Source organism: Streptomyces sp. NPDC045021, from assembly GCF_056432645.1.
The window spans coordinates 1-54353 of sequence record NZ_JBWKIQ010000009.1; the positions used below are offsets into that span (position 1 = coordinate 1).

Below are 54353 nucleotides of genomic sequence, written 5' to 3' on the forward strand. Positions count from 1 at the left end.
CCAAACGAAACCCGAATGGGTTCCGCCCGGGGTGTTTTAAGTCTGGCGTTGACTTTTGGCACGCTGTTGAGTTCTCAAGGAACGGACGCTTCCTTCGGTGCCTTTTTATCGGCGCCCTCCGGGCTTCCCTTCGTGTTTCTCAGCTTAGCAGATCCGATTTCCCGTTTCTGCCACCCGCTGAGGCGGGTTTTTGTTTCGCGCCTTGCGGCGTGTCCACTACGTTAGCCGATTTCCTGCCACGCTCATAATCGAGCTATTCGGACTGAATTTCGGCGCACCGAAAAACAACCCTGTCGGGAAGTCGTAGTAGTGGATGGCCACCTCCGCGGGGATCCGGACGAACCGGACGCACCGTTTCCAGCGGCTCGGACTACATTACGTAGGAGCGGCGGCAGAGTCAAGCTCAACCGCCGCTCAAACGCACGGATTCAGCCGACCTCGACGGCGGCCAGGCTCTTCTTGCCGCGGCGGAGCACCAGCCACCGGCCGTGCAGCAGGTCAGACTCGGTCGGCACCGCGTCCTCGCTGGTCACCTTGGCGTTGTTCAGGTAGGCGCCACCCTCCTTGATGGCCCGGCGGGCGGCCGACTTGCTGGCCACCAGCTCCACCGCGGCCAGCAGGTCGACGACCGGTTCCAGGGTCGTGACCTTGGCGTACGGCAGCTCGGAGAGAGCGGCCGCCAGCGTGGCCTCGTCCAGGTCCGTCAGTTCGCCCTGGCCGAAAAGTGCCTTGGACGCGTCCGTGACCGCCGAGCACTGGGCGGCACCGTGGACCAGGGTGGTCAGTTCCTCCGCCAGGGCGCGCTGGGCGGCGCGGGCCTGGGGGCGCTCCTCGGTGAGGCGCTCCAGCTCCTCGATCTCCTCGCGGGACTTGAAGCTGAAGATGCGCAGGAACTTGGCGATGTCACGGTCGTCGGCGTTCAGCCAGAACTGGAAGAACGCGTACGGCGTGGTCATCTCGGGGTCGAGCCAGATCGCGCCGCCCTCGGTCTTCCCGAACTTCGTGCCGTCCGCCTTGGTGATCAGCGGGGTGGCCAGCGCGTGGACGGAGGCGCCCTCGACGCGGTGGATCAGGTCGATGCCGGCCGTCAGGTTGCCCCACTGGTCGCTGCCGCCGGTCTGCATGGTGCAGCCGTACCGCCGGTAGAGCTCCAGGAAGTCCATCCCCTGGAGGATCTGGTAGCTGAACTCGGTGTAGCTGATGCCCTGGTCGGAGTTGAGGCGTCGGGCGACGGCTTCCTTGGCGATCATCTTGTTGACGCGGAAGTGCTTGCCCACGTCGCGCAGGAACTCGATCGCCGACATCCCGGACGTCCAGTCCAGGTTGTTCACCATCGTCGCGGCGTTCGGGCCCTCAAAGGAGAGGAAGGGCTCGATCTGCGCACGGACCCGCTCGACCCAGTCCGCGACGACCTCGGGAGCGTTGAGCGTGCGCTCGGCCGAGGGCTTGGGGTCGCCGATCAGACCGGTGGCCCCGCCGACCAGGCCCAGCGGACGGTTGCCCGCCTGCTGCAGCCGCCGGATGGTGAGGATCTGCACCAGGTTGCCGAGGTGCAGGCTGGGCGCCGTCGGGTCGAAGCCGCAATAGACCGTGACCGGGCCGTCCGCGAACGCCTTGCGCAGTGCGTCCTCGTCAGTGGATACGGCGATCAGCCCGCGCCACTGCAGCTCGTCGACGATGTCCGTCACGGGTCTCTTGTCTCCTTGGGTCAGTCCGATGAGTCGGTTCTCCGCGGTCCGCACGGCGGCGGTCGCAGAGCGTCCATACAGCGTGTCCGAGGGTACGCGTTCGAGGCGACCCGTTATCCACGGCGTCTCGGGGAGTGGGCACGGTACGGACTGACAGTGGGGTCACCGTCGATCCAGAAGCGCCAGGGGTGGACAGCACCCTCGCCGCCGACGCCGGTACGGGGGCCGCTGCGCACCAGTCCGGCGGGGGGCGGGGTGCCGGTGAGGATCCGGAACGGGCTGCCGGACGGTTCCCCCGCGGGGCCGTCATAGGGGTCGCAGATGTCGGATCCGTTGAGCGACCGGTCGACGGAGAGCGCGGTGGCCAGCCGGGCCGGGCCCTGGGCGAGGTCGGCATCCTTGCGGGACGTGGGGCGGTTCGCGCGGGCGAGGTCCGCACCCCGGGTGATCTCGCCGCCGCGCAGCAGGACCCCGCTGGGCGTGCCCTCGGGGCCGCAGACCAGGTTGAGGCAGTGCCACATGCCGTACGTGAAGTACACGTAGGTGTGGCCGGGCGGGCCAAACATCACCGCGTTGCGTTCGGTGCGGCCGCGGTAGGCGTGCGATCCCGGGTCGACGGGGCCGGCGTAGGCCTCCACTTCGGTGAGGCGCAGCTCGATCGGGCCGTCCGGGGTGTCGCGGACGAGGGTCCGGCCGAGGAGGTCCGGTGCGATGTCGAGGACCGGGCGGTCGAAGAAGGGCCGGGCGAGCGGGGCCCGTTCCGCGTCGGCGATCATGCGGTACGAGGGTACTGGAACCGTGCGCCGCGGTTCCGCGTTCGTAGAGTCCGTAGATAACGTAAAGAAACAGTCAACCGGCGGTATGAGGAGTGGGACAGCGTGGGCTTCAAGAAGCTGCTTGCGAGCATGGGTGCCGGTGGGGCGTCCGTCGAGACGGTGCTGACCGACCCGAACGTGGTGCCGGGCGGCATCGTTCGGGGTGAGGTCCGCATCCAGGGCGGATCGGTCGCGCAGCAGATCGAGGGGTTGTCCGTCGGACTGCAGGCCCGGGTCGAGGTCGAGAGCGGCGACAACGAGTACAAGCAGGACATCGAGTTCCACCGGCAGCAGCTGGGCGGGGCGTTCGAGGTGGCGCCTGGAGCCGTGCACACCGTGCCGTTCGGGCTGGAGATCCCGTGGGAGACGCCGGTCACGACGTTTCTCGGCCGTCATCTGTCGGGGATGAACATCGGGGTGACGACCGAGCTGGCGATCGCCCGCGCGGTGGACTCGGGTGACCTCGACCCGGTCAGCGTGCACCCGCTGCCGGCGCAGCAGGCGCTGCTGGACGCGTTCGGTCAGCTGGGCTTCGCGTTCAAGGCGGCGGACCTGGAGAAGGGGCACATCCGGGGGACGCGGCAGCGGCTGCCGTTCTACCAGGAGATCGAGTTCCGGGCGCCGCACCAGTACCGGGGGCTGAACCAGGTGGAGCTGACCTTCATCGCGGACGGCAACGAGATGGACGTGATCCTGGAGATGGACAAGAAGCCGGGGCTGTTCGGCGAGGGCAGTGACTCCTACCGGTCCTTCACGGTCGGTCTGCAGTCGTTCCAGGGCACCGACTGGGCGGCGTACCTCAACCAGTGGCTGGCCGAGGTCGGCGGCAAGCGGAACTGGTTCTAGGGATCTAGGCTCGGTGCGCAGAGATCCCGCGCCGGCCGCGGCCGGCGGCGGTCCGTAGCAGTTCCCGCGATCAGGAGGTGTCGAGGTGACCGAGCAGAAGCGGCGGCCGCTCCCCCACGAGTTCCATCCGCCGGTGCCGTCGTTCACGGTGGTGAGCGATGACGTGGCGCCGGGCGGGGTGTTGAAGGACGAGCAGGTGTACGCGGCCGGGAACACCTCACCGCACCTGCGGTGGGAGGGGTTCCCCGAGGGGACGAAGAGCTTCGCCGTGACGTGCTTCGACCCGGACGCGCCGACCGGCAGCGGTTTCTGGCACTGGTCGCTCGTCGACATCCCCGTGACCGTCACCGAGCTGCCCGCGGGTGCGGGCGGCGGGGAGTTCAAGGGGCTGCCCGAGGGCGCGCTGCATGTCCGGAACGACTACGGGACGCGGGACTTCGGTGGAGCCGCGCCGCCGCCGGGGGACGGCTCGCACCGCTATGTCTTCACCGTGTACGCGGTGGACACCGAGAAGCTCGGACCGGATGCGGACACCTCGCCGGCCGCGATCGGTTTCAATCTGCGCTTCCACACCCTGGGCCGGGCTCAGCTGGTCGGGGAGTACGAGGCACCGGCCGGCAGCTGACGGCCGGGGGCCCGCCCAGGGCGGCGGGCCCCCGTTAATTACGTTGCGCCCCGGCGCCTCGAATCGCACAGTGGTACGTGTCTGGTGGTGGCCCACCATCACCGGGCAGTCGGTACCGCTGTAGCGGGGGCGGCGGGGCGTTGCGTTGTGGTGGTTCTCGCCCGCGCGAATGCCGGCCGTCCGCCGGAACCGGGTGTTTCCCGCCTGGTGTCCACGTCGGCTGCCGTACGCTCCGGACGCTTCCGTTTTCGCACGGGGGGAAGCGTCCGGGGCGTTCGGCGTTTCTCGCTGTCCGCTGCCCGGAGGCGACCTCCGCGCACCGTCAATCCCCTTACCCCGCACGGAAATTGCGTTGTCCGCCGGGGGTCCGCCAGGCACAGTGGATCCACTTCGCCATGGGGCGGGGACGGACCCTTGGGGTGGGCGCAATGCGTGAGACTCTGGTGCTGAACGCGAGTTTCGAGCCGCTGTCGACGGTGTCGCTGCGGCGTGCCGTGGTGCTGGTGATGCAGGAGAAGGCTGTCGTCGAGCAGGCGCATGCCGGGCTTCGCATCCGTGCCGCCGCCGTCGAGGTTCCGGTTCCGCTGGTGATCAGGCTGCGCAGATACGTGCGGGTGCCCTTCCGACAACGGGCCTCGTGGTCGAGGCGGGGGGTGCTGGTGCGTGACCGGCACCGGTGCGCGTACTGCGGTCGCCGGGCGAGCACGGTGGACCACATCGTTCCGCGGTCGCGCGGTGGTGGGGACACCTGGCTGAACACGGTCGCGGCCTGCGCGGAGGACAACGGCCGCAAGGCGGACCGGACTCCGGAGCAGGCGGGGATGCGGCTGCTGGCCCAGCCGTTCGAGCCGACGCCGGCGGACACTCTGCTGCTGGCGCTGGGGATCAGGGACAACGACGCGCTGCCGGGGTGGCTGGCGCTGCCGGCCTGATCCGGGTGGGAAGCGGGCGGCGGCGGGCCCGGGGCGGCGTGAGTGCCGTCCGGGTCCGCCGCCGCCGGTGCCCGGTCATCTGAGGACGAGTTGGACGATCGCCACGATGCCGACGGCGACGATGACACCGCGCAGCGCCGCCGGCGGCAGCCGGCGGCCGATGCGGGCGCCGAAGACACCACCGAGGGTGGCCCCGGCGGCGATGAGGCCGACGGCGGCCCAGTTGAAGTCGGCGACGAAGAGGAAGAACACGGCGGCGATGCCGTTGACGAGCATGCCCAGGACGTTCTTGACGCCGTTGATCCGCTGCAGGTCGTCATGGAGCAGCAGCCCCATCAGCGACAGGTAGAGGACTCCCTGGGCGGCTCCGAAGTAGCCGCCGTACATGCTGGCGAGGAACAGTCCGACCAGTAGCAGCGGGCCGCCGTCGGTGGGGACGTCGGTGCCCTCGCGTTCCCGGCGGGCCTTGATGGCGCGGGCGAGGCGGGGCTGCAGCACGACCAGGACCAGGGCCAGGCCGATCAGTACGGGCACGATCGCGTCGAACGCGTCGGACGGCAGGGTCAGCAGCAGGATCGCGCCGGCCAGGCCGCCGGCCAGCGCGGTGGAGCCGAGCCGCACGACGCGCCGGCGCTGGCCGCGCAGTTCACGGCGGTAGCCGATGGCCCCGCTGAGCGAACCGGGGACCAGGCCGAGGGCGTTGGAGACGTTCGCGGTGATCGGCGGGAGACCGACGGCGAGCAGTACGGGGAAGGTGATGAGGGTGCCGGAGCCGACGATGGTGTTGATGGTGCCGGCACCGATGCCCGCCGCGAAGACGGCGAGTGCCTCCCAGAACGTCACGCTGTACCCCTCGATGACCGGTGTCGGATACACCGATCATGCCCGAGGGTCAGTCCTTGTCGAAGCGCGGGGTCTCGCGGCGCGGGGCGGGCTCTTCGCCGCCGCGCCCGCCGCCGCCACCGCCGTTGCCGTTACCGCCGTTGTTGCCGCCGTTGTTGCCCCCACCACCGCCGTTGCCCGGAGCTCCGGGCAGGTTGACGATGCCGCCGAGGCCCTTCAGCGCGTCATTGAGCTCGCTGGGGATGATCCAGAGCTTGTTGGCGTCACCCGCGGCGATCTTCGGGAGCATCTGGAGGTACTGGTACGCGAGAAGCTTCTGGTCCGGGTCGCCCGCGTGGATGGACTCGAAGACCGTACGGATGGCCTGGGCCTCACCCTCGGCGCGCAGCGCGGCGGCCTTGGCGTCACCTTCGGCGCGCAGGATCGAGGACTGCTTCTCACCTTCGGCGGTGAGGATCTGGGACTGCCGGATGCCCTCCGCGGTGAGGATCGCGGCGCGCTTGTCGCGGTCCGCGCGCATCTGCTTCTCCATCGAGTCCTGGATGGAGGTGGGCGGCTCGATCGCCTTGAGCTCGACGCGGTTGACGCGGATGCCCCACTTGCCGGTGGCCTCGTCCAGGACGCCGCGCAGCGCCGCGTTGATCTCCTCGCGGGAGGTCAGCGTCCGTTCCAGGTCCATGCCACCGATGATGTTGCGGAGCGTGGTGACGGTGAGCTGCTCGATCGCCTGGATGTAGCTGGCGACTTCGTACGTCGCCGCCCGCGCGTCGGTGACCTGGTAATAGATGACGGTGTCGATGTTGACGACCAGGTTGTCCTGGGTGATCACCGGCTGCGGCGGGAACGGCACGACCTGCTCGCGGAGGTCGATGCGGTTGCGGATCGTGTCGATGAACGGAACGACGATGTTCAGGCCGGCGCTCAAGGTGCGCGTATAACGGCCGAACCGTTCGACGATGGCGGCGCTCGCCTGTGGGATGACCTGGACCGTCTTGATGAGCGCGACGAAGACGAGCACCACCAGGATGATCAGGACGATGATGATCGGCTGCATGTCCACTCCCGCGCCGTTTGCGGACGTACTACGACATGATCAATTCTCGCAGACCACTACGGCGGTGCGCTCGGGTTCGGCGAATTCCCGGAGCACGACCGCGGCGGCCGTATCGGTCACTTCGGTCACATGACGACGGCGGTCGCTCCGTCGATCTCCACGACATCCACCTTCTCGCCCGGGTCGAAGGTCCGTTCCTCGTCGAGGGCGCGCGCCGACCAGATCTCACCGGCCAACTTGATCCGTCCGCCGCCGCCGTCGACACGTTCGAGAACGACGGCCTGCTTGCCCCGCAGCGCGTCGATCCCGGTACGCAACTCGGGCCGCTGCGTGCGGTGCCGGTAGGCGATCGGGCGGACGACGGCGAGCAGCGCGACCGAGACGATCACGAAAGCGATGACCTGGACGACGATGCCGCCACCGAGCGCGGCCACGACCGCCCCCGCGACGGCGCCGACCGCGAACATCCCGAATTCGGGCATCGTCGTGATCACGAGCGGTATGCCGAGTCCTACGGCGGCGATCAGCCACCACACCCATGGGTCCACCTCCCCATCGTAGGGGCGCGGGGGTGATCTGTGACAGGCCTTCCCCGCGCCAGGACGGGCGCGGGGAAGCCTGAACAGGCGTGCTGCCGGGAGGTGTTACGAATCGACCGACCCCTGCCGGGGCGCCAGGCGGCTACGAGAGCGGCAGTCCGGCGGCGGTCCAGCGGTCGCCCCGGCGCTCGACGACCAGCGGGAGGCCGAAGCAGCGGGAGAGGTTGCGCGAGGTGAGCTCCAGTTCGACCGGTCCTGCGGCGACGACCTTGCCCTGGCGGATCATGAGGACATGGGTGAAGCCGGGGGCGATCTCCTCGACATGGTGGGTCACCATGATCATGGAGGGTGCGATCGGGTCGCGGGCGAGCCGGCCGAGGCGCCGTACGAGGTCCTCGCGGCCGCCGAGGTCGAGGCCGGCCGCGGGCTCGTCGAGCAGCAGCAGCTCGGGGTCGGTCATCATGGCGCGGGCGATCAGGGTGCGCTTGCGCTCGCCCTCGGAGAGGGTGCCGAACTTGCGGTCCAGGTAGTCGGACATGCCCAGCCGGTCGAGGAAGGCGCGGGCGCGGTCCTCGTCGACCTTCTCGTAACTCTCCCGCCAGTGCGCGGTCATGCCGTAGGCGGCGGTGAGTACGGTCTGCAGGACCGTCTGGCCGCGCGGCATCTTGTCCGCCATGGCCGCGCCGGCCATGCCGATACGGGGACGCAGTTCGAAGACATCGACGCTGCCGAGCTTCTCGCCGAGCACCTGGACGGTGCCGGTGGTCGGGAAGAGGTAGCTGGAGGCGACATTGAGCAGGGTGGTCTTTCCCGCGCCGTTCGGTCCGAGGATCACCCAGCGTTCGCCCTCGGCGACCGACCACGAGACCTGGTCCACCAGAGCCCGTCCGTCGCGGACCACCGATACGTCCACCAGCTCCAGCACATCGCTCATGAGCGCGTTGTCTCCCATTGCAGTCTCGGTTGTCACGGGCAGAGCCCCGAGGGAAAACCTACGCCACGCGTCGGGCGGTCCACTCCTTAGGCTGGGGGGATGCTTGATGAACCTCGATCAGGACGGCTGGCGGCGTGGGGAAATGCCCTACTTGCCGGACTTGCCGCACCAGATGATGTCGCCCAGGAGGTCCTGGGCGAGGACGCGGTCCACCGGATGACCGGACTGCCCGGCGAAAGCGGTCCGGTCGGGCTGACACTCGGCCTCGGCCGGCTGCGCGCGCTCGGTACGACCGGACTGCGGGTCGCACTGCCGGCGCCGGGGCATCCGCTGGGCCTCAGCGGCCCCGCGGAGTTCAACGCGCGGGCACTGGCCGCGGGCGAGGCCGTGATCGCGGTCGGCGGCCCGGCGCTCGGCCTGGTCCCCGACGTGAGCGAGGCCGGGCCGCGCGGCGATGTGCATGTGGAGGTGGAGTGGAAATGCCTGCCGGTACGGCAGGGACCGCCGGCCGATGTGCCCTCGCTCGGCGAGGCCGAGCGGGAGCTGGCCGAGGCGCTGCGGGACACCACCGAGGCGCTGACCCGGCTGGACGTGGCGGGGGCGGGGCCGGCCGCCCAGGCCGCCCTCGATGCCTATCGGGCGCGCGCGGAGCGCGGCCGTGAGCTGCTGGCGCCGGGCTATCCGCCGCGGGCGGTTCGGGTGTTGGCGCTGGCGCAGCGGGTCGGCGCCCTGGTCGCCATCGCCTCCGACGGGCACGGGGGCGCGGTGAGCGCTTCGGAGATCGCGGCGCGGGCGGAGCTGCTGCGCCCGGTGGAGCGCACCGCCCGGCGGGCACAGGTGGCGGCGTACAACGCGTACGTCGAGGAGTCGGAGCGCCGGGCCTGAGGCGCCGGACGGCACAAGGCCCCGCATTGTGCCGGTGTCACCGGCGGGATGCGGGGCCTTCGCGGTGGTTCGGAGCGGTCAGCCGATGTTCGACGACGTGTTGCCGAACGCCGGGTTGAGCAGACCGATCACGTTGACGGAGTTGCCCGTCACGTTGACCGGGACGTGCACCGGCACCTGGAGCAGGTTGCCGGAGAGCACGCCCGGGGAGTCGGTGGCGGAGCCGCAGGCATCGGCGCTCGCGAAAGCGGAACCGGCGGAGACACCCGCGGCGATTCCGGTGACGGCGATGACCAGGGCGGCCTTCTTGGCAGTGTTCATGGGAAGCGTTCCTCCTGTTGCGGTACGGCCCAGCCGCGGGCCGCACGTGAAGAACGCGCGGCACGGCCGGATGTCACGGGCCGCGGACCGGTTACGTTCCAATGGATCACGGGATCGATGGATCAACGGATCGAACGCACGGGGGTTCGACCCAACGCACCGGCCCCGGAGGCGGTGCCTCCGGGGCCGGTCGTCGCGGCGGGGCCGCGGGGACTACTGGTTGACGCACTCGTTCCCGAACACCGGGTTCAGGAGACCGATCACGTTCACGGTGTTGCCGCAGACGTTGACCGGGACGTGCACGGGAACCTGGATCAGGTTGCCGGAGAGAACGCCGGGCGAGTGCTCGGCCACGCCGTGGGCGTCGGCACCGCTGTGGGCGGAGGCGACACCGGCTCCGGCCATGGCGAGCCCGCCCGCGACGAAGGTGACAGCCGCGGCGGTCTTCAGGATCTTCACTTGGAACTTCCTCCTTGCAGGGTGCACCGCGACCAGCCGCCGCGGTACTCCCTACAGAACGGGCCACGGGCGATCAGGATGCGCCACCGGCTCCACATCCACCCGTCGGAATGAATCCCGGACCGGAAGACACCGGTCCGGTACGGCCCGTCAGCCCTCCGGAGCTGCCCCGATGCCGTGCCGGACCGCCCAGAGGGCGGCCTGGGTGCGGTCCGAGACATCGAGCTTCATCAGGATGTTCGATACATGGGTCTTCACGGTCTTCTCCGAGAGCACCAGCGCGCGGGCGATCTCCCGGTTGGAACGCCCGTCGGCGATCAGTGTCAGTACCTCGCGCTCCCGCTCGGTGAGGGCGTTGCCCCGGCCCTGGCCGCCGCCGGGGAACTCCTGGGAGAGCAGGGCGTCGGCCACCTCGGGCTGGAGCAGCACATGGCCGGCGTGGACGGAGCGGATCGCGCCGGCCAGCGCCTCGGGGTCCACGTCCTTGTACACGTAGCCGGCCGCGCCGGCCCGCAGGGCGGGCACGATGGTGCGCTGCTCGGTGAAGCTGGTGACGATGAGCACCCGGGCCGGGTTGCCGAGCTCGCGCAGCTTGCGCAGGGCGGAGATGCCGTCGGAGCCGGGCATCTTGATGTCCATCAGGATCACGTCGGGACGCAGTTCCTCAGCGCGGGCCACGCCCTCGTCGCCGTCCCCCGCCTCCCCGACGACGTCGATGTCGCCCTGGACCTCCAGGAAGGTCCGCAGCCCGCGGCGCACCACCTGGTGGTCGTCGACGAGCAGTACGCGGATCCCGTTGTCAGCCACCGGGCACCTCCATCTCGATGACGGTGCCCTTGCCGGGCGCCGATTCCACTGTCAGCCGCCCGCCCACACCGCTCGCCCGGTCCCGCATGGAGACCAGCCCCAGATGGCGTCCGGCACGGCGCACCGCGGACGGTTCGAAGCCGCTGCCGTCGTCGCGGACCCGCAGGACCGCTCCCTTGTCCCGGCCGGTGAGGCAGACGGTCACGCTGCCGGCGTCCGCGTGCCGCAGCGCGTTGTGCAGCGCCTCCTGGGCGACCCGCAGCAGTGCCTCCTCCTGGGCGGCGGGCAGCGCCTTCACGTGGCAGGACGTGAAGGTGATGTGGGCCGCGTGGGCCCGGTCGAGCACCTCGGCCTGGGTCCGCAGCGTCGCGACGAGGCCGTCCTCGTCCAGTCCGGCGGGCCGCAGCTCGACGACGACGGCGCGCAGCTCGTCGGCGGCCTCGGCGGCGAGCGCCGCCACCTGCTTCAGCTCCTCCTTGGCGCGCGCCGGGTCGCGGTCGACCAGGGCGGCCGCGGCCTGTGCGGTGAGGCGCAGCGAGAAGAGCTTCTGGGAGACGGCGTCGTGCAGCTCGTGGGCGATGCGCGCCCGCTCCCCCGCCAGGGTCAGTTCGCGGCTGCGTTCGTAGAGGCGGGCGTTGGTGAGGGCGATCGCGGCGTGCGCGGCCAGAGTCCGCAGCAGCGTTTCGTCCTCCTGGGTGAAGGCGCAGTCGGTGGCGGGCCCGGTCCTGGGGCCCACCTTGTTGGCCAGGAAGATCGCGCCGAGGATCTCGTCGCCGTCGACGACCGGCATCCCGATGAAGTCGGTCATGTCCGGGTGGGCCCGCGGCCAGCCCCCGAAGGAGTCGAACTGCGTGACGTCCGCGAGCCGCTGCGGGGTCGCTTCGTGGAGCATCGCGGCGAGGATGCCGTGCTGGCGGGGCAGTGGGCCGATCGCCCTCCACTGCTCGTCGCTCACCCCGTCGACGACGAACTGGGCGAACCCGCCGTGATCGTCGGGCACGCCGAGCGCGGCGTACTCGGCGTCGAGCAGCTCGCGGGCGGACGCGACGATGGTCTGCAGCACCTCGCGCACCTCCAGGTGCCGGCTCATCGCGAGGACCGCGTCGCTGACCGCTTCGATTCCGCCTCTGGGCGATCGGTGGGACATGCCGTCAACCTACCGGCGCCGCGGCTTCGGCGGATCGGCCCGGGGACCTAGGGCAAAGTGCCCCCCGACGTGCGGCGGACGGCCGAGGCGCGGGACGCGGCGGTGTTCCTACGGTGAAGGCAGCCACCGGGCACGGGGTCCGGCGGCGGCGCTCGGAGGGCGGAACGATGTCGGTAGCGGTCATCACGGGGGCGTCACGGGGACTGGGTCGTGCGACAGCCGGGGCGCTCGCCCGGCGTGGTTGGGACCTGGTGCTCGACGGACGGTCCGAGGCGGCACTGAAGTCCGCGGCGGCGGAGCTGGAGCGGGAGAGCCCGGGGCGGGTGGCGGCGGTGCCGGGCGATGTCACCGACGCCGCGCACCGGACCGCGCTGATCGCCGCGGCCCGCGCGTTCGGTGGCGTCGATCTGCTGGTGAACAACGCGAGCGCGCTGGGCGCCGAGCCGCTGGTGGCGCTGGCGGAGCTCTCGGTGGACGGCCTGCGCGCCGCGCTGGAGACGAACGTGGTGGCGCCGCTGGGGCTCGTACGGGAGGCGCTGCCCCTGCTGCGGGCGTCGGGGGGCGCGGTGCTGAACATCAGCTCCGACGCGGCCGTGGAGGCGTACCCGACCTGGGGCGGTTACGGGGCGAGCAAGGCCGCGCTGGAGCAGCTCTCCGCGGTGCTGGCCGTGGAGGAGCCGGCGCTGCGGGTGTGGTGGGTGGATCCGGGCGAGCTGCGGACCGAGCTGTACACGGCGGCCGTCCCTGACGACGACCCGTCGGACCGGCTGCTGCCGGCGGACGTCGCCCCGGCCTTCCTGCGACTGCTGGACGAGGAGGCGCCGAGCGGGCGCTACTCCGCTCCGGCCCTGCTGGAAGCACGATGACCACCTTGGAGGGGCTGCGGGGGATACAGGTGCCGCCCGAGCTGTCGGCCCGGGTGCCGGCCGAGCCGCGGGACGGCGTACGGCTGCTGGTCGGACGCGCGGCGGCGGGCGGGGTGTCGCACCACGCCTTCCGGGACCTGCCCGGACTGCTGCGGGCGGGTGACGTGCTGGTGGTGAACACCTCGCGGACGCTGCCGGCGGCGGTCGGCGGGCGGCTCGGCCGGGAACCGGTGACCGTGCACTTCTCGACCCGCCAGGACCCGGGGCACGCCAGCTCGGAGGCCGGGGAGGTCTGGGCGGTGGAGGTGCGTACCCCCGACGGGCGCGGCACGACCGTGCCGCGGGCCGGCGGACCGGCCGGTGCGGTGGTGGAGCTGCCGGACGGGGAGCACCTGGTGCTGGAGGGACCGCTGTCGCCGCGCGGGGACCGGCTGTGGCTGGCGCGGCCGTCGATGGCGGACACCGCCGCCTATCTGCACGGGCACGGGCGGCCGATCCGGTACGGCTACACCGAGCGGGACCAGCCGCTCTCGGCGTACCAGACGGTGTTCTCGGTGCCGTCGCCCGACGGTCTCGGCTCGGCGGAGATGCCGAGCGCGGGCCGTCCGTTCACCGCCGGGATCGTGACGTCCCTGGTCAGCAGGGGTGTGCAGATCGCGCCGATCGTCCTGCACACCGGGGTCGCCTCGGCGGAGACGCATGAGCCGCCGTACCCGGAGTGGTTCGAGGTGTCGCCGAGCACCGCATGGCAGGTGAACGCTGCCCGCAGCGGCGGGGGCCGGGTCGTCGCGGTCGGTACGACGGCCGTACGGGCCCTGGAGTCGGCGGCGGACGGCCGGGGCACGGTCCGCGCCGCACGGGGCTGGACCGATCTGGTGTTGACCCCGGAACGTGGGGTACACGCCGTGGACGGGCTGCTGACCGGACTGCACGAGCCGGAGGCCTCCCATCTGCTGATGCTGGAGGCGGTGGCGGGCGCTCCGCTGCTGGCCCGCGTGTACGCGGAAGCCGTTCGCGGCGGCTATCTGTGGCACGAGTTCGGCGACGTGAATCTGCTGCTCCCGTAGCCGCGTCCGAAAGCCCCGAAAAAGCAGTCACTGCGCGCACCCCCGTCATGACGATCCGTCATGGCGGGGGTGGTGTCGTGTGACCTGCCCGATAGGACGTACGTCACTTACGAAGCCGGGTAGTGGACCCGGAGGGTGCCCACGGCGCGTAAGGGGCCCGTAAACGCGCCCTGCCGTTCAACCCACAACTACGACTTTCGTTAGTAATGGACCTCTTTGCCCTGCGGTTTTTACCCAGCTATCAATGCCGGAGTCCGCAATTGGAAGAGGTAACTCCCCCATGCAGCTCCCGAAGCTCCCGAAGCTCGGCCGCCTGAACAAGGTGCACTCGTTCGCCGTGGCAGGCACCGCAACCGCCGCCCTGACGGCTCTGGCCATCACCGCTGGTGTCCAGGGATCCGACGGAACGGCTCTCGCCGCCAGCGAGCCCTCCCACTCCGCTGTGGTCAGCACCGCCGACCCGCAGACCATCGCCGCGCAGGCCGACGCCGCTGCCAAGCACGCTGCAGCCGACGCCGCGGCCAAGAAGAAGGCGGCCGACGCCGCCGCGGCCGCGAAGAAGAAGGCGGCGGACGCCGCCGCCAAGAAGAAGGCGGCCGACGAGGCCGCCCAGCGCAAGAAGGACGAGCAGGCCGCGAACCGCTCCAAGGAGCGCAAGGCCCTCGCCGCCAAGGCGAAGGCCGCGACCAAGGCTCCGGCCCCGGCCGCCGTGTCGTACTCCAACGACCTGGACGGTTGGATCAAGGAGTCGCTGTCGGTCATGGCCGCCCACAACATTCCGGGTACCTACGACGGCATCTACCGCAACATCATGCGTGAGTCGTCGGGCAACCCGCAGGCCATCAACCTGACGGACTCCAACGCCGCGGCCGGCATACCCTCCAAGGGGCTGCTGCAGGTCATCGACCCGACGTTCCAGGCGTACCACGTCTCCGGTACCTCCATGGACATCTACGACCCGGTCGCCAACATCACCGCCGCGTGCAACTACGCGGCTGCGAACTACGGCTCCATCGACAACGTCGACTCGGCCTACTGAGCACCGGTACACAACGCCGAAGGGCGGCCGCACCCCTGGGGGTACGGCCGCCCTTCGGCGTTTCCGGGTCCGGCGCTACTTGCGCATGACCTCCGGCTCGTGGCGGCGCAGCAGTCGCGCGACCACGACACCGCAGATCACGCCGAGCACGACCAGCACGCCCATGTCGATGATCCACTGGGCGGCGGTGTGCTCCCAGAGCTGGTCCGGGTTGCCCGCGTCCCACGGCATGAGGACGTTCAGCTGGGCCGTGGTGCCCAGGGCCGAGACGGCCCACCGGGCCGGCATCAGCCAGGCGAACTGCTCCACGCCGATCGAGTCGTAGAGCTGGAAGAGCACCCCGGTGAAGACGACCTGGACGATCGCGAACATCACCAGCAGCGGCATGGTCTTCTCGGCGGTCTTCACCAGGGCCGAGATGATCAGGCCGAACATCATCGAGGTGAAGCCGAGCGCGATGACGGCCAGCGTCATCTCGATCGCCGGTGAGCTCTTGAAGATCACGCCCTCGGTGGGCATCGCCCGCGGGGCGAAACCGATGCCGCAGATGATGACGCCCTGCAGCGCCGTGATCAGACCCAGCACGATGACCTTGGACATCAGGTACGCGGAGCGGGACAGGCCGGTGGCCCGTTCCCGTTCGTAGATCACCCGTTCCTTGATCAGTTCTCGTACCGAGTTGGCGGCGCCCGAGAAGCAGGCGCCCACCGCGAGGATCAGCAGGATCGTGCCCGCGTCCTTGTTGATCAGGTGGGCCTTCAGCGGGCCCGGTCCCAGTCCGCTGTCGGCCGGGATGACGACGCTGACCACGCCCAGTACCGCGGGCAGGATGAACATCAGCCCGATGAAGCCACGGTCGGAAGCGATCACCGACAGATAGCGGCGCACCAGGGTCCACAGCTGTGAACCCCAGCTCTGCGGCTTGGGCGGCCGGGTGGCCATCTGCGGGACGACCGCGACGGCCTGCGGAGCGGCATCCAGGTCGGCCGCGTACATCTGGTAGTGCTGCGAGCCGTGCCAACGGCCCGACCAGTCGTAGTCGCGGTAGTTCTCGAACGCCGAGAAGACGTCGGCCCAGGTCTCGTAGCCGAAGAAGTTGAGCGCTTCCTCCGGCGGACCGAAGTAGGCGACCGAGCCGCCCGGCGCCATCACCAGCAGCTTGTCGCAGAGCGCCAGCTCGGCCACCGAGTGGGTGACCACCAGGACGGTGCGGCCGTCGTCGGCCAGACCGCGCAGCAGCTTCATGACGTCGCGGTCCATACCCGGGTCGAGGCCGGAGGTCGGCTCGTCCAGGAAGATCAGCGACGGCTTGGTGAGCAGCTCCAGCGCGACGGAGACACGCTTGCGCTGGCCGCCCGACAGGGAGGTGATGCGCTTGTCCGCGTGGATGTCGAGCTTGAGCTCCTGCAGGACCTCCTGGATCCGGTGGTTGCGCTCGTCGGTCGCGGTGTCACCGGGGAAGCGGAGCTTGGCCGCGTACCGCAGTGCTTTGCGGACGGTCAGCTCCTTGTGCAGGATGTCGTCCTGCGGGACCAGACCGATGCGCTGGCGCAGTTCGGCGAACTGCTTGTACAGGTTTCGGTTGTCGTACAGCACCTCGCCCTGGTCGGCCGGGCGGTAGCCGGTCAGCGCACGCAACAGCGTGGACTTGCCGGAACCGGACGGGCCGATCACGCCGATCAGCGACTTCTCCGGGACACCGAAGGAGACGTCCTTGAGGATCGTCTTCGTGGTGTTGCCCTGCGGGACCGTGACGGTCAGCCGCCGGGCCGAGAAGGAGACCTCACCGGTGTCGACGAACTCCTCGAGCCGGTTTCCGGCCAGCCGGAAGGTCGAGTGGCCGACGCCGACGATGTCGTTGGGGCCCAGCAGATGGCGCTGGATCGGCTGACCGTTGACGTAGGTGCCGTTGTGGCTGCCCAGGTCGACGATCTCGTAGCGGCCGTCCGGGTGCGCCTTGAACTCGGCGTGGAACCGGGAGACCTGGAGGTCGGAGACGACCAGGTCGTTCTCCAGCGCACGGCCGATCTTCGTGACCTGGTTGATCGCGAAGTGGTGCATCGTGGTCGGGCTGCGGTGCTGCTGCCCGCCCTGCGGTTGCTGCGGCCAGCCGCCCTGCTGCTGCGGAACGTGCGGAACCTGCGCCGGCGGCTGCTGGTTCCAGCCGGCCTGCGGCTGCTGCGGCTGGACGGGCGGCCGGTGCGGCTGCTGGACCGGCGGTGCCTGCCGCGCGGCAGGTGCCTGGTGCGGCTGGGCCAGCGATGTCTCCGCACTGTAGAGATCCGCGCTGACCTGCTGGCCGCCGCTGAAGTTGAGGCGGGGGCCGTCGGTTGCGTTGCCGAGGTTCACGGCGGAGCCCGGTCCGACCTCCATCTGGTGGATCCGCTGGCCCTGAACGTAGGTGCCGTTGGTGCTGCCGAGATCCTCGACGACCCAACTGCGTTCGCCCCAGCGGATGGTGGCATGCCGCCAGGAGACTCTGGCGTCGTCGAACACCACGTCTCCCTGCGGATCGCGACCGAGGCTGTACGACCTGGATGGGTCGAGCGTCCAGGTTTGACCGTTCAATTCGAGTACGAGTTCAGGCACCCCAAGCCCCAAAAGTTGTCCCCCGGTATTTCCCCATGCGGGGAGTCTAGGGATTGCGAACATCGGGAGGAACTATTTCAGGCCCGGCAGTCGAACCGGAACCCGCCCTCCGACAAGTGCGCCCGCCGGTAGCGTTGACTGCGCCCAAATGCCACCGGAGAGTAGTAACCGCCCAAGGACACAACCTCGGGGGGCCGGGATGACCGCTAGGACCACGCCCTGGGTGAGCGTACTGCTCTCCGCCATCGCTTCCGTGAGTTGGGCGTTTCTGGCCATGACGGGCACGGCCGCGCTCGGGTTGCATCTGCTCGGGGCGGACACCGCCGGTTCGCTCGGAACGATGACGGCCGCGGTGGTCGCGATGGGCGTGGGCGGGCGGGTCGTCCCGTCGGGTGACGTCGCCGTGTTCGGGATGGACAGCGCCGGCACCCAGGGCGCCATCGGCGTCATGCCGCTGGGCGTGAGCCTGGTGGGCGCGCTGCTGCTGGTGTGGGTCTTCCTGCGGTCGTTACGGAAGGCCGGAACGGTCGTCTCGGCCGGCGAACTGGCCGCCCGGGTGTTCGCGGTCGCGGCGCTCTTCACCGCCCTGCTCGGCGGACTGGCCTGGGCCGGCCAGGACACCATCGCCATCGACGGCGCCTCGCTCGGCGCTCCCCAGGCCGGCGGCCTGCTGGACAAGTTGCCGGGTATCGGGGACATCGGGGGCGGCGGACTCTCCGACGGTCTGCAGGGTCTGATCAAGGCCAAGACATCGGTGGGCTTCCATGTCGACACCGTGCCCACGCTGCTGCGCGGCCTGGTGTGGGTGCTGGTGGTGCTGCTGATCGCGCTGCTCGCCTCGCGCCGTACGCCGCTGCCGCCGGGGTGGCAGGCCGTGCACCGGGTGGTGCGGCCCGCCGCATCCGCGCTGTGCGGGGTGCTGGTGCTCGCGGTCGTGGCGGGCCTCGCCGCCGCAGGCTACGCGGCAGTCACCGGCGACGAGCCGGGCCGGATCATGGGCGCCGCGCTCCTCGGCGCGCCCAACGGGGTCTGGCTCGCTGTGCCGCTGGGCCTGTTCGTCCAGTGGAAGGGCACCGCCACCGGGGAGCTCGCCAAGCTGCTGCCCGATCCCATCGACCGGCTGCTGAGCGGCGGGGTCAACGAGCCCATCACGCCGGGCCGCCTCGCCGAGCTGGACAACCGGGTCTGGCTGCTGCCGGTCGCGGTGGCACTGATGATGCTGACCGCCGGGGCGCTCACCGCGACCCGCACCCCGGTCGGTACCGGACCGCGCGCCGGATACGTGGGGCGCTGCGCGCTGCGCCTGGGGGTCGTGACGGCCGCCGCGTTCCCGCTGCTGGTGTGGCTCACCGGGGTCTCGGTGAACGCGAACCTGTCGGTCTTCGGCTTCGACGCCGTGGGGGCCGGGATCGAACTGCACGGCAGCGTCCCGCTGGCGCTGCTGCTGGGCGCCGCCTGGGGTGCGGGGGCGGGTGGCGCGGGCGCGCTGCTGGCCCTGGCGACCGGCGCCGCGGGGCGGCAGGCGGCGCCGCTGGCGCTCGGCCGGGCGCCGGGAAGCACGGCGGGCGACTCCGCGCGTACGTACCCGGCCATCGCGTACGAGCCGGGGCCGTACGTTCCCAGCCCGGCATACCGCCCGGAGGAGGACGGGCCGAACCCGTACAAGCAGCCGGCCGCGCCGGCCGGGGGCGCCGGCAACGACTCGCCGCACGTGGCCCAGACGGTGGCCGGCACGCCGCTGCCCCCGCCACCGCCGCGCCGGTCCCAGGGCGGCTCCGACAAGTGGCCCGACCCGCCGCGCGAACCACCGCCTCCGCCGGGTGCGCCCCGGGGGCGCGGCTAGTACAGGGCCCGGAACGCCGTCAGGATTTCCGGCCGCCTTCGGGCCGCCTTCCTGTCACCTCCCCGTCGCCTTCCGGCCCCCTTCAGGCCGTTTCCGTCGCTCGCTGGTCAGGATGGGTGTCCGCCACGCGGGACGGCTCGTCGCGTCCTCGAGGCCTCCGGATACGGTGGTGTCACCATGAACGACGCCACGCAGCCCCTCCCTGTCGCCGCCGTTCCCTCCGAGGACGCGCCCACCCTCCTCGTCAAGATCTTCGGCAAGGACCGCCCAGGCATCACCGCCGGACTCTTCGACACCCTCGCCGCGTTCGGCGTGGACGTCGTGGACATCGAACAGGTCGTCACCCGGGGCCGGATGGTGCTGTGCGCGCTGGTCACCGCGCCGGCCGCGCCCGGCGCCGAGGGCGAGCTGCGCGCCACCGTGCACAGCTGGTCCGAGTCGATCAAGATGCAGGCCGAGATCATCTCCGGCATCGGCGACAACCGGCCGCGTGGTGAGGGACGTTCCCATGTGACCGTCCTGGGCCACCCGCTGACCGCCGAGTCGACCGCCGCCATAGCGGCTTGCATCACCGCCACCGGCGGCAACATCGACCGGATCTTCCGGCTCGCGAAGTACCCGGTGACGGCCGTCGAGTTCGCCGTCTCGGGCGCCGATCCGCTGGCGCTGCGCTCCGCGCTGGCGACGGAGGCCGCCGCGCGCGGGGTGGATGTGGCGGTGGTCCCGGCCGGGCTGCAGCGCCGCGCCCAGCGGCTGGTGGTCATGGACGTGGACTCCACCGTCATCCAGGACGAGGTGATCGAGCTCTTCGCCGCGCACGCCGGGTGCGAGGCGGAGGTCGCCGAGGTCACCGCCGCGGCGATGCGCGGCGAGCTGGACTTCGAGCAGTCGCTGCACGCCCGGGTGGCGCTGCTGGCGGGGCTGGACGCGTCGGTGGTGGACAAGGTCCGCGCCGAGGTCCGGCTCACCAAGGGCGCCCGTACCCTGATCCGCACGCTCAAGCGGCTCGGCTACCAGGTGGGGATCGTCTCGGGCGGTTTCACCCAGGTCACCGACGATCTCAAGGAGCGGCTGGGGCTGGACTTCGCGGCCGCCAACACCCTGGAGGTCGTGGACGGGAAATTCACCGGCCGGGTGACAGGACCGATCGTGGACCGGGCCGGCAAGGCGCGGCTGCTGCGGAGCTTCGCCGAGCAGGCCGGGGTGCCGCTGAGCCAGACCGTCGCGATCGGTGACGGGGCCAACGACCTCGACATGCTGAACGCGGCCGGGCTGGGTGTCGCCTTCAACGCCAAGCCGGTCGTCCGGCAGGCCGCCGACACCGCGGTCAACGTGCCGTTCCTGGACACCGTCCTGTACCTGCTGGGCATCACGCGGGAAGAGGTCGAGGCGGCCGACGAGCTGGACGGCGCCCCGACCGAATCCCGCTAGATCTCGCGGGCTCAGGCCGCCTCAAGGGCCAGGTCGTCGTGGGCTCAGGCCTCGTGCGGCACCCAGTAGTCGGCGAGCCTGCCCACGCCGTGCTCGACGGACTTCCAGGAGCCGGAGAGCGTGATGACGGCGAAGGCCGCGGTCGGGAAGCCGCCGCGGTTCATCCGGGCGAGGGCTTCGGCCTCGGCGGTGCCCGCGAGGGCGTCGGCGAGGGCGTGCATGCCGGGGTTGTGGCCGATGACCAGCAGGGTGCCGATGTCTTCGGGGGTCTCGTTGAGCAGGGCCAGCAGCTCGCCCAGGCTCGCTTCGTACAGCCGCTCCTCGTAGACGGTCTTGGGGCGCTGCGGCATCTCGTGCGCGGCGAGCTTCCAGGTCTCACGGGTGCGGGCGGCGGTGGAGCACAGGACCAGGTCGGGGGCGAGCCCCGCGTCCGCAAGCCGGCGGCCCGCCACGGAGGCGTCCGTACGGCCGCGCTCGGCCAGTGGCCGCTCGTGGTCGGCGACCGACGGCCAGTCGGCCTTGGCGTGACGGAGTAGGACGATCGTGCGGGGCGAGTCGACGCTCATGCCCCTCAGCTTTCCAGAAAATCCGCGATCAGGCGCGGGGTAGCCGTAAGCACCGCTCGTCACAGGAGGTGCTGTGCGATACCGGGGAGCGCGTCCGCGATTCGTGCGATGAGATGGCCGGCGGGCTCGGCCGCGGAGGTGTCGCTCTGGCCGGGTCCCGCGATCAGCATGAGCAGCGCGGCGAAGGCGAGCGCGGGCAGGGCGACGGCCCACCACGGAAGGCGCGTCTGGACCCCGCCAACCCCTTGGCCGACCGTGTGTCGCGAGGACCGGTTGGGTGCCTGGATGGACTGGGTGGACACGGTGACCGCCTCCGTGAAGTGCCGGGATGTTCTGACACTTCGAAAGTACGGATCGGCGCTCCAAGATCCCATCGGGCGGGCCACCCACTTGACCCTGACCTGGCCCCCCTAGGGATGGTGGGGTTGTCCCCACCATCGGCCTCAGGGGCGGCGGTTCAGCCGAACCTGGCCGCGACGGTCGCGATGATCGCGACGAAGGCCGGAACAGCCAGCATCAGACCGATGATGATCATCAGCCGCTTCTGGCTCTGCGGGGGGTTGGGCTCAAGTACGGGCATGGCTTCAGTCTCGCACCGGCGCCGTGGAGGGCAGCGGCGGGGTCACCGGCGGCGCTGTCACAGTTCGTCCTCGATGTACCGGTTGCGTCCGGCCAGCACTCCGACGACGATCTGCGGCACCATGAGCGCGGCCATCAGCGCGATGGGCAGGTCCCAGCCGCCGCTGTGCTGGTAGAGGGCGCCGACCAGGATCGGTCCCGGGATCGAGATCAGATAGCCGGTGCTCTGCGCGAAGGCCGACAGCCGCACCACTCCCGCTCCGGTGCGCGAGCGCATCCCGACCATCGTCAGGGCCAGCGGGAAGGCGCAGTTGGCGATGCCGAGCAGCAGCGCCCACACCCAGGGAGCGCCGGCCGGGGCCAGCCACAGGCCGGTGTACCCGGCGAGGCCGAAGAGGCCGAGGACAACGACGAGCGGACCCTGGTGCCGCATCCGCCCGGCGAGCGAGGGCAGCGCGAAGGAGAGCGGGACGCCCATCACCATCGTCACGGCCAGCAGCAGGCCCGCGGTGCCGGCGGAGAGCCCGGCGTCGCGGAAGATCTGCGGCATCCAGCCCATCGTGACGTAGGCGGCGGTGGCCTGCAGCCCGAAGAAGCAGGCCAGCGCCCAGGCCGTACGGCTGCGGATGATCCGTCCGCCGCCGCCTTCGGTGCCGCTGCCGGATCCGGTTCGGCCGGCGGCCGCGGCGGCGGGTCGCGCGGCGGCGCTGCGGTCCCGCACCAGCCCGAGCCACGGCACGATCGCGACGACCGCGAGCACCGCCCAGACACCCAGGCCGAGCCGCCAGCCATGGCCCATGGCGGAGGTCAGGGGCACGGTCGCCGCGGCGGCGGCCGCGGTGCCGAGGGAGAGCGCCATCGAGTAGAGCCCGGTCATCGCGCCGACCCGGTCGGGGAAGTACCGCTTGACGATCACCGGCATCAGGATGTTGCCGACCGCGATGCCCGCGAGTGCGAGGGCGCTGGCGGCGAGGAAGAGCACGGTGCCGCCCGCGAACGGCCGCAGCAGCAGTCCGGTGGCGATGGCCGCCATACCCGCGCAGACCACGGCGCCCGCGCCGAAGCGACGGGCCAGCCGCGGGGCGGCGATGCCGAAGAGCGCGAAACACAGGGCGGGCACGGAGGTGAGGAGCCCCGCGACGGCGCCGCTCATCCCGAGGCCGGCCCTGACCTCCTTCATGAGCGGCCCGAGGCTGGTGACCGCGGGACGGAGGTTCAGCGCGGCGAGAACCAGCCCGGCGAGGACGAGGCGCCGGGTCCAGACCGGAAGCGCCGCCGTTTCCGACCCGGGAGCGGTCCCGGAGACCGGCGCGGATCGGGGTCCAGATCGAGGTGCGGATCCGGGTGCGGATCCCGGTATGACCGGTATGGACACGCCCTTGTCGCGGTCGAGGGTAAGGGGTTCGTCATCGCGCATGCACCCATCATAGAATGATGGGATGAATCTCGGTCCACTCCCCCGGCAGTCCACGCTCGCCGACCAGGTGATCGCCCGGCTGCGTACCCAGATCACGTCCGGTGAGTTGCCGGTCGGCTCCCGCATCCCGACCGAACCGGAGCTGGTCGAACAGCTCGGCGTCGCCCGCAACACCGTCCGCGAGGCGGTCAGGGCGCTGGCCCACAACGGCCTGCTCGACATCCGGCAGGGCTCCGGCACGTACGTGCGGGCCACCAGCGAGCTGGCGGGCGTCATGCACCGCCGGTTCGCGGACGCCGATCCGCGGCATGTCGCCGAGCTGCGCAGCGCCCTGGAGGCATCGGCGGCCGGGCTGGCCGCCCGCCGCCGCACCGACCGCGATCTGCGGCATCTCGACGCACTGCTGGAGAGCCGCGAGCGGGCCTGGGAGTCCGGGGACGCGGCCGCGTTCGTCGATGCCGACGCGACGCTGCACCTCGCGGTCGTCGGCGCCTCGCACAATGACGTGCTGGTCGAGCTCTACGCGGACTTCGGCGAGGTGCTGCGCGACTTCCTGCGCGCGGACGTCGGCGAGGTGCTCAGCCCCGAGCAGCATCTGGACCACGCCCGGATGCTGGAGGCGATCCGCGCGGGCGACGCGGAGCTGGCGTCGGCCGAGGCCGCCGGGCACGCGTTCCACTGCCGGGGGCTCGACACCCCCTGACCCCCGGGCACGGAGAACGCCCGGCCCCGGACGCTGTCGAGGCGTCGGGGCCGGGCGTTCTCCGTGCGTCAGGAGCGGTACGGGTCAGGCACCGACCGCGTGCAGACCGCCGTCGACGTGGATGATCTCGCCGGTCGTCTTCGGGAACCAGTCCGAGAGCAGGGCGACGACACCACGGCCGGTCGGCTCCGGGTCGGACATGTCCCACTCCAGCGGGGAGCGGTGGTTCCAGACGTCCGCGAGTTCCGAGAAGCCCGGGATGGACTTGGCGGCCATCGAGCCGATCGGTCCGGCGGAGATCAGGTTGCAGCGGACGTTCTGCTTGCCCAGGTCGCGGGCGAGGTAGCGGGAGGTGGCCTCCAGTGCCGCCTTGGCCGGGCCCATCCAGTCGTACTGCGGCCAGGCGTACTGGGCGTCGAAGGTGAGGCCGACGACCGAGCCGCCGCCGTTGCTCATCAGCGGCAGGCACGCCATGGTGAGCGACTTCAGCGAGAACGCGGAGACGTGCATCGCGGTGGCGACGGACTCCCACGGGGCGTTGAGGAAGTTGCCGCCCAGCGCGTCCTGCGGCGCGAAGCCGATGGAGTGCACGACCCCGTCCAGGCTGCCGAGCTCGGTGCGCACGGTGTCCGCGAGCGAGCCGAGGTGCTCCGCGTTGGTCACGTCCAGCTCGATGACCTTGGTGGGCTTCGGCAGCTTCCTGGCGATGCGCTCGGTCAGGGTGGGCCGCGGGAAGGCGGTGAGGATGATCTCAGCGCCCTGCTCCTGCGCCAGCTTGGCGGTGTGGAACGCGATGGAGGACTCCATCAGCACTCCGGTGATCAGGATGCGCTTGCCTTCGAGAATTCCACTCATGGTGATCAGTGACCCATGCCCAATCCGCCGTCTACGGGAATGACGGCACCAGTGATGTATGCGGCCTCTTCGGAGGCGAGGAAGCGGACCGAGGAGGCGATCTCCGCGGTCTGCGCGTAACGGCCCAGCGGGATCTGGCCGACGATCTTCTCGCGCTGCTCGTCGCTGAGCGTGCGGGTCATGTCGGTGTCCACGAAGCCGGGGGCCACGACGTTCACGGTGATGTTGCGCGAGCCGAGCTCACGGGCGAGCGAGCGCGCGAAGCCGACCAGGCCGGCCTTGGAGGCGGCGTAGTTCGACTGGCCCGCGGAGCCGAGCAGGCCCACGACCGAGGAGATGAGCACGATGCGGCCCTTGCGGGCCCGCAGCATCTTCCGGGCGGCTGCCTTGACGACGCGGAAGGTGCCCGTGAGGTTGGTGTCCAGGACCGAGGTGAAGTCCTCGTCGGTCATCCGGAGCAGCAGCTGGTCGCGGGTGACGCCGGCGTTGGCGACCAGCACCTCGACCGCGCCGTGCTTCTCCTCGATCTCCTTGTAGGCCTGCTCGACCTGTTCGGCGTCCGTGATGTCGCACCGCACCGCGAGGAAGCCCGCAGGTGGCTCGCCCGAGCGGTAGGTGATGGCGACCTTGTCACCCGCGTCGGCGAAGGCCTGGGCGATGGCGAGGCCGATGCCCCGGTTTCCTCCGGTGACGAGAACCGAGCGGCTCAACGGATCACCCTTTCCCATAGTTGTGGCTATCACCACGAAACTATCGGTCCGGGCGGAGATACAGGGAACCGGCCCCGACAGGGGCATCAGGCTGTCCCTGTCGGGTCCCTACAGTAGGCGGAACTACGCCTGCGTGCGGGAAGCCGTTCGGCGGCGGCCGCGGAGGATCATTCCGACGGCTCCCGCGGCGAGAACGGCGCTGCCGCCGAGTGCCGCCTTCAGCGTGCCGGCGGCCTGGCCGCTCGCTGCCGCGTTCTGCGCGACGAGGGAGGTGTCCCCGCCGTGGCCCTGATGGCTGACCGTCGACCGGCTCGCTCCGGCGGCGATCTGCTGGTCGCTGGGCGCGGCAGGCGCCGCGGCGGCGGTGCCCTGTCCGAAGACGACATCGGAGCAGCCGTAGAACGCCTCGGGGCTGTCGGTGCGCTGCCAGACCTGGTAGATCAGATGGCGGCCGGAGCGGCTGGGCAGCGTCGCGGTGAAGTTGTAGTAGCCGCTCGTCGCCGAGGAGCTGGTCGTGTAGGTCGCGATCGGATTGGTGTCCAGGTCGGACCACTTGAGCGGCTTCGTCGGGTCGTAGCCGGCCTTGGTGATGTAGAGGGTCATGACGCCGCGGTGGGGCGCGGTGACACGGAAGCCGACGTTGAACGAGCCGGCGGAGACGCTCGTGGCGGGCCAGTCGGTGCGGGCCATGTCGAGGGCCTTGTACTTGTCGCGGTTGGCCGAGCACAGCTTGCCGTCGGGGATGATCTCCCGGCTGTGGCCGTCGGCGTTGGCGATGTTCACCTCGTTCCAGTCGTAGAGCGGCTGGGTGCCGCTCATCGCGACGAGGTCCTTGCAGACCTGGGACTGGGGGTGTTCGGGGCCTTCGGCGTAACAGGCGGATATCCGGCTGACGGGGCTGCTGAGGGCGCCGTGCGCGCTCGCGGAGACCGGGGTGAGGGCGACGAGCGCCAGGGCGGCGGCGCCCGCGGCGCCGGCCACGGCGGCACGGCGGAGCGCCGGTCGGCGCGGCGGGGGTACGGGGATGTGGGGGGTTGGCATGTGGGGGCTCCTTGTCGTGCCGTTTGTCATGACTGCGCGGACAGGGGCGGGGGGACGGCAGACCGAGCATAGGATTGGTCTGGACCAACGACAAGAGGCCTGTCCCCATTGGCTTCTGACGGATCATCATCCGATCGCGGAACGCGCCGGATATACCGTGGCCGTCCGGACGTCCGACCGGCATGATTCACTGCGCAGACCTGTCGAATCAGACCTGTCGAATTGGGCGAAGGGGGAGGCCGCTGTGCCTCACGAGGTCGATCAGTCATTCCTGGCGCTGCCACTGCGGGCGCTGGCCGACGCGGCACTCGCCCGCGCCCGGGCGCTCGGAGCGGAGCACGCGGACTTCCGCTTCGAACGGATCCGCAGCGCCGCGTACCGCCTGCGGGACGCCAGGCCGTCCGGCGCGTCGGACACCACCGACACCGGATACGCGGTCCGCGTCGTGCACGGCGGCGCCTGGGGATTCGCGTCCGGCGTCGATCTGACGATGGACGCGGCGGCGCGGGTCGCCGGCCAGGCGGTCGCCATGGCGCGGCTGTCGGCCAAGGTGATCGCGGCCGCGGGGTCCGACGAACGGGTCGAGCTGGCGGACGAGCCGGTGCACGCGGAGAAGGTGTGGGTCTCCGAGTACGGGACCAACCCCTTCGACGTCCCGGACGCGGAGAAGACGGCGCTGCTCGCCGACTGGAGCGAACGGCTGCTCGCCGCGAAGGGGGTCGCGCACGCGGACGCGTCCCTGATGACCGTCCAGGAGAACAAGTTCTACGCCGACACCGCGGGCACCGTCACCACGCAGCAGCGGGTGCGGCTGCACCCGCAGCTCACCGCGGTCGCGGTGGACCCTGGCAGCGGCGACTTCGACTCCATGCGCACCCTCGCCCCGCCGGTCGGCCGCGGCTGGGAGTACCTGACGGGCACCGGCTGGGACTGGGACACCGAACTCGCGCAGATCCCGGAGCTGCTGGCGGAGAAGATGCTCGCCCCGACCGTGGAGGCCGGTTCGTACGACGTCGTCGTGGACCCGTCCAACCTGTGGCTGACCATCCACGAGTCGATCGGCCACGCGACGGAGCTGGACCGGGCGCTGGGGTACGAGGCGGCCTACGCGGGCACCTCCTTCGCCACCTTCGACCAGTTGGGCACGTTGAAGTACGGCTCCGGTCTGATGAACGTCACCGGGGACCGCACCGCGGAACACGGTCTCGCGACGATCGGCTACGACGACGAGGGTGTCGCCGGGCAGACCTGGGACCTGGTGAAGGACGGCACGCTGGTCGGGTACCAGCTGGACCGCCGGATCGCGAAGCTCACCGGCTTCGAACGGTCCAACGGCTGCGCGTACGCCGACTCCCCCGGCCATGTGCCGGTGCAGCGGATGGCGAACGTCTCGCTCCAGCCCTCGCAGGACGGGCCGTCGACGCAGGAGCTGATCGGCGGCGTCGAGCGCGGGATCTACATCGTCGGTGACCGTTCCTGGTCCATCGACATGCAGCGCTACAACTTCCAGTTCACCGGCCAGCGGTTCTTCCGGATCGAGAACGGCCGGCTCGCGGGCCAGCTCAAGGACGTCGCCTACCAGGCCACGACCACCGACTTCTGGGGCTCGATGGAAGCCGTCGGCGGCCCGCAGACGTATGTGCTCGGCGGCGCCTTCAACTGCGGCAAGGCCCAGCCCGGCCAGGTCGCGGCGGTCAGCCACGGCTGCCCGTCCGCCCTGTTCCGCGGTGTCAACATCCTCAACACGACGCAGGAGGCCGGCCGATGAGCCCCCGCAGCACCGCGCCGCACGAGATCGTCGAGCGCGCCCTGGCACTGTCCCGCGCCGACGGCTGTGTCGTCATCGCGGACGAGGAGTCCAGCGCCAACCTGCGCTGGGCGGGCAACGCGCTGACCACCAACGGTGTGACCCGCGGCCGCACCCTCACCGTCATCTCGACGGTGAACGGCTCGCAGGGCACCGCCTCCGGCGTGGTGTCCCGCTCCGCGGTGACCACCGACGACCTGGAGCCGCTGGTCCGGGCCGCGGAGGCGGCGGCCCGCGCCGCGGGACCAGCCGAGGACGCGCAGCCGCTCGTCGAGGGCACCGCGCACTCCGCCGGCTTCACCGAGCCGCCGGCGGAGACCTCCTCCGAGGTCTTCGGATCGTTCGCCCCCGCGCTGGGCGAGTCCTTCGCGACCGCGCGGGCCGGCGGGCGGCAGCTGTACGGCTTCGCCTTCCACTCGGTGACCTCCAGCTACCTCGGCAGCTCCACCGGGCTGCGGCTGCGGCACGACCAGCCGACCGGCACCATGGAGCTCAACGCCAAGTCGCCGGACCGCTCCCGGTCCGCCTGGGCCGGAGCCTCGACCCGGGACTTCAAGGACGTCGACCCGGCGGCGCTCGACGCGGAGCTCGCGCAGCGGCTCGCCTGGGCGGAGCGCCGCATCGAGCTGCCCGCCGGCCGGTACGAGACGCTGCTGCCGCCGACCGCCGTCGCGGACCTGGCCATCTACCAGCTGTGGTCGTCCGGCGCCCGGGACGCGGCCGAGGGCCGCACCGTGTTCAGCAAGCCCGGCGGCGGCACCCGGGTCGGGGAGAAGCTCTCCGAGCTGCCGCTGACGCTGCGCAGCGACCCGCACGCGCCCGGCCTGGAGTCGGCGCCGTTCGTCATCGCGCACGCCTCGGGTGACGACTCCTCGGTCTTCGACAACGGCCTGCCGGTCGGTCCGGTGGACTGGATCCGGGGCGGGGTGCTCAACCGGCTGCCCACCACCCGGCACAGCGCGGGCCTCACCGGCCTGCCGGTGGCTCCGGCCGGCGACAACCTGATCCTGGAGGGCGGCGGCACGAAATCGCTGGAGGAGATGGTCGCGGCCACCGGACGCGGGCTGCTGCTGACCTGCCTGTGGTACATCCGCGAGGTCGATCCGGCGACGCTGCTGCTCACCGGCCTCACCCGGGACGGGGTCTACCTCGTCGAGAACGGCGAGGTGACGGGCGCGGTGAACAACTTCCGGTTCAACGAGTCACCGGTGGACCTGCTCGGCCGGGTCGCCGAGACGGGCCGCACCGAGCGGACGCTGCCGCGCGAGTGGAGCGACTACTTCACCCGGGCCGCGGCGCCCGCCATGCGGATCCCGGACTTCAACATGAGTTCGGTCAGCCAGGGGGTCTGACGGCCCGATCAGGAGGGTGACGACGGTGGACGAGAAGCGGACGGTCAAGGTCTCGAAGTTCCTGGCCATGGTGCTGCGGCACAACCCGGGAGCTGTGGGGGTGAGCCTCGACGAGGGCGGCTGGGTGGCGGTGGACGAGCTGATCGCCGCCTGCGACCGGGTGGGCCGCCGCTTCTCGCGCGCCGAGCTGGACCATGTCGTCGCGACGAACAACAAGAAGCGGTACGAGTACTCGACGGACGGGCGGCGCATCCGGGCCAGCCAGGGGCACTCGGTCCCGGTGGAGCTCGGCCTGGCGGCCGCGCCGCCGCCCGACGTGCTGTTCCACGGCACCGCGACGAGGACCCTGCCGCTGATCCTCCGGGACGGGCTGCTGCCGATGTCCCGGCAGGACGTCCATCTGTCGGCGGACGTGGAGACGGCCGTGCGCGTGGGATCGCGGCACGGCCGTCCGGTGGTGCTGGAGGTGGACGCTGCCGGGCTGGCCGCCGAGGGCCATGTCTTCCGGGTCAGCGCCAACGGCGTGTGGCTGACGGACCGGGTTCCGCCGGCGCGGTTGCGACAGCGCCCGGTCTGAGTCCGCGGGAAAGCGGGAGCGGGCGGGGCCGGGGCCAGGTCGTGGTTGGTGGTGGGGCTGATGCTGTCGGGTCAGGCTTCCTTCCTGCCTCTGATCGTCGCCCACAGTCCGTCGCCCACGGCCACCACCGCGATGGCCCCGAGCAACTGCAGCAGGTGCCGGGTCCAGTCGATGCCCTTGGTGTCGTTGACGCCGACCCAGGTCGCCACCGCGTTGCCCAGGATGCTGCCGAGCATGCCGAAGATCGCGGTCAGCCACAGCGGGATGGACTGCTTGCCGGGAAGGATCGCTTTCGCGATCAGACCCAGAACCAGACCGACGATGATCGCCCACAACCAACTCATGTCACACGCCTCCTCGCGTTCGAGTGACGATGCACTCGTGCCGTCAGTCTGATCCGGGGTGGGCTACGCCGCATGTCGGGGGCGTCCATACGCTGTACGACGGGGTTCGCACGCCACTCGCGGGGCGGCCCCGGTCTCGAATGCGGCGGACCCGCGGCGTACCGTGAGAAGGGTCTGGGGCGGGTCCCCGCAACAGAATTCGGTACGGCCCGGTGGGCCGAGCGGGCGGTGGAATGTGATGCGGAAGCACAGTGACGGCGAGGTCTTCCGGATCACCGGAGCCCGGACCAGCCTCACGCAGGATGTACAGGGCAGGCAGCGCCGCTATGTCATCTCGATGCTGGTCCGTACCGCCTCGGTCATCGCGACCGTGACCTTGTGGAACGTACAGCGGCCGCTGGCCTGGGTCGCGCTGGTGCTGGGCGCGCTGCTGCCCTATGTCGCGGTCGTCATCGCCAACGCGGGGCGGGAGAACGCGCCGTCGCTGCCGTCGACCTTCGTCCCGCCGCCGACCCGGCCGATGCTGGAGCCGGTCGTACTGGAGGGTCACGTGGAGCCCGGAACGGAAGATCCGCAGGGTCCGTAGAGCGGTCGGAGCCGATCAGCACCCGGCCGAAAACCTCAAGAAAAGCTCAGATCAATCATGAGGATCCACTCCTCGACCGGGGTGCACGCGTGACATACTTCGTACGCGCTCCGCATCCCCCGTCGGAGCGACGGACCGACGCCGGGCGGCTCCCCCCGTGGCTGCCCGGCGTCGCCATGTTTACTGGCAGTTATGAACGACGTGACGCCGATCTGCTCGGCCAAGGGCTGCCGCACCACCGCTGCGTGGGTGCTGGCGTGGAACAACCCCAAGTTGCACACCCCGGACCGCCGCAAGACCTGGCTGGCCTGTGACGAGCACCGTGAGCACCTGTCCCAGTTCCTGGACCTGCGGGGGTTCCTGAAGGACGTCGTGCCGTTCGCGGACTGGCGGGACCCGGCGGACCCCGCGGCGGAGGAGAATCCCACGGCATCCGGGGGCCCGGGGGCGTCCTGATAGCGGACGGAAAAGCGGTCCGGCCCGTCGGGCTCCGGGGCCGGACGGGCCGCTCGTGAGCGGCCGGACGGGCCCTAGCCGCCGATCGCCGACATCGGGCGGTCGGGCTGCAGGAACGACGGGTCGTCGAGGCCGGAGCCGGCCTTCTTGCCCCACATCGCGGTCTTCCACAGAGCGGCGATCTCCGCGTCGGTGGCGCCTGAGCGCAGCGGGGCGCGCAAGTCGGACTCGGTGCGGGCGAAGAGGCAGTCGCGGACCTGGCCGTCGGCGGTGAGCCGGGTCCGGTCGCAGGCGCGGCAGAAGGGGCGGGTCACCGAGGCGATGACGCCGACCCGGGCGGGGCCGCCGTCCACCAGCCAGCGTTCGGCGGGGGCGGAGCCGCGGGCCCCGTTGGGCTCGGGGGTGAGCGTGAAGCGGGTCTGGAGGCTCTCCAGTATCTCCTCGGCGGTCACCATGTCGCTGCGCTGCCAGCCGTGCTGCGCGTCCAGCGGCATCTGCTCGATGAAGCGCAGCTCGTAGTCGTTCTCGACGGCCCACTGGAGCAGGTCGGGGGCCTCGTCGTCGTTGACCCCGCGCATGAGGACCGCGTTGACCTTGACCGGGGCCAGCCCGGCGGCGCGGGCGGCTTCCAGCCCGCCGATGACGTCGTGGTGGCGCTTGCGCCGGGTCATGGCCTGGAAGACGTCGGGGCGCAGGGTGTCGAGGGAGACGTTGACCCGGTTCAGGCCGGCGTCGCGCAGCGCGGCGGCGGTCCGGCCCAGGCCGATGCCGTTGGTGGTCAGCGAGATCCTGGGGCGGGGTTCGAGGGCCGCGACGCGTTCGACGATGCCGACCAGGCCGGGGCGCAGCAGCGGCTCGCCGCCGGTGAAGCGGACGTCCTTGACGCCGAGGTCGGTGACGCCGATCCGTACCATCCGGACGATCTCGTCGTCGGTGAGCAGCTCGGGCTTGGCGAGCCACTGCAGGCCCTCTTCGGGCATGCAGTACGTGCAGCGCAGGTTGCACCGGTCGGTCAGCGAGACCCGCAGATCGGTGGCCACGCGTCCGTAGGTGTCGATCAGCACGCGTTCCGCCTCCCTCGCGGGCACCAGGTGCGCCCGCCACTCCAGCTTAGGACCACGGTGGCCCACCGCGTATCGCCGCAGCGTACGCGATGGGCCCCGTATTGCAACAGTTTGTTGAACCTGCTGCTCATGTCCGGCTCAGTGCGCTCCGGCGCCGGTCATGGAGCGAACCTCCAGCTCCTGGTACTTCTCCAGGTCCGGCTGCTCCTTGGACAGGACCGTGCCCAGCCAGCCGAGCAGGAAGCCCAGCGGGATGGAGACGATGCCGGGGTTGGACAGCGGGAACCAGTGGAAGTCGCTGCCGGTGAAGAGGGAGTCGGGGGCGCCGGAGACGACCGGCGAGAAGATCACCAGGAAGACCGAGGAGAACAGCCCTCCGTAGATCGACCAGGTCGCTCCCGAGGTGGTGAACTTCTTCCAGTACAGGCTGTAGAGGATGGTCGGGAGGTTGGCGGAGGCGGCGACCGCGAAGGCGAGCGCCACCAGGGCCGCCGCGTTGAGTTTGGTGGCGTACATGCCGAGCGCGATGGAGACCGCGCCGATCGCCACCGCGGCGATCTTGGCGGTGACGACCTCGTTCTTCTCGCTGACCCTGCCCTTGCGGATGACGTTGGCCCACAGGTCGTGCGCGAACGAGGCCGATGAGGCCAGGGTGAGGCCGGCGACGACCGCGAGGATGGTGGCGAAGGCCACCGCGGAGATCACCGCGAGCAGGATCGCGCCGCCGGTCGTGCCGGGGCCACCGCCGACGTACTCGGCGAGCAGCGGCGCCGCGGTGTTGCCGGACTTGTCGCTCGCCTTGATCTTGGCGGCGCCGACCAGGGCAGCGGCGCCGAAGCCGAGGGCGATGGTCATCAGATAGAAGCCGCCGATGATGCCGATCGCCCAGTTCACGGACTTACGGGCGACCTTCGCGGAGGGCACGGTGTAGAAGCGCACCAGGATGTGCGGCAGCCCGGCGGTGCCCAGGACGAGGGCCAGGCCGAGCGAGATGAAGTTGATCTTGCTGGTGCTGTCGATGCCGTACTTGAGGCCGGGCTCCAGGAACTTGTGCCCATGGCCGCTCTTCTCGGCCGCGGCGCCCAGCAGCGTGGACGGGTTCCAGTGGAACTTGTTGAGCACCAGGATCGTGATCAGCAAGGTGCCGAGGATCAGCATCACGGCCTTGATGATCTGCACCCAGGTCGTGCCCTTCATGCCGCCGATCGTCACGTACAGCACCATGACGACGCCGACCAGCGCCACGATCAGCCGCTTCGGGCCCTCGCCGGTGACGCCGAGCAGCAGCGAGACCAGCGCGCCCGCGCCGACCATCTGGGCCAGCAGGTAGAAGATCGACACAACGATGGTCGAGGTGCCGGCGGCGGTCCGCACCGGGCGCTGGCGCAGCCGGTACGCGAGCACGTCGGCCATGGTGAAGCGGCCGGAGTTGCGCAGCGGCTCCGCGACCAGCAGCAGGGCGACCAGCCAGGCGACCAGGAAGCCGATCGAGTAGAGGAACCCGTCGTACCCGACGAGGGCGATGGCGCCGGCGATACCGAGGAACGACGCGGCGGACATGTAGTCGCCGGAGATCGCCAGACCGTTCTGGAACCCGGTGAAGCCGCGGCCGCCCGCGTAGAAGTCGGTGGCGTCCTTCGTCTGACGGCCGGCCCAGACGGTGATGCCGAGAGTGATGACGACGAAGACGGAGAAGAGCGTGATGATCAGGGAGCGGTGCTCGGACGCCGCCGCCTCGGCCGCCAGATTGAACGTGCCGGTGGTCATGAGCGGTCCTCCAACGTTGCGTCCTTCTCCAGCCGCGCCTTGGGTACATCAGCGCTCGGGTCCAGCCGGGCGGACGTTGCGCCGTTCTCCAGTCGCGCCTTGAGGGCCTCGGCCCCCGGGTCGAGCCGGGCATTCGCGTACCGGGCGTATATCCACGCGATGAGGAACGTGGTGAGGAACTGCGCGAGGCCGAAGACGAAGGCCACGTTGATGTGGCCGACGACCTTGGTCGCCATGAACCCGCCCGCGTAACTCGAAAGGAGCACGTACAGCAGGTACCAGGCGAGGAAGGCGACGGTGACCGGAAATGCGAACACCCGGTAGGAGTGCCGTAGTTCGCCGAATTCCGGGCTCGCCTCGACCTCGGAGTACGAGGCGGGGGTCGGCGGGCCCGGGGTGGCGGACGGTGGTGCGGGATCCACGGTGCCTCCATGAGTGATCTGCGTCACGTCGATGATCGGAGACCGCATGTTAGAGGTGTGACGGCGGGTGTTCAACAGGCCGTGGGTGAAAACTGCCGCCATCCGGAGCAGGGCCGACACCGGGACCGGGGCGCTTCGTTGTACAGAGCGCCCAGCACCGCCACGAAGCGGCCCTGACGCGGCCGTGACGCAGCACCGAGGACATCGCCCGTGAACACCCCGCCGAGTTCCCCGCCACCGGGTCCGCACCGACTGCCTTACGGGGCCGTCCGGTTGGCCGTCCCGGTGGCCGCGGCTCCGCAACCGGCCGGCCGCGCGGCGCCGGGCCGGTGGTACGGGCCGCGGGTGGTCATACCCCTGTTGAGCATCGAGGCGCTGCGCTCGGGCCACGCCGATGGCTGACGCGCCATTGGTCCGAACGGGAATCCGGTAGGAATCCGGGATTTCCACCGCAATCCATTGATGGCGCCGCCGATACGACGATAGCTTCCATCGTCATGTACCCGTCCAACGGCAACCGTGCCGCCAGGACGGGTCGTTGGACGATTGGAGATCCCATGGTTCCTCTTCACAGACGGTCCGGACGGCGCCGCGCGCTCGCGGCGACCGTCGGGATGGCGTTGGCGGCAGCGCTCGCCGTCCTGCCCGGCGCCGCTTCGGCGTCGGCGGCGGACGGAACGGCGGCCGCCGACGGCCCGCTGCTGTCGTACGTGGTCAACACCAAGGTGGACCACGGCACCATCAAGAGCGTCGAACGTGCGATATCCCGGGCCGGCGGCCAGGTGGTCATCTCGTACGAGAAGATAGGCGTCATCGTCGTGCACTCGGCGAACCCGGGCTTCGCCGCCGCGATACGCACGGCCCATGGAGTGCAGACCGCGGGCGCGACCCGCACCGCCGCCATCGCCCCCGCCTCGACCACCGAGCTGGGCGCGCCGGAGCGGCTCACCGCGGCCCAGGTCGCCGCGGCCACCGCGAAGGCCGGTGTCGGGCAGGAGCCGCTGGAGGCGAACCAGTGGGATCTGGTGGCCATCAAGGCCGACCAGGCCGCGAAGATCAACCCGGGCAGCCGGAAGGTCACGGTCGGTGTCATCGACACCGGCATCGATGACACGCACCCGGATCTCGCCGCGAACTTCTCCGCCTCGCAGTCCGCGAACTGCGTCGGCGGAGTGGCGGACACCACCCCGGGCGCCTGGCGCCCGTACGACCCGGCCAGCGACTACCACGGCACGCATGTGGCGGGCGAGATCGCGGCCGCGCGCAACGGCATCGGTGTGGCCGGCGTCGCGCCCAACGTCAAGGTCGCGGCCATCAAGGTCAGCGACCCCGTCACCAGCCTGTTCTACCCGGAGAGCGTGGTCTGCGCGTTCGTCTTCGCCGCCGACCACGGCATCTCGGTGACGAACAACAGCTATTACATCGACCCGTGGCTCTACAACTGCCTGGACGACCCGGACCAGCGCGCGATCGTCGACGCGGTCAACCGCGCGTCGAAGTACTCCGAGCGCAAGGGCGTACTGAACGTCGCGTCGGCCGGCAACTCCAACGACGACCTGGACTCGAACGCGCTCTCCGACGCGTCCAGCCCGGACGACGGCACCCCGGTCGACCGCACCGTCGACCCGCACAAGTGCTTCGACATCCCGACCCAGCTGCCCGGCGTCGTCACGGTCTCCGCGACCGGCGTGCAGAACCTCAAGTCGTACTACTCCAGCTACGGCCGGGGCGTCATCGACGTCGCCGCCCCCGGCGGGGACAAGTACCAGATCCCGGGAACCCCGGACAAGAACGGCCGGATCCTGGCCACGCTGCCCGGCAACACCTACGGCTACCTGCAGGGCACCTCGATGGCCAGCCCGCACGTGGCGGCCGTCGCGGCGCTCATCAAGAGCAGGCACCCGCACGCCACGCCCGAGCAGATCCAGTGGCTCCTCAAGGCCGAGGCCGACAACCCCGGCTGCCCGACGGGCCTGTACGACCCGGACGGCAACGGCGTGCAGGACGCCACCTGCACCGGCCCGAAGCAGCTGAACAGCTTCTACGGGTACGGCATCGTCGACGCGTTGGACGCCGTCACCAAGTGACATCCGTCCGCTGACGCCGGGCGGGCCTGGAAACGGGCCCGCCCGGCGTTTTCGCTGTCAGAGCCTGACGATGACCTTCAGGGCGGTGCGCTCGTCCATCGCCTTGTAACCGCCGGGGACGCCCTCAAGGTCGACCGCGTGGTCGAAGACCGGGGACGGGTCGATGGCGCCGGACAGGATGTCGGGGAGCAGTTCCGCGATGTAGCTGCGGACCGGCGCGACGCCGCCGCGCAGGGCGATGTTGCGGTTGAACATGTCGCCGAGGTCCAGGCCGGTACCACTGCCGTGCGGGACGCCGACGTAGCCGATGCCGCCGCCGTCGCGGGTGATGCCGACGGCCGTCCGCATGGACTGCTCGGTGCCGACCGCCTCGATGACGGCGTGCGCGCCCTGCCCGCGGGTCAGCTCGCGGACCGCCGCTACCGCGGCCTCGCCGCGCTCGGCGACGACGTCGGTGGCGCCGAAGGTGCGGGCGATGTCGGTGCGGGCCTCGTGCCGGCCGAGCGCGATGATCCGCTCGGCGCCCAGCCGCTTGGCGGCGAGCACCCCGCACAGGCCGACGGCGCCGTCACCGACGACGGCCACCGTCGTGCCGGGGCCGACACCGGCGCCGATGGCGGCGTGGTGACCGGTGCCCATGACGTCGGACAGGGCGAGCAGCCCGGACAGCAGACGGTCGTCGGAGAGCGCCTCGGCGGGCAGCTTGACCAGGGTGGCGTCGGCGAAGGGCACCCGGACGGCCTCGCCCTGGCCGCCGTCGGAGCCGACCGAGCCCCAGAAACCGCCGTGCACGCAGGAGGTCGTCAGGCCGTCGACGCAGTACTCGCACACACCGTCGGACCACATGAAGGGGGCGACCACCAGGTCGCCCGCCGCCAGTGCGGACACCTCGGAGCCGGTCTCCTCGACCACGCCGAGGAACTCGTGGCCGATGCGCTGCCCCGGCTCGCGGGCCGCCTCGCCGCGGTACGCCCACAGGTCGCTGCCGCAGATGCAGGCGCGGACCACCCGGACGACGGCGTCACCGGGCTGCCGGACCGCCGCGTCGGGCACGTCCTCCACCCTGATGTCGAACGGGGCGTGGATGGCGGTGGCGCGCATAGGGGTGTCCTTGCTGCTCAGCTCAATGGGGTGACTTCACGGTACGCCAGCGGTCCGGGGGCCGCATGCCGCGGGTCACGGCCGGTCAGCGCGGCGGCCAGCAGGTACTGGGCGGCGAGGTACGTCAGCATGATCCAGAATTCGTGGGCCGGGAGCAGCGGCCAGTCGGCGATACCGACGGCGATGAGCGTGTCGGCAGAGCAGGAACAGCGCGCCGCCGGCCGCCGCGCGCGGGCCGAGTCCGGCGGCTCCGGTGGCCATCGCGGTGAGCAGCAGGCTGTACCCGGCGACCGGGATCCGCATCGGCGCGGCCAGCCCGCCCCACAGCAGAAGGATCATCACCAGCCGCACCACGGCGTACCCGGCGGCGCGGCGGAGCGCCGCCCGGCCAGGAACGCCAGGTCCCCGCCGATCTGCAGGGCGACATCGCCGCCCCAGCCGAACAGCAGCGCGGCGATCAGCGGCCGGGGGCCGCCGCGGGCCGCGGCCCAGCCGGCCGGCACCGGCAGCAGGACGGGCTTGGTGAGGTGCCGCCCCAGGTCCCAGCCCGCGAGGATCGCGGCCAGGTGGACGGCGCCGACGACGGCGAGCGCGATGAGCAGCGTCCGCTCCGTACGGGCCCGGCTCACGCGGCCTGCTCCCCGGCCACCGGTACCGCGGCGGCGGGGACCGGGACGGGCGCCGGGGCCGGCTGCCAGCAGGGTCCGCGCAGTACGTGGCCGAAGCGGGCCCGCCAGGAGCCGGCGGCCTTCACGTCGCGGGCCATGGCCGCGTACTCGTGGGTGGCCACACGCAGCGGGTTGTACGTGCCGATGTTCTTGGTGAGGCCGAACACCGGCCGCTATATGCCGTGGTGTTGTCGTGGTTGATCTCGTGGTGGTCCACGATGGCCGGGTGCCCGCCGCCCCGGCACTGTGGAGTTGTAGCCGATCCACCGGGGGAACCCTCATGCACAGGCCGAGCCTGCCCACCGCGGTAAGCCTGGCCGTGCTTGTGCTCTCCGCGTTCGTACTGGTGACGGCGTGCGGTGCCGCCAAGGACGCCGCACGTCCGTCACCGACCCCCTACCTGCCGGGGCCGGCCGCAACGGCGTGGCCCGGTACGGCCCGTCCCGCCACCGCCGGGATGGTGTCGTTGCGTTAGGACCGCGGAGCTCCGCGGTCCGTCCACTCTTCCGGCGGCGGGGTTCTCCCCCGTATTCCCCGCCGCCGGAGGTAACACCCCCTCCACCATCACCGCCGCCACCGTCACCAGACGCGGACCGAACCCCCCGGCGCGAACGCCGGGCTGGTCGCGTCGGCGGGCGGTTCCTTCAGCGGCTCGGCGATCTCCGCCACCGTCGGACCGGACTTCGCGGCGACCGCGTCCAGCAGAGCGAGGTCGAAGCCGTAGACGCGGGCGGCGTTGCCGCCCACCATCGCGGCGACCTCCTCGGCCGGCAGCCCGGCGAACGCGATCCGCAGTCCCTCCCTGGTGTAGGGATACGTGCCCTCGTCATGGGGGTAGTCGCTGCCCCACATGATCTTCTCCAGGCCGATCCGGTCGCGCAGCGGCACCTCGTGGGGGCGCATGAAGCTCGCGCCGACGAAGCAGTTGTCCCGCCACACCGCCTGGGGGCCCTTGCCCATCGCGTCCGCCAGCCCGGTGCCGAACTTGGCCTCGGCGGTGGCCGCCCGGGTCGCGGCGCTGACCAGCCGCCCGTGGTAGTACTCCAGCATGTCGAGCACGGCGGGGATCCACCCCGACCCCTGCTCGGTGAGGACCAGCCGCAGTCCGGGATGGCGCCGGAACGCCCCGCCGAAGATCAGGTGCCACAGCGCCCGGTGCGAGAACCACGTCGTCTCGACCATGAACACCGCGCGGGCCGCCGGCTCGTCGCCGAGCGGCGGGGAGGCCGAGCCGCCGTGGTGGTTCACCGGCACGTCCAGCTCGTCGCAGACCGCCCAGAGCGGGTCGTACACCGCCGAGTACAGCTCGGGGACGCCGGAGCCCGGTGGCGCTCCCGGCAGCAGGATGCCGCCGGTCAGCCCGTGCTCCTTGGCCCACCGCACCTCGCGGACGGCCGCGTCCACGTCGTTGAGGAGGATCTGCGCGACGCCGGCGCGCCGGCCGGGGGCCTGCGCGCAGAAGTCGGCGAGCCAGCGGTTGTGGGCCCGCAGCCCGGCCCAACGCAGCTCGAACTCCTCCTTCGAGGGCGCGGGCGCCAGCAGCGAGCCGCTGGGGAAGAACGGCGGCACGGTGTTGGGGAAGACGACCTCGGCGACGATGCCGTCCGCCTCCAGCTCCGCGAGCCGGCGGCCGGAGTCCCAGTTGCGCGGCGCCTCGGGGGCGATCAGGTCCTCGTACGGATTGACGTACGTGGCCGCCCACGCGTCGAACTCCTCGTGGTGCCGGGCCGCCAGGTACGGCCGGTAGTCGAGCAGGTCCGCGCCGGCGTGGCAGTCCGCCGAGATCACGGTGTAGCGGTCGTCGGGGCCGGTGGGTGTCATGTGCCCGCCTCCATCCCCACGTACGGGAAGTCGTGCCCGGTCAGCCAGTGCCGTCCGGTGTCGCGGGCGCGCGCCCAGGACGCCTCGACGGCCGACTGGTCGTCCGGCTGGCCCAGTTCGGCCGGGGTCGGGCCGATCCGGCGGGCGATCGGCGCCAGCGCCTCGGTGTCGAAGCCGAAGGCCTCGGCGGCGGCCAGCCCCAGCATCTGCCGGGTCTCGGTCACCGGAATGTCGTGGAAGGTGTTCCTCAACCACTCCCGGGTCTTCGGCCAGGTCCCTTCGGGGTGCGGGAAGTCGCTGCCCCACAGGATGTTGCCGACCCCGATCTCGTAGCGCTGCGCCAGCTCGCGCCGCTTGGTGTTGGTCGCGCAGATGAAGACCTGGCGGTCCAGGTACTCGCTCGGCGGCCGCTTCAGCTCGGCGAACGGCGAGAGCTTCTTGCCGCCGTGCGCGCCGAGGTAGAGCCGGTCCATGAACCACAGCTGGTTCGGCAGCCACCAGCAGCCGGACTCGGCGATGCCGAACTTCAGTCCGGGGAAGCGCTCGAAGACCCCGGCCCACAGCAGGAACCACAGCGGCCGGGACGGCCAGAACGTCACCTCGCTGACGTAGATGCCCAGATGGTCCCCGTACTCGTGGTGCGGGGCCGATCCGGAGTGGGTGACGACCGGCATCTCCAGCTCCTGCGCCACCGCCCACACCGGGTCGTAACGGGCGTCGTGGTAGGCCGCCTTGTCGACCCACCGGGCGGGGATCATCAGGGCGCCGAGGCCGGACGCCTTCGCCCGGCGGACCTCGGCCACCACCGCGTCCACGTCGCCGGTGATGGGCAGCAGCGCCACCCCGCAGCGGCGTTCCGGGCTGCGTTCCGCGCAGAACTCCGCGAGCCAGCGGTTGTGCGCCTGCGCCCCCGCCATGCCCAGCTCCGGGTCCTGGTCGCCGGAGAGCCCGAGGCCCACCCCGAAGGGCGCGGCGGTCTGGCTGTCGACGGCGTCGGCGTCCGGGAAGACGACCTCGGCCGCCACCCCGTCACCGTCGAGCTCCTTCTCGCGCTGCGCGCTGTCCCAGCCGCCGCGCAACCCCTCCTCGTTGTCGCTGAACCATTTCTGCGCGAAAGCCTCGTTGCGCACCCCGAGCCGCGTCATCGCCTCGCGGCGCGCCTGGCGCTGCCCGAGGAACTCGTCGAAGTCCGCGTGGAACCTGCTGTCGAGATACGGCCGGTACTGCTCCGTCGGCAGCCCGGCGTGGCAGTCCGAGGAGATGATCAGGTACGGATCCGTCATGGGTGTCTCCTGTCCCCTCGCTCAGTCGAGAATGAAGTTCTCCAGATAACCCGGGTCGGCCCGGTCGAGCATCGATTGCGAGCGTGCGCGGATCTGGGCGTCGGTGCGGTCGCTGTCCGGGAGCATCCAGAAGCGGCCCGCGCGGATGCCGTCCGCCACGAACGCGGCGACCTGCTCCACGGGGGTGAACGTCACCTCGTGCCCGGCCTCCTTCATCGCGGCCTCCCACTGGTCGAGGCTGCGGTACGGAGTGCGGCGCGGCGCGGACTTGGCGTACCGCTCCGGCCGGTTGCGGTGCGACTCCCACAGGCCGGTGCGGAGCATGTGCGGGCCGGGGAAGAGCACGGAGGCGCCGATGGCCGCGCGTTCGGCCTTGAGATGGGCGTAGAGCGACTCCGTCATCGTCACCACGGCGGCCTTGGTGACCGCGTACACGGAGGCGGTCGGCAGCGGGGCGATCCCGCCGTCGCCCGAGGAGGTGTTGACCACGTGTCCCGGCTCTCCTGCCGCGAGCATCCGGGGCAGGAACGCCTGGATGCCGTGGAAGACGCCCCACACGTTGACCGAGAACGCCCACTGCCAGTCCTTGGGGTCGTGCTCCCACATCCGGCCCTCGGCCCCGGAGCCGACCCCCGCGTTGTTGCACAGCACGTGGACGGCGCCGTAGGCCCGGTACGCGGCCTCGGCGAGCGCCTCGACGGAGGCGCGGTCGCTCACGTCGGTGAGCTGCCCGACGGCCTCGGCGCCGTCCTCCCGCAGCCGCTCGACGGCCTTGTCGAGCGCGCCCTCCTCCACGTCGGCGAGGACCACCTTCAGCCCTTCCGCGGCGAACCGTTCCGCCATGGCGTAGCCGATGCCACTCGCGGCGCCGGTCACCACGGCCGTCTGTCCGGCCAGCAGGTCCATCAGGCCTCCCGGTGGGGCGCGTCGAGGATTTGCTGGACGTCGTCGTAGCGCTGGTGGATGTAGGGCAGCAGCGCCTGCGCGCTGACCCGTTCGACGACCTGGCCCGACTGGTCGCTGGTCTTCTCGCCGATGGTGATCTCGACGAGCCGGCGCACCGCGAGGTCGGCGACCGGGTCGTACGCGGACTCGCGCAGCACCACGCTGCCGGTCATCGCTTCGAGCTTGCGCACCCGTTCGTGCCGGGTGCAGCGCACGAGCACCGGATCGCCGTCGAAGCCGTTGCCGTCCACCGCCGGCAGGAACTTGAAGTAGAAGTCGGTCTTCTCGGTGACCCCCGGCAGCGGCAGCTCGCCGCTGACCGCGCCGGCGACCTCGACGAACGCGATGCCGTGCCGGGCGAGTTTCGCCATCACGACGTCGCCGACCCGCTCCACGGTGACCTCGCCGAGCTTCTTCGGTTCGCCGAAGACCTCCCGGCCGCCGATCAGCGCCCGTTCGGTCGTCATGGGCATCACCAGCGGGTACCAGCCCTCGACGCCGTCGTGCCGCGCGGAGACCGCGACCGAGCCGGCGCCCAGCGGGTGCCCGAACAGGTCGACGCGGCTGATGTTCACCCGCACCAGGGGCCGTTCCCCCGCCTTGAGCGGCGGCGGCAGGACCTGCGCCACCACGTCCGGGTCGGTCTCCCAGACCGCCACCACCCCCGTCGACCAGATGTCGGGGAGCTTGCCGCCGCCCGCCTTCGCCGCCAGCATTTCCGCTTCGCTCCGCGGGCCGTACCGTACTCGCGCCATGTCGTGCCGCCCTTCGTTCAGGTCAGTCAACGGGTCAGTCACACGGGTCAGTCATGAGAGATTCGGGACGAGCTCTGTAACACAGTTACACCGACGCGCTCGAAGGGTAAATAGGCGTGCACGGTCCACAATGGGAGCACCATGCCGCGCACCGCCCTGACCCGCGACGATGTTCTCGACGCCGCTGCCGCACTTGTCCGGCAGCTCGGCCCCGAGGCACTGACCATGCGTAAGCTCGCGGCCGAACTGGGCACGGCGGTCACCTCGATCTACTGGCATGTGGGCAACCGCGAATCGCTGCTGGACGAGCTGGTGGCCCGCACCGTGCGGGAGATGGGCGCCATCGCGCCCACCGGCCGCGGCCCGCTCGACCGGGTGCTGTCCATCGCCCGCGCCCAGCGCCGGATGCTGCGCGACCGGCCGCACCTGATCGCGATGGTGCACGAACGCGGCCTCACCGAGCTGATGTTCCTCCCCGCCCAGCAGGCCCTGGTACACGAGCTGCACGGCGCGGGGCTGCGCGGGGCGCGGGCCGCCGAGGCGCTGCGCGCCATCGAGTTCCACGTCATCGGCTTCGTGCTGGTCGAACGGAACCGCGAACGTTCCCCCGCCCAGAGCCCCGCGGAACAGGACTTGTGGGACACCGCCGCGGCCGGCCACGACCCGGCGCTGGCGCGCGCGCTGGCCGCCCCGCCCGACCCCGAACGCCTCTTCACCACCACCACGCGCGCCCTGGTCGGCTCCCTGCTGCGTACCTGAGTGTCAGCGTCGCCCCTTATTCTCAGTGACCATGCTGGACAACCGCACCGAGCCGACCGCCTCCCCGTCCCCGTGGCCCGCCGCGTACCCCGACGGATACGCCGTGGTGGACGTCGAGACCACCGGTCTCGGCCGCGACGACCGGATAGTGTCCGCCGCCGTCTACCGGTTGGACGCCCGGGGCGAGGTCCAGGACCACTGGTACTCACCGGTCAACCCGCTGCGCGATCCGGGCCCGGTGTGGATCCACGGGCTGACCGGCGCGATGCTCGCCGACGCACCGGTCTTCCCGGAGATCGCCGCCGAGCTGGCCGAGCGGCTGGCCGGCCGGGTCCTGGTCGCGCACAACGCGGTCTTCGACTGGTCGATGCTGGCCCGCGAGTACGCGCGGGCGCAGTCCACCGCCCCCGTCGAGCAGCGGCTGTGCACCATCGTGCTGGCCAAGGAGCTCCGGCTGCCGCTGGCCAACCACAAGCTGGCGTCGCTCGCCGCGCACTACGGCGTCGTCCAGCAGCGCGCCCACCACGCCCTGGACGACGCGCGGGTGCTCGCCGAGACGTTCCGCCCCAGCCTGCACCTGGCGGCCGCGGCCGGCCTGCCGCTGCCGCTGCACACCTGCCGGCCGCTCACCGAATGGACCGAGGGCAGCGTGCCGGCGGCCCGCCCCGCGCCGTCCGCCGGATCGTACGGCTCGTACCGTCCCAGCAGCTGGCGCCCGGCGCGCAAGCGGCCGTCCTGCCCGTACCCCAACCCGGGCCGGATGGCGCCCGACGGCCCGCTGACGCAGGGCATGCGGGTGGCGTTCTCCGGTGACACCGGGATCGACCGCGAGCTGCTGGAGGACCGGGCGACCGACGCCGGGCTGCATGTCGCGTCCAGCGTGAGCCGGCTCACCAGCCTGCTCGTCACCAACGACCCGGACTCCCCCACGAGCAAGGCCGCCAAGGCCCGCGCGTTCGGCACCCCCGTCATCGACGAGCGGCGCTTCGCGGAACTCCTCAAGGCGGTGACTCCGGCGCCGGGGGTACACGGCTGATCGAGTGGCGCGGCGGCGACGCGCCCGGCCACCTGTTGCCCACCGCGCCCGCGCCCCGCAATCTGTGCCCCATGGCCCGTTGTGAAGTGTGCGGAAACGACTACGTCATGAGCTTCGAGGTGCACGCCCAGGGGGCGGTGCATGTCTTCGACAGCTTCGAATGCGCCATCCACCGCATGGCGCCCATCTGTGAGCACTGCCGGGTGCAGATCGTCGGCCACGGCGTCGAGGCCGACGGCCGCTGGTACTGCAGTGCGCACTGCGCCAAGGCCGAGGGCGCGCAGGGCGTCGTCGACCGTGTCGGCTCCGCCCCCATGTCCTGATCCGTCCCCACCGACCCCCTACCGGCGGGCACCCCGCGACCGAGTACGGTCGTGGGGTGTACCGCTTTCTGCTCTCCCGCCAGTGGGTGATCCTCACGCTGCTCGGCCTGGTCATGATTCCCACGATGATCAAGCTGGGCTACTGGCAGCTGCACCGCCACGAGCACCGGGTGGCCAACAACCACCTGATCAGCCAGAACGTCAAGGCCGCCGCCGTTCCGGTGGAGCAGCTGGCCGCGCCGGGCAAAGCCGTACCCCGCAAGGACCTGTACCGGTCGGTCAGCGCGACCGGCCACTACGACACCGCGCACGAGGTCGTCGCCCGCCAGCGCACCGCCGCCGACGGCCAGAAGAACGGTTACCACGTCATCACCCCGCTGGTGCTGGACGACGGCCGGGCGATCCTGGTGAACCGGGGCTGGATCGACGCCGACGGTGGGCTGACCGCCCTGCCGAAGATCCCGGCCGCCGAGTCCGGCGAGATCACCGTCACCGGACGGCTCCGCCCCGACGAGACCAGTTCGACCACCGGGATCAGGAACAAGAGCGGTCTGCCGGACCGCATGATCATGCTCATCAACTCGGCCGACCTGACGAAGACCAGCCCGCAGCCGCTGCTCGGCGGCTACCTGGAGCTGGCCACCACCTCCCCCAGGCCCGCCGGCGCCCAGCCCGAACTGATCCCCGAACCGGACGACTCCAGCATCGGCCCGCACATGGCGTACGCGATCCAGTGGTGGCTGTTCTCGGCGATGGTCCCGGTCGGCTGGGTCATCCTGGTGCGCCGCGAGCGCAAGGAGCGGATCTCCGGGCAGGAGACACAGAAGAGCGTTCCGGTCGCGGTCTGACGGCGTCCCCGGCACGCTACGAGCAGCAGTGTGGACGAAAGGCGGGCCGGTGCCAGGACTGATCGAGGACTACGCGCTCATCGGTGATCTGCAGACCGCGGCACTGGTCGGCAAGGACGGCTCCATCGACTGGCTCTGCCTGCCGCGCTTCGACTCCGCCGCGTGCTTCGCGGCGCTGCTCGGGGACGAGGAGAACGGCGCCTGGCGGATCGCCCCGGCCGGCGCGGACCTGTGCACCCGGCGCGCGTACCGCGGTGACACCCTGGTGCTGGAGACGTTCTGGGAGACCGCCTCCGGCACGGTCAAGGTCATCGACTTCATGCCGCAGCGCGACCGGGCCCCCGATGTCATGCGGATCGTGGAGGGGATCTCCGGCACGGTGCAGATGCGCGGCGAGCTGCGGCTGCGCTTCGACTACGGCAGCATCGTGCCCTGGATGCGGCGGGCCGAGGGCCACCGCATCGCGGTCGCCGGACCCGACTCGGTCTGGCTGCGCAGCTATCCGCCGACCCTGCCGATGTACGGCAAGGACTTCTGCACCTACGCCGACTTCTCCGTCTCGGCGGGCGAGAGAGTCGCCTTCGTCCTCACCTGGCACCCGTCGCACGAGACCCGGCCGCGCCGGGTCGACCCGTACGAGGCGCTGGCCCACGGCATCGAGGACTGGGAGAAGTGGTCGGCGCAGTGCACCTACGACGGCCCCTGGCGCGAGGCCGTGCTGCGCTCCCTGATCACCCTCAAGGCGCTGACCTACGCGCCGACCGGCGGGATCGCCGCGGCCGTCACCACCTCGCTGCCGGAGGAGATCGGCGGTGTGCGCAACTGGGACTACCGCTTCTGCTGGCTCCGCGACGCCACGCTGACGCTCAACGCGCTGGTCTCCAGCGGCTACCTCCAGGAAGCCTCGAAGTGGCGTGACTGGCTGCTGCGCGCGGTCGCCGGAGACCCCGCCGACCTGCAGATCATGTACGGGATCTCCGGTGAGCGGCGGCTGCCCGAGTACGAGGTGCCGTGGCTGTCCGGGTACGAGGCGTCCGCCCCGGTCCGGATCGGCAACGCCGCGGCGGGCCAGCTGCAGCTCGACGTCTACGGCGAGGTGCTCGACTCCCTCTACCTGGCCCGGAACAGCGGACTGTCCGACGACCACCACGCCTGGAGCCTGCAGCGCGCCCTGATGGACTTCCTGGAGTCCAACTGGCGCGAGCCGGACGAGGGCCTGTGGGAGGTCCGCGGGCCGCGCCGGCACTTCGTGCACTCCAAGGTGATGGCGTGGGTCGCCGCGGACCGCGCGGTGCGCACCCTGGAGGCGCTGCCGAAGCGCGGCGGCGACCTGGCAGGCTGGCGGGCCATGCGCGACCAGGTGCACCTGGAGGTGTGCAAGCGCGGCTACGACAACGAGCGCAACACGTTCACCCAGTTCTACGGCTCCGCCCAGCTCGACGCGGCGACGCTGCTCATCCCCCAGGTCGGATTCCTGGCCGCCTCCGATCCGCGCGTGATCGGCACGGTCGACGCGGTGCGCCGGGAACTGGACCACGGCGGTCTCGTCCGCCGCTACACCCTCGACGAGAAGGCCGTGGACGGCCTGCCCGGCGAGGAGGGCGCCTTCCTGGCCTGCTCGTTCTGGCTCGCCGACGCGCTGCACGCGACCGGCCGGGAGCGGGAGGCCCGCGAGTTGTTCGGGCATCTGCTGAACCTGCGCAACGACGTCGGGCTGCTCTCCGAGGAGTGGGACCCGGTCGCCCGCCGCCAACTCGGCAACTTCCCGCAGGCCTTCAGCCACATCGGGCTCGTCAACACCGCGCTGGGCCTGTCCGGGGTCCCTAAGGGAGTATGAGCGCATGGATCTGGGACTGAAGGACCGGGTGTACGTCGTCACCGGAGCCACCCGCGGGCTGGGCCTGGCCGCCGCGCGCGAGCTGGCGGCCGACGGTGCGAAGCTGGTGGTCTCCGGGCGCTCGCAGGAATCTGCGGATGCCGCGGCCGCGACGCTGGGCGGCCCTGGGAACACGATCGGAATGGCCGCGGACAACACCGGCGCGGACACCCCCGACCGGCTCATCGGCGCCGCCCGCGAGGAGTTCGGGCGGCTGGACGGCGTGCTGATCAGCGTCGGCGGCCCGGCCGTCGGCCTCTCCGAGGCCGTCACGGACGACCAGTGGCGCGACGCCTTCGAGACGGTCTTCCTCGGTGCGGTACGGCTCGCCCGCGCCGCCGCGGCGGCGCTCGGCGAGGGCGGCGTGATCGGCTTCGTGCTCTCCGGGTCGGTGTACGAGCCGATCCCCGGGCTGACGGTCTCCAATGGGCTGCGGCCGGGGCTGGCCGGCTTCGCCAAGAACCTCGCCAACGAGCTGGGCCCGCGCGGAATCCGCGTCGTGGGGCTGCTGCCCTCCCGGATCGACACCGAGCGGGTGGCGGAACTGGACGCCCTCAGCGGCGACGCGGCGGCGGCCCGCGCCCGGCACAGCGCCACGATCCCGCTGCGCCGCTACGGAACCCCCGAGGAGTTCGGCCGGGCCGCGGCGTTCCTGCTCTCCCCCGCCGCCTCGTACCTGACCGGCATCATGCTCCCCGTCGACGGCGGCGCCCAGCACGGCTTCTGACCCGCGGCACCGTCCGGCCGGGCAAGTCCGGCGGAAGAGCCGCGCGCCGGTCAGTTGACGCGGCTGGCGCGGTGCTTGACGGCGCGCAGGCGTGCCTCGGCCGGGAGGTGGTCGAGTCCCGCGGAGTCGCCGGCGCGTCGCAGGATGTCGGTGTCCAGGCGGGAGACGACGGTGTCGGGGGCCGCGTGGGGGGCCAGGGCGAGCGTGAGGCGCGCGTGGGGTGAGCTGCGCTTGCCGGTGAGAGTGGCTCCGGCCCGGTCCACACCGGGCAGCGCCTCGGTCTCGGTGACCAGGATGTCCTCCAGCGCCCGGCCGCGCAGGACGGCGTCCTGGCCGTCGCGGCTGTCGATGCGCAGCTGGCGCAGCCGGTGGCTGCGGAACTGGGCCAGGAACCACCACAGGGCGGTCAGCACCAGCACACCCAGGACGGCCAGGACGGTGGGCCACCACCAGCCGTCGCCGCGGTAGCGGGTGCGGTCGCGGTCGGTGAGCAGCACGTCCTTGGGGCCGTCGAAGGGCCACCAGGTGGGCAGCGTGAATCCCCAGCGGCGCTGCAGGTCCAGGCTGCCGACCAGCACCGCCAGTCCGGCGATCAGCAGGAGCAGGCCGGTCAGTGCCAGCAGGGTCCGGTTGAGGGAGCTGCGCATGGGCGGATCAGCCCTTCTGGGCTCGCTGGACGTGGACGCCCAGGCTGGGCGGTCGGGCCAGCCCGAGTTGGACGAGGCCCTCGGCCAGGGCGGTGTCCAGGTCGGCCCGTACTTCGTCCAGGTCGCGGAAGTGGGACGCGGCGCGGGCGGTGATGTGGCGGCGGCCGACGCGGACCCGGACGGTGTGCACGCCGGAGACCTCCATCGCCCGGTCGCGCAGCGTGAGTTCCGCCGCGTGCCGGTCCAGCCCGGCGCGTACCCCGGTCGTGCTGCGCCGCATCGGCAGGATGCCGCGCAGACCGGGGGTGACGGCCAGGACGATCAGCCACAGGCCGATCACCGCGGCGGCCGCCGCGGCGGTGACGACGAGCACGTTGTCCAGCGGCCGGGTGGCCAGTTCGTGGGCCAGCCGCGGCCGCCAGCTCATCGCGGTGCGGTCGGTGCGGACCGCGGCGATGTCGTAGAGCAGGATCCCGGCCGCTCCGAGCACCACCAGCGCGGTCAGCGCCGCGGGCACCCTGCGCTCCGACCAGAACCGGCCGGCCCGGCCGGCCGGCGGTTCGGCGGGGGGCTCGGTGCCGGGCCCGTCCGGCTCGTGGGGCCCGAGAACCGGCAGCTGCCGCGTCGTGCCCTCGGGATCGGGTTCTGCCCCGGTCTCGCTCACAGCACCCTCCCTTCGCCCTGCTGCCGCGCCGTCGCGGAGTGCAGGCGCTCGATCTCGACGGCGACCTCAGGTACCTCCATACCCGTCAACGCCCTCACCCGGTCCGCGACATGGCGGCGGACCGAGCCGCAGACCGTGCCGAGGTCACCCGGATAGCCCAGTTCCACCGACAACCGCACCCGCGCGGTCTCCTTGCGCACCGAGACCGACGCGTGCGGCGTACGGTCCGGCGGCACCAGTGCGGTTTCCGGGACCTCAGCGAGCACCTCGCGCGCGGCCCGCGCGGCGATCTTCGCCACCACCCGGTCCGCGATCCTGAGCGCGCCGCGCTCCGCGGCCGGCAGCGGGGCCGGGGCGGCACCGGCCATCACCGCCGCCGGTCGCGGCTGCGGAAGAACTCTCCGGGCTCCAGATCGCCGTCCACGAACTTCCCGGCCACGAACCCGACCGCGCCCAACGCGGCCACCAGCAGGAACGCACCGAAGCCGCCGAAGTACCCGGCGAACCCGAGCGCCATGCCCACGATCAGTCCGACCAGCGACATTCTCATCGTCCGCTCACCGTCCTCGCCTCACCGCTCTCGCCGGCACCGCCGGCCGCCGTCCCAGCCGTCCGCGCGGTCGTCACTGGACCCTCTGCTCCCGGTCGTCCTCGTCGTCCTCGTCCGGCAGCTTCACATCGCCGACCGCGACATTGACCTCGACGACCTCCAGACCGGTCATCCGCTCGACCGCGGCGATCACGTTCTCCCGCACCGCGCGGGCCACATCGACGATCGACACCCCGTACTCGACGACGATGTCCAGGTCGAGCGCGGTCTGCACCTCGCCGACCTCCGCCTTCACACCGCGGGTGACGGACTTGCTGCCGGGCACCCGGTCCCGCACGGCGCCGAAGGTGCGGGCGAAACCGCTGCCCATCGCGTGCACGCCCAGCACATCGCGGGCGGCCAGCCCGGCGATCTTCTCCACCACACCGTCCGCGATGGTGGTCCGGCCGCGCGTCGCGGGGTCGCCCAGCGGCGCCCGCCGGCCGGACGTCCCGGCACCCGCGCTCGTGCCCTTGTCCAGTGTCTTGCCCTCGCCCACGGAATTTGGCCCGTCCGGCTCGGACATGTTGCGCTGTGCCGTCTCGGTCATCGCGAGTCGTCCCTTCGTCTGGGCTGCTCCGTGCACCACACTATGTGCGCATGCCCTGCCGTGCCGGGGAGATGCGGTCAGGAAGCGTGGAGTGCGCCGCCGTTCGGGTGGTGCGCGGCGAAGGAGGCGGAGACCGGTGACTGTGGACCGTTTGGCCCGGGCGGTACGGGAGCAGATCGCGTTCGGGCGCGTGCTGCCACTCGGCGGGGCCGGAGACGGTGCCTGGATCACCGAGAGCGCGGCCGCCGACGCGCTGCGCGGCGCGGTGGCGGGGCTCACCGGCGTACGGATCGGCGCCCTGCGCGTCGGCCCGGAGCCGGGGGCCGACGACACGGCGCAGACGGGTGACGGCACGGCGCTGACTCCGCCGAGCGCGGTGCCGCACGGCCCGCTCTGCGTGGCCGCGTCCTTCGAGGCCGCCATCGACCGGCCGTTGCCGGTGACGGCGGAGCAGTTGCGGGCGGCCCTGTGGAGTGCGGCCCACGATCTGCTGGGACTCGCCGTCACCTCGGTGGATCTCGACGTCACCGGTCTGATGGAACCTTCGGCCGGACCCGGAGCCCTTCCCCCGGCCGACCCGGCTCGCGCCGTCGAGGGTCCGGCGGGCGCTGGCATCGCTTCGGGCCAGGAGCTGGTGGAGGCCGGACCGGCGCCGGCCGGTGACGGGGTGGTCGCCGCCGCGCTCCTGGTGCCCGGTGTCGCCCGGGTGACCTCACGGCTCGGCGGCTTCGCGTCCGGGATCCGCACGGCCGACGGCGGCGATCCGCCGGCCCGGGAGGTACGCGTGCAGATCGCGGTCGTCCCCGGCCACCGCGCCCTGGACGTGGCCCGCGCGGTGGGCGAGGCGGTCGCGAAGGCGGCGGCGCCCGGTGCCCCTGGCCCGGTGACGACGGCGGTCGTGGTCACCGCCATCGGGTGACCACGACCGGACGCGCATCGTACGGAGTTACTCGCCGACCCCGGCGAGATCGCGCAGCCGGCGGCCCTGGGCGGCGCGCTCGGCGGGGCGCTGCTCCTCGTAGGAGCGGCCGACGGCCCCCTGCAGCAGGGCCTTGGTCTCGATGACGGCGTCGCGGGGCGCGCCGAGCAGCGCGGCGGCGAGGTCCTGGACCGTGGCGTCCAGCTCGGCGACCGGGACGACCAGGTTGGCGAGGCCGAGGCGCTCGGCCTCGGAACCGTGCACGAAGCGCCCGGTGGCGCAGATCTCCAGCGCCCGCGCATAGCCGACGAGGTCGACCAGCGGCTTGGTGCCACCGAGGTCGGGAACCAGTCCGAGGCTGGTCTCGCGCATGGCGAACTGCGCGTCGTCCGCACACACCCGCAGATCGCAGGCGAGGGCGAGCTGGAAACCGGCACCGATCGCATGGCCCTGTACGGCGGCGATGGTCACGATGTCGCTGCGCCGCCACCAGGTGAACGCTTCCTGGTACTCGGCGATGGTCGCGTCGAGTTCCTTGTCGGAACCGCGCGCGAGATCGATGAACGACGGCTCGCCGTCGAAGCCCTCGGGCGTGAAGGCCTGCCGGTCGAGTCCCGCGGAGAAGGACTGCCCTTCGCCGCGGAGCACGACAATGCGCACGCTGCCCGGCAGGAGCCGGCCTGCTTCGACCAGTGCTCGCCACAGGGCGGGCGACTGGGCATTGCGCTTGGCCGGATTGCACAGTGTGACGGTCGCGACGGAGTCGTCGGCGGTGAGCCGTACTCCGTCACGCTCGAGCAGCACGGTGGGGTCGGGCATCGGGCACCTCCGAGCGAACCGCGGAATTGATTACCGAAGAGTAACCACCCGGTCGGCACAGTCGACGACCGGGTGGGCACGCTGGGGAAACCGGGTCGCGGGAGATGCCCTGCCCGTCAGGCCGTAGCGGCCTTCTTGCCTCGTGTTGCACCGCCGCGACCGCGCAAGGTCACGCCGGACTCGCTGAGCATCCGATGCACGAATCCATAGGAGCGGCCGGTTTCTTCGGCCAACGCCCGGATGCTCGCACCGGAGTCGTACTTCTTCTTCAGGTCTGCCGCGAGCTTCTCGCGCGCGGCGCCGGTTACCCGGCTGCCCTTCTTCAGAGTCTCGGCCACCCGTGCCTCCTCTAGGGAAGTGCGCTCTGGACTCTCATGATCACCCCTAGGCGGCTTCCTGGCCACCCATTCGGCAAGGTCCGTACGACAACATTTGAACCGAGGACCTTTTCACGGCGGCCGGGTGGCGCGCGAAGATCCCCGATTCCGTCCGTCACTTTCCGGACACTTGTCCGGGCGCCGCGAAAAGCGGCAGGTCATCCATGGTCGGTAAGGAGTTTCCCGACGTCACACCACTGATCGACTCAGGGCGGAGCTCATACCGCGCCACGGGGTGGCACGGTATGAGCTCGTCTCACACAGATGATGGATCACCCATAGGCCGAATGATCCACTGCCAAGTGATCAGGCGGGGTGGATCGGGCCGCACCGCCGACGGGGGCGGTGTGCGGGTCAGGCCAGCGAGACCAGATCCGCGTAGTCCTCGCCCCACAGGTCCTCGACACCGTCGGGCAGCAGGATGATCTTCTCGGGCGCCAGCGCGTGCACCGCGCCCTCGTCGTGCGTCACCAGGACGACGGCGCCGCTGAAGGTGTGCAGCGCGCCGAGGATCTCCTCGCGGCTGGCCGGGTCGAGGTTGTTGGTGGGCTCGTCGAGCAGCAGCACGTTGGCGCTGGAGACC

At 71.3% G+C, this 54353-nt stretch carries 61 protein-coding genes and 1 pseudogene (1 of these 62 running past the window's edge); 25 read left to right on the top strand and 37 right to left on the bottom strand.

The annotated features are described in order from the left end of the window. Positions 1–225, top strand: a 225-nt coding sequence (locus AC07DC_RS25430) for a hypothetical protein (RefSeq protein ID WP_478916793.1), incomplete at its 5' end; no start/stop codon positions are given. 203 nt (positions 226–428) lie between these two features. Here the strand turns inward: AC07DC_RS25430 and tyrS are convergent. After that, positions 429–1688, bottom strand: a complete 1260-nt coding sequence (gene tyrS / locus AC07DC_RS25435) for a tyrosine--tRNA ligase (RefSeq protein WP_478916794.1) — start codon at positions 1686–1688, stop codon at positions 429–431. Positions 1689–1801: 113 nt separating this feature from the next. Beyond that, entirely contained in the window at positions 1802–2464 is a 663-nt protein-coding gene (locus AC07DC_RS25440) for a DNA-3-methyladenine glycosylase (protein WP_478916795.1), read from the bottom strand. Between the two features lie 102 nt (positions 2465–2566). Here AC07DC_RS25440 and AC07DC_RS25445 point away from each other — a divergent pair, with 102 nt between their 5' ends. From AC07DC_RS25445 to AC07DC_RS25455, 3 genes are all read left to right on the top strand, one after another. Further along, positions 2567–3349, top strand: a complete 783-nt coding sequence (locus AC07DC_RS25445) for a sporulation protein (protein WP_478916796.1) — start codon at positions 2567–2569, stop codon at positions 3347–3349. Positions 3350–3434: 85 nt separating this feature from the next. Continuing rightward, complete coding sequence (locus AC07DC_RS25450; RefSeq protein ID WP_478916797.1) at positions 3435–3974, top strand: YbhB/YbcL family Raf kinase inhibitor-like protein; 540 nt, start codon at positions 3435–3437, stop codon at positions 3972–3974. 428 nt (positions 3975–4402) lie between these two features. Continuing rightward, the gene (locus tag AC07DC_RS25455; RefSeq protein WP_478916798.1) at positions 4403–4906 is read left to right on the top strand and encodes an HNH endonuclease; all 504 of its coding nucleotides are present in this window, start codon (positions 4403–4405) and stop codon (positions 4904–4906) included. Positions 4907–4981: 75 nt separating this feature from the next. On the opposite strand, the gene AC07DC_RS25460 is transcribed toward AC07DC_RS25455, so the two are convergent. The 4 genes from AC07DC_RS25460 to AC07DC_RS25475 all read right to left on the bottom strand — a co-directional run bounded on the left by AC07DC_RS25460 (position 4982) and on the right by AC07DC_RS25475 (position 8294). Further along, a complete protein-coding gene (locus tag AC07DC_RS25460; protein WP_478916799.1) occupies positions 4982–5749 on the bottom strand; it encodes a sulfite exporter TauE/SafE family protein in 768 nt (255 codons plus the stop codon). Between the two features lie 49 nt (positions 5750–5798). After that, on the bottom strand, positions 5799–6803 hold the full coding sequence (locus AC07DC_RS25465; RefSeq protein ID WP_478916800.1) for an SPFH domain-containing protein: 1005 nt from the start codon (positions 6801–6803) through the stop codon (positions 5799–5801). Between the two features lie 125 nt (positions 6804–6928). After that, on the bottom strand, positions 6929–7351 hold the full coding sequence (locus tag AC07DC_RS25470) for an NfeD family protein (protein ID WP_478916801.1): 423 nt from the start codon (positions 7349–7351) through the stop codon (positions 6929–6931). Between the two features lie 133 nt (positions 7352–7484). After that, positions 7485–8294: an ABC transporter ATP-binding protein gene (locus AC07DC_RS25475; RefSeq protein WP_164298432.1), complete on the bottom strand. Its 810-nt coding sequence runs from the start codon at positions 8292–8294 to the stop codon at positions 7485–7487. Between the two features lie 81 nt (positions 8295–8375). Between AC07DC_RS25475 and AC07DC_RS25480 the strand changes: the two genes are divergently transcribed. Beyond that, a complete protein-coding gene (locus tag AC07DC_RS25480) occupies positions 8376–9161 on the top strand; it encodes a hypothetical protein (RefSeq protein WP_478916802.1) in 786 nt (261 codons plus the stop codon). Positions 9162–9239: 78 nt separating this feature from the next. Here the strand turns inward: AC07DC_RS25480 and AC07DC_RS25485 are convergent, their stop codons facing one another. From AC07DC_RS25485 to AC07DC_RS25500, 4 genes are all read right to left on the bottom strand, one after another. Continuing rightward, the gene (locus tag AC07DC_RS25485) at positions 9240–9482 is read right to left on the bottom strand and encodes a chaplin (protein WP_478916803.1); all 243 of its coding nucleotides are present in this window, start codon (positions 9480–9482) and stop codon (positions 9240–9242) included. A 213-nt stretch (positions 9483–9695) separates the two neighbouring features. Then, positions 9696–9941 carry a chaplin gene (locus tag AC07DC_RS25490; RefSeq protein ID WP_478916804.1) on the bottom strand — a complete coding sequence of 82 codons (246 nt, stop codon included), beginning with the start codon at positions 9939–9941 and terminating at the stop codon, positions 9696–9698. A 150-nt stretch (positions 9942–10091) separates the two neighbouring features. Beyond that, on the bottom strand, positions 10092–10748 hold the full coding sequence (locus tag AC07DC_RS25495; RefSeq protein WP_478916805.1) for a response regulator: 657 nt from the start codon (positions 10746–10748) through the stop codon (positions 10092–10094). After that, positions 10741–11895, bottom strand: coding sequence for a GAF domain-containing sensor histidine kinase (locus tag AC07DC_RS25500; RefSeq protein WP_478916806.1), 1155 nt, complete (start codon positions 11893–11895; stop codon positions 10741–10743). The genes AC07DC_RS25495 and AC07DC_RS25500 overlap by 8 nt, the downstream gene beginning before the upstream one ends. Before the next feature lie 167 nt (positions 11896–12062). Here AC07DC_RS25500 and AC07DC_RS25505 point away from each other — a divergent pair, with 167 nt between their 5' ends. The 3 genes from AC07DC_RS25505 (at position 12063) to AC07DC_RS25515 (ending at position 14867) form a co-directional block, all read left to right on the top strand. Further along, positions 12063–12761 (top strand): SDR family NAD(P)-dependent oxidoreductase, encoded by a 699-nt coding sequence (locus tag AC07DC_RS25505; RefSeq protein ID WP_478916807.1) that lies wholly within the window; start codon positions 12063–12065, stop codon positions 12759–12761. Beyond that, the gene (locus AC07DC_RS25510) at positions 12758–13828 is read left to right on the top strand and encodes an S-adenosylmethionine:tRNA ribosyltransferase-isomerase (RefSeq protein ID WP_478916808.1); all 1071 of its coding nucleotides are present in this window, start codon (positions 12758–12760) and stop codon (positions 13826–13828) included. Before AC07DC_RS25505 ends, AC07DC_RS25510 begins: the two co-directional genes overlap by 4 nt. A 280-nt stretch (positions 13829–14108) precedes the next feature. After that, positions 14109–14867, top strand: a complete 759-nt coding sequence (locus AC07DC_RS25515) for a transglycosylase SLT domain-containing protein (protein WP_478916809.1) — start codon at positions 14109–14111, stop codon at positions 14865–14867. Between the two features lie 75 nt (positions 14868–14942). On the opposite strand, the gene AC07DC_RS25520 is transcribed toward AC07DC_RS25515, so the two are convergent. Further along, complete coding sequence (locus AC07DC_RS25520) at positions 14943–17456, bottom strand: FHA domain-containing protein (protein WP_478916810.1); 2514 nt, start codon at positions 17454–17456, stop codon at positions 14943–14945. A gap of 199 nt (positions 17457–17655) precedes the next feature. Between AC07DC_RS25520 and AC07DC_RS25525 the strand changes: the two genes are divergently transcribed. After that, on the top strand, positions 17656–19299 hold the full coding sequence (locus AC07DC_RS25525; RefSeq protein ID WP_478916811.1) for a streptophobe family protein: 1644 nt from the start codon (positions 17656–17658) through the stop codon (positions 19297–19299). A 177-nt stretch (positions 19300–19476) separates the two neighbouring features. Beyond that, positions 19477–20730, top strand: coding sequence for a phosphoserine phosphatase SerB (gene serB / locus AC07DC_RS25530; RefSeq protein ID WP_478916812.1), 1254 nt, complete (start codon positions 19477–19479; stop codon positions 20728–20730). A 44-nt stretch (positions 20731–20774) separates the two neighbouring features. Here serB and AC07DC_RS25535 read toward each other — a convergent pair whose 3' ends face one another. From AC07DC_RS25535 to AC07DC_RS25550, 4 genes are all read right to left on the bottom strand, one after another. After that, entirely contained in the window at positions 20775–21296 is a 522-nt protein-coding gene (locus AC07DC_RS25535) for a SixA phosphatase family protein (RefSeq protein ID WP_478916813.1), read from the bottom strand. 59 nt (positions 21297–21355) lie between these two features. Then, entirely contained in the window at positions 21356–21583 is a 228-nt protein-coding gene (locus AC07DC_RS25540; protein WP_478917111.1) for a hypothetical protein, read from the bottom strand. A 170-nt stretch (positions 21584–21753) separates the two neighbouring features. Beyond that, entirely contained in the window at positions 21754–21876 is a 123-nt protein-coding gene (locus AC07DC_RS25545; protein WP_478916814.1) for an SGM_5486 family transporter-associated protein, read from the bottom strand. Positions 21877–21933: 57 nt separating this feature from the next. Next, entirely contained in the window at positions 21934–23292 is a 1359-nt protein-coding gene (locus AC07DC_RS25550; RefSeq protein WP_478916815.1) for a CynX/NimT family MFS transporter, read from the bottom strand. A 22-nt stretch (positions 23293–23314) separates the two neighbouring features. Here AC07DC_RS25550 and AC07DC_RS25555 point away from each other — a divergent pair, with 22 nt between their 5' ends. Beyond that, a complete protein-coding gene (locus AC07DC_RS25555) occupies positions 23315–23995 on the top strand; it encodes a FadR/GntR family transcriptional regulator (RefSeq protein ID WP_478916816.1) in 681 nt (226 codons plus the stop codon). A gap of 84 nt (positions 23996–24079) precedes the next feature. Here AC07DC_RS25555 and fabI read toward each other — a convergent pair whose 3' ends face one another. The 3 genes from fabI to AC07DC_RS25570 form a co-directional block, all read right to left on the bottom strand. Then, positions 24080–24850 carry an enoyl-ACP reductase FabI gene (fabI, locus tag AC07DC_RS25560; protein WP_478916818.1) on the bottom strand — a complete coding sequence of 257 codons (771 nt, stop codon included), beginning with the start codon at positions 24848–24850 and terminating at the stop codon, positions 24080–24082. A 5-nt stretch (positions 24851–24855) separates the two neighbouring features. After that, entirely contained in the window at positions 24856–25560 is a 705-nt protein-coding gene (fabG, locus tag AC07DC_RS25565) for a 3-oxoacyl-[acyl-carrier-protein] reductase (RefSeq protein ID WP_478916819.1), read from the bottom strand. 123 nt (positions 25561–25683) lie between these two features. Next, a complete protein-coding gene (locus tag AC07DC_RS25570; RefSeq protein WP_478916820.1) occupies positions 25684–26601 on the bottom strand; it encodes a lytic polysaccharide monooxygenase auxiliary activity family 9 protein in 918 nt (305 codons plus the stop codon). 244 nt (positions 26602–26845) lie between these two features. Here AC07DC_RS25570 and AC07DC_RS25575 point away from each other — a divergent pair, with 244 nt between their 5' ends. The 3 genes from AC07DC_RS25575 to AC07DC_RS25585 are packed head-to-tail and all read left to right on the top strand — an operon-like array spanning position 26846 to position 30337. Then, positions 26846–28369 (top strand): TldD/PmbA family protein, encoded by a 1524-nt coding sequence (locus AC07DC_RS25575; RefSeq protein WP_478916821.1) that lies wholly within the window; start codon positions 26846–26848, stop codon positions 28367–28369. After that, positions 28366–29760, top strand: a complete 1395-nt coding sequence (locus tag AC07DC_RS25580; protein ID WP_478916822.1) for a metallopeptidase TldD-related protein — start codon at positions 28366–28368, stop codon at positions 29758–29760. Before AC07DC_RS25575 ends, AC07DC_RS25580 begins: the two co-directional genes overlap by 4 nt. A 25-nt stretch (positions 29761–29785) precedes the next feature. Continuing rightward, positions 29786–30337 (top strand): RNA 2'-phosphotransferase, encoded by a 552-nt coding sequence (locus AC07DC_RS25585; RefSeq protein ID WP_478916823.1) that lies wholly within the window; start codon positions 29786–29788, stop codon positions 30335–30337. A 71-nt stretch (positions 30338–30408) separates the two neighbouring features. On the opposite strand, the gene AC07DC_RS25590 is transcribed toward AC07DC_RS25585, so the two are convergent. Further along, positions 30409–30681: a GlsB/YeaQ/YmgE family stress response membrane protein gene (locus AC07DC_RS25590; protein WP_478916824.1), complete on the bottom strand. Its 273-nt coding sequence runs from the start codon at positions 30679–30681 to the stop codon at positions 30409–30411. Positions 30682–30919: 238 nt separating this feature from the next. Between AC07DC_RS25590 and AC07DC_RS25595 the strand changes: the two genes are divergently transcribed. Both AC07DC_RS25595 and AC07DC_RS25600 read left to right on the top strand, forming a co-directional pair. Next, positions 30920–31267, top strand: coding sequence for a DUF3099 domain-containing protein (locus AC07DC_RS25595; RefSeq protein ID WP_478916825.1), 348 nt, complete (start codon positions 30920–30922; stop codon positions 31265–31267). Between the two features lie 192 nt (positions 31268–31459). Continuing rightward, a complete protein-coding gene (locus tag AC07DC_RS25600) occupies positions 31460–31723 on the top strand; it encodes a hypothetical protein (RefSeq protein ID WP_478916826.1) in 264 nt (87 codons plus the stop codon). A 74-nt stretch (positions 31724–31797) separates the two neighbouring features. Here AC07DC_RS25600 and moaA read toward each other — a convergent pair whose 3' ends face one another. The 3 genes from moaA to AC07DC_RS25615 form a co-directional block, all read right to left on the bottom strand. Further along, positions 31798–32787 carry a GTP 3',8-cyclase MoaA gene (gene moaA / locus AC07DC_RS25605; protein WP_478916827.1) on the bottom strand — a complete coding sequence of 330 codons (990 nt, stop codon included), beginning with the start codon at positions 32785–32787 and terminating at the stop codon, positions 31798–31800. A gap of 138 nt (positions 32788–32925) precedes the next feature. Further along, positions 32926–34554, bottom strand: a complete 1629-nt coding sequence (locus AC07DC_RS25610) for a solute symporter family protein (RefSeq protein WP_478916828.1) — start codon at positions 34552–34554, stop codon at positions 32926–32928. Beyond that, positions 34551–35024, bottom strand: a complete 474-nt coding sequence (locus AC07DC_RS25615) for a DUF485 domain-containing protein (RefSeq protein WP_478916829.1) — start codon at positions 35022–35024, stop codon at positions 34551–34553. The genes AC07DC_RS25610 and AC07DC_RS25615 overlap by 4 nt, the downstream gene beginning before the upstream one ends. Before the next feature lie 509 nt (positions 35025–35533). Here AC07DC_RS25615 and AC07DC_RS25620 point away from each other — a divergent pair. Beyond that, positions 35534–37063, top strand: coding sequence for a S8 family peptidase (locus AC07DC_RS25620; protein WP_478916830.1), 1530 nt, complete (start codon positions 35534–35536; stop codon positions 37061–37063). Positions 37064–37120: 57 nt separating this feature from the next. Here AC07DC_RS25620 and AC07DC_RS25625 read toward each other — a convergent pair whose 3' ends face one another. The 3 genes and pseudogenes from AC07DC_RS25625 to AC07DC_RS25635 all read right to left on the bottom strand — a co-directional run. Further along, complete coding sequence (locus tag AC07DC_RS25625) at positions 37121–38164, bottom strand: zinc-dependent alcohol dehydrogenase family protein (RefSeq protein ID WP_478916831.1); 1044 nt, start codon at positions 38162–38164, stop codon at positions 37121–37123. Between the two features lie 338 nt (positions 38165–38502). Next, positions 38503–38793, bottom strand: coding sequence for a hypothetical protein (locus AC07DC_RS25630; RefSeq protein WP_478916832.1), 291 nt, complete (start codon positions 38791–38793; stop codon positions 38503–38505). Further along, a pseudogene (locus AC07DC_RS25635) lies at positions 38790–39005 on the bottom strand (sterol desaturase family protein); the annotation flags it as partial. The gene AC07DC_RS25630 and the pseudogene AC07DC_RS25635, both read right to left, overlap by 4 nt. 107 nt (positions 39006–39112) lie before the next feature. Between AC07DC_RS25635 and AC07DC_RS25640 the strand changes: the two are divergent. Then, positions 39113–39307, top strand: a complete 195-nt coding sequence (locus AC07DC_RS25640) for a hypothetical protein (protein ID WP_478916833.1) — start codon at positions 39113–39115, stop codon at positions 39305–39307. A gap of 104 nt (positions 39308–39411) precedes the next feature. Here AC07DC_RS25640 and AC07DC_RS25645 read toward each other — a convergent pair whose 3' ends face one another. The 4 genes from AC07DC_RS25645 to AC07DC_RS25660 are packed head-to-tail and all read right to left on the bottom strand — an operon-like array spanning position 39412 to position 43636. Next, positions 39412–40653, bottom strand: coding sequence for an amidohydrolase family protein (locus AC07DC_RS25645; RefSeq protein WP_478916834.1), 1242 nt, complete (start codon positions 40651–40653; stop codon positions 39412–39414). Continuing rightward, positions 40650–41936, bottom strand: coding sequence for an amidohydrolase family protein (locus tag AC07DC_RS25650; protein ID WP_478916835.1), 1287 nt, complete (start codon positions 41934–41936; stop codon positions 40650–40652). The genes AC07DC_RS25645 and AC07DC_RS25650 overlap by 4 nt, the downstream gene beginning before the upstream one ends. Positions 41937–41957: 21 nt before the next feature. Then, a complete protein-coding gene (locus AC07DC_RS25655) occupies positions 41958–42842 on the bottom strand; it encodes an SDR family NAD(P)-dependent oxidoreductase (RefSeq protein ID WP_478916836.1) in 885 nt (294 codons plus the stop codon). Then, entirely contained in the window at positions 42842–43636 is a 795-nt protein-coding gene (locus AC07DC_RS25660) for an acetoacetate decarboxylase family protein (protein ID WP_478916837.1), read from the bottom strand. Before AC07DC_RS25660 ends, AC07DC_RS25655 begins: the two co-directional genes overlap by 1 nt. 141 nt (positions 43637–43777) lie before the next feature. On the opposite strand from AC07DC_RS25660, the gene AC07DC_RS25665 reads away from it, so the two are divergent. From AC07DC_RS25665 to AC07DC_RS25690, 6 genes are all read left to right on the top strand, one after another. Next, positions 43778–44395, top strand: coding sequence for a TetR/AcrR family transcriptional regulator (locus tag AC07DC_RS25665; RefSeq protein ID WP_478916838.1), 618 nt, complete (start codon positions 43778–43780; stop codon positions 44393–44395). A 31-nt stretch (positions 44396–44426) separates the two neighbouring features. After that, positions 44427–45431: a DEDDh family exonuclease gene (locus AC07DC_RS25670; protein ID WP_478916839.1), complete on the top strand. Its 1005-nt coding sequence runs from the start codon at positions 44427–44429 to the stop codon at positions 45429–45431. Positions 45432–45502: 71 nt separating this feature from the next. After that, positions 45503–45754 (top strand): hypothetical protein, encoded by a 252-nt coding sequence (locus tag AC07DC_RS25675; RefSeq protein ID WP_478916840.1) that lies wholly within the window; start codon positions 45503–45505, stop codon positions 45752–45754. A 56-nt stretch (positions 45755–45810) separates the two neighbouring features. Further along, entirely contained in the window at positions 45811–46602 is a 792-nt protein-coding gene (locus AC07DC_RS25680) for an SURF1 family cytochrome oxidase biogenesis protein (protein WP_478916841.1), read from the top strand. Positions 46603–46630: 28 nt separating this feature from the next. Continuing rightward, entirely contained in the window at positions 46631–48439 is a 1809-nt protein-coding gene (locus tag AC07DC_RS25685; RefSeq protein ID WP_478916842.1) for a glycoside hydrolase family 15 protein, read from the top strand. A gap of 4 nt (positions 48440–48443) precedes the next feature. Further along, positions 48444–49205 (top strand): SDR family oxidoreductase, encoded by a 762-nt coding sequence (locus AC07DC_RS25690; protein ID WP_478916843.1) that lies wholly within the window; start codon positions 48444–48446, stop codon positions 49203–49205. A gap of 50 nt (positions 49206–49255) precedes the next feature. Here the strand turns inward: AC07DC_RS25690 and amaP are convergent, their stop codons facing one another. The 5 genes from amaP to AC07DC_RS25715 form a co-directional block, all read right to left on the bottom strand. After that, positions 49256–49852, bottom strand: coding sequence for an alkaline shock response membrane anchor protein AmaP (amaP, locus tag AC07DC_RS25695; RefSeq protein ID WP_478916844.1), 597 nt, complete (start codon positions 49850–49852; stop codon positions 49256–49258). Positions 49853–49859: 7 nt separating this feature from the next. Then, positions 49860–50516, bottom strand: coding sequence for a DUF6286 domain-containing protein (locus AC07DC_RS25700; protein ID WP_478916845.1), 657 nt, complete (start codon positions 50514–50516; stop codon positions 49860–49862). Then, positions 50513–50884, bottom strand: a complete 372-nt coding sequence (locus AC07DC_RS25705; RefSeq protein WP_478916846.1) for an Asp23/Gls24 family envelope stress response protein — start codon at positions 50882–50884, stop codon at positions 50513–50515. Before AC07DC_RS25705 ends, AC07DC_RS25700 begins: the two co-directional genes overlap by 4 nt. Further along, positions 50884–51066 (bottom strand): hypothetical protein, encoded by a 183-nt coding sequence (locus AC07DC_RS25710; RefSeq protein ID WP_138354999.1) that lies wholly within the window; start codon positions 51064–51066, stop codon positions 50884–50886. The genes AC07DC_RS25705 and AC07DC_RS25710 overlap by 1 nt, the downstream gene beginning before the upstream one ends. A 73-nt stretch (positions 51067–51139) precedes the next feature. Continuing rightward, positions 51140–51655, bottom strand: coding sequence for an Asp23/Gls24 family envelope stress response protein (locus tag AC07DC_RS25715; RefSeq protein WP_478916847.1), 516 nt, complete (start codon positions 51653–51655; stop codon positions 51140–51142). A gap of 136 nt (positions 51656–51791) precedes the next feature. Between AC07DC_RS25715 and AC07DC_RS25720 the strand changes: the two genes are divergently transcribed. Further along, positions 51792–52574 carry a hypothetical protein gene (locus AC07DC_RS25720; RefSeq protein WP_478916848.1) on the top strand — a complete coding sequence of 261 codons (783 nt, stop codon included), beginning with the start codon at positions 51792–51794 and terminating at the stop codon, positions 52572–52574. A gap of 27 nt (positions 52575–52601) precedes the next feature. Here the strand turns inward: AC07DC_RS25720 and AC07DC_RS25725 are convergent, their stop codons facing one another. From AC07DC_RS25725 to AC07DC_RS25735, 3 genes are all read right to left on the bottom strand, one after another. Further along, entirely contained in the window at positions 52602–53393 is a 792-nt protein-coding gene (locus AC07DC_RS25725) for an enoyl-CoA hydratase/isomerase family protein (protein ID WP_478916849.1), read from the bottom strand. A gap of 116 nt (positions 53394–53509) precedes the next feature. After that, entirely contained in the window at positions 53510–53731 is a 222-nt protein-coding gene (locus AC07DC_RS25730; protein ID WP_188281871.1) for a helix-turn-helix domain-containing protein, read from the bottom strand. A gap of 393 nt (positions 53732–54124) precedes the next feature. Beyond that, a protein-coding gene (locus AC07DC_RS25735) for an ABC-F family ATP-binding cassette domain-containing protein (RefSeq protein ID WP_478916850.1) crosses the window boundary here: on the bottom strand, positions 54125–54353 show its end. The gene runs 1370 nt beyond the window's last position; only the last 229 of its 1599 coding nucleotides appear in the window; its start codon lies beyond the right edge, outside the window; its stop codon occupies positions 54125–54127.

Coding starts and splice junctions, on each gene's coding strand:
- AC07DC_RS25440 (WP_478916795.1), bottom strand. CDS start 2,464: ATGATCGCCGACGCGGAACGGGCCCCGCTCGCCCGGCCCTTCTTCGAC.
- AC07DC_RS25455 (WP_478916798.1), top strand. CDS start 4,403: ATGCGTGAGACTCTGGTGCTGAACGCGAGTTTCGAGCCGCTGTCGACG.
- AC07DC_RS25465 (WP_478916800.1), bottom strand. CDS start 6,803: ATGCAGCCGATCATCATCGTCCTGATCATCCTGGTGGTGCTCGTCTTC.
- AC07DC_RS25475 (WP_164298432.1), bottom strand. CDS start 8,294: ATGGGAGACAACGCGCTCATGAGCGATGTGCTGGAGCTGGTGGACGTA.
- AC07DC_RS25480 (WP_478916802.1), top strand. CDS start 8,376: ATGCTTGATGAACCTCGATCAGGACGGCTGGCGGCGTGGGGAAATGCC.
- AC07DC_RS25485 (WP_478916803.1), bottom strand. CDS start 9,482: ATGAACACTGCCAAGAAGGCCGCCCTGGTCATCGCCGTCACCGGAATC.
- AC07DC_RS25500 (WP_478916806.1), bottom strand. CDS start 11,895: ATGTCCCACCGATCGCCCAGAGGCGGAATCGAAGCGGTCAGCGACGCG.
- AC07DC_RS25505 (WP_478916807.1), top strand. CDS start 12,063: ATGTCGGTAGCGGTCATCACGGGGGCGTCACGGGGACTGGGTCGTGCG.
- AC07DC_RS25510 (WP_478916808.1), top strand. CDS start 12,758: ATGACCACCTTGGAGGGGCTGCGGGGGATACAGGTGCCGCCCGAGCTG.
- AC07DC_RS25515 (WP_478916809.1), top strand. CDS start 14,109: ATGCAGCTCCCGAAGCTCCCGAAGCTCGGCCGCCTGAACAAGGTGCAC.
- AC07DC_RS25525 (WP_478916811.1), top strand. CDS start 17,656: ATGACCGCTAGGACCACGCCCTGGGTGAGCGTACTGCTCTCCGCCATC.
- serB (WP_478916812.1), top strand. CDS start 19,477: ATGAACGACGCCACGCAGCCCCTCCCTGTCGCCGCCGTTCCCTCCGAG.
- AC07DC_RS25535 (WP_478916813.1), bottom strand. CDS start 21,296: ATGAGCGTCGACTCGCCCCGCACGATCGTCCTACTCCGTCACGCCAAG.
- AC07DC_RS25545 (WP_478916814.1), bottom strand. CDS start 21,876: ATGCCCGTACTTGAGCCCAACCCCCCGCAGAGCCAGAAGCGGCTGATG.
- AC07DC_RS25550 (WP_478916815.1), bottom strand. CDS start 23,292: ATGCGCGATGACGAACCCCTTACCCTCGACCGCGACAAGGGCGTGTCC.
- AC07DC_RS25555 (WP_478916816.1), top strand. CDS start 23,315: ATGAATCTCGGTCCACTCCCCCGGCAGTCCACGCTCGCCGACCAGGTG.
- fabI (WP_478916818.1), bottom strand. CDS start 24,850: ATGAGTGGAATTCTCGAAGGCAAGCGCATCCTGATCACCGGAGTGCTG.
- AC07DC_RS25570 (WP_478916820.1), bottom strand. CDS start 26,601: ATGCCAACCCCCCACATCCCCGTACCCCCGCCGCGCCGACCGGCGCTC.
- AC07DC_RS25580 (WP_478916822.1), top strand. CDS start 28,366: ATGAGCCCCCGCAGCACCGCGCCGCACGAGATCGTCGAGCGCGCCCTG.
- AC07DC_RS25590 (WP_478916824.1), bottom strand. CDS start 30,681: ATGAGTTGGTTGTGGGCGATCATCGTCGGTCTGGTTCTGGGTCTGATC.
- AC07DC_RS25595 (WP_478916825.1), top strand. CDS start 30,920: ATGCGGAAGCACAGTGACGGCGAGGTCTTCCGGATCACCGGAGCCCGG.
- AC07DC_RS25600 (WP_478916826.1), top strand. CDS start 31,460: ATGAACGACGTGACGCCGATCTGCTCGGCCAAGGGCTGCCGCACCACC.
- AC07DC_RS25610 (WP_478916828.1), bottom strand. CDS start 34,554: ATGACCACCGGCACGTTCAATCTGGCGGCCGAGGCGGCGGCGTCCGAG.
- AC07DC_RS25615 (WP_478916829.1), bottom strand. CDS start 35,024: ATGCGGTCTCCGATCATCGACGTGACGCAGATCACTCATGGAGGCACC.
- AC07DC_RS25620 (WP_478916830.1), top strand. CDS start 35,534: ATGGTTCCTCTTCACAGACGGTCCGGACGGCGCCGCGCGCTCGCGGCG.
- AC07DC_RS25625 (WP_478916831.1), bottom strand. CDS start 38,164: ATGCGCGCCACCGCCATCCACGCCCCGTTCGACATCAGGGTGGAGGAC.
- AC07DC_RS25640 (WP_478916833.1), top strand. CDS start 39,113: ATGCACAGGCCGAGCCTGCCCACCGCGGTAAGCCTGGCCGTGCTTGTG.
- AC07DC_RS25645 (WP_478916834.1), bottom strand. CDS start 40,653: ATGACACCCACCGGCCCCGACGACCGCTACACCGTGATCTCGGCGGAC.
- AC07DC_RS25650 (WP_478916835.1), bottom strand. CDS start 41,936: ATGACGGATCCGTACCTGATCATCTCCTCGGACTGCCACGCCGGGCTG.
- AC07DC_RS25655 (WP_478916836.1), bottom strand. CDS start 42,842: ATGGACCTGCTGGCCGGACAGACGGCCGTGGTGACCGGCGCCGCGAGT.
- AC07DC_RS25660 (WP_478916837.1), bottom strand. CDS start 43,636: ATGGCGCGAGTACGGTACGGCCCGCGGAGCGAAGCGGAAATGCTGGCG.
- AC07DC_RS25665 (WP_478916838.1), top strand. CDS start 43,778: ATGCCGCGCACCGCCCTGACCCGCGACGATGTTCTCGACGCCGCTGCC.
- AC07DC_RS25670 (WP_478916839.1), top strand. CDS start 44,427: ATGCTGGACAACCGCACCGAGCCGACCGCCTCCCCGTCCCCGTGGCCC.
- AC07DC_RS25675 (WP_478916840.1), top strand. CDS start 45,503: ATGGCCCGTTGTGAAGTGTGCGGAAACGACTACGTCATGAGCTTCGAG.
- AC07DC_RS25690 (WP_478916843.1), top strand. CDS start 48,444: ATGGATCTGGGACTGAAGGACCGGGTGTACGTCGTCACCGGAGCCACC.
- amaP (WP_478916844.1), bottom strand. CDS start 49,852: ATGCGCAGCTCCCTCAACCGGACCCTGCTGGCACTGACCGGCCTGCTC.
- AC07DC_RS25705 (WP_478916846.1), bottom strand. CDS start 50,884: ATGGCCGGTGCCGCCCCGGCCCCGCTGCCGGCCGCGGAGCGCGGCGCG.
- AC07DC_RS25710 (WP_138354999.1), bottom strand. CDS start 51,066: ATGAGAATGTCGCTGGTCGGACTGATCGTGGGCATGGCGCTCGGGTTC.
- AC07DC_RS25715 (WP_478916847.1), bottom strand. CDS start 51,655: ATGACCGAGACGGCACAGCGCAACATGTCCGAGCCGGACGGGCCAAAT.
- AC07DC_RS25725 (WP_478916849.1), bottom strand. CDS start 53,393: ATGCCCGACCCCACCGTGCTGCTCGAGCGTGACGGAGTACGGCTCACC.